This is a genomic window from Ruegeria sp. CDSC068 (genome assembly GCF_059610545.1).
The window spans coordinates 55,468-112,810 of the sequence record NZ_JBXWNV010000004.1; the positions used below are offsets into that span (position 1 = coordinate 55,468).

General features: G+C 57.4%; 55 protein-coding genes and 1 riboswitch (2 of these 56 running past the window's edge). Of the genes, 38 read left to right on the forward strand and 17 right to left on the reverse strand.

From position 1 onward, the window contains the following. On the forward strand, positions 1-471 hold the 3' portion of the coding sequence (locus tag AC2FID_RS09560) for a ribokinase (RefSeq protein WP_472722506.1). The gene continues 402 nt to the left of window position 1, outside the view; 471 of the gene's 873 nt are visible here — the last part of the coding sequence; its start codon lies off the left edge, out of view; the stop codon is at positions 469-471. On the opposite strand, the gene msrA is transcribed toward AC2FID_RS09560, so the two are convergent. The 3 genes from msrA to AC2FID_RS09575 form a co-directional block, all read right to left on the reverse strand. Then, complete coding sequence (gene msrA / locus AC2FID_RS09565; RefSeq protein WP_496726273.1) at positions 468-1,139, reverse strand: peptide-methionine (S)-S-oxide reductase MsrA; 672 nt, start codon at positions 1,137-1,139, stop codon at positions 468-470. The two genes, AC2FID_RS09560 and msrA, sit on opposite strands and share 4 nt — an antisense overlap. 98 nt (positions 1,140-1,237) lie before the next feature. Next, positions 1,238-1,519, reverse strand: coding sequence for an SCP2 sterol-binding domain-containing protein (locus AC2FID_RS09570; protein ID WP_282170595.1), 282 nt, complete (start codon positions 1,517-1,519; stop codon positions 1,238-1,240). A gap of 148 nt (positions 1,520-1,667) precedes the next feature. Continuing rightward, positions 1,668-2,894 (reverse strand): argininosuccinate synthase, encoded by a 1,227-nt coding sequence (locus AC2FID_RS09575; RefSeq protein WP_282119786.1) that lies wholly within the window; start codon positions 2,892-2,894, stop codon positions 1,668-1,670. A gap of 177 nt (positions 2,895-3,071) precedes the next feature. Between AC2FID_RS09575 and AC2FID_RS09580 the strand changes: the two genes are divergently transcribed. Together AC2FID_RS09580 and ilvA are read left to right on the forward strand one after the other, a co-directional pair. After that, on the forward strand, positions 3,072-3,776 hold the full coding sequence (locus AC2FID_RS09580; protein ID WP_282170597.1) for a hypothetical protein: 705 nt from the start codon (positions 3,072-3,074) through the stop codon (positions 3,774-3,776). A gap of 58 nt (positions 3,777-3,834) precedes the next feature. Further along, positions 3,835-5,061 (forward strand): threonine ammonia-lyase IlvA, encoded by a 1,227-nt coding sequence (gene ilvA / locus AC2FID_RS09585; protein WP_282119784.1) that lies wholly within the window; start codon positions 3,835-3,837, stop codon positions 5,059-5,061. 109 nt (positions 5,062-5,170) lie between these two features. On the opposite strand, the gene AC2FID_RS09590 is transcribed toward ilvA, so the two are convergent. Beyond that, on the reverse strand, positions 5,171-5,494 hold the full coding sequence (locus tag AC2FID_RS09590; RefSeq protein WP_496836538.1) for an Hpt domain-containing protein: 324 nt from the start codon (positions 5,492-5,494) through the stop codon (positions 5,171-5,173). Positions 5,495-5,645: 151 nt separating this feature from the next. Between AC2FID_RS09590 and AC2FID_RS09595 the strand changes: the two genes are divergently transcribed. After that, positions 5,646-6,917, forward strand: coding sequence for a PP2C family protein-serine/threonine phosphatase (locus AC2FID_RS09595; RefSeq protein ID WP_496836540.1), 1,272 nt, complete (start codon positions 5,646-5,648; stop codon positions 6,915-6,917). Here the strand turns inward: AC2FID_RS09595 and AC2FID_RS09600 are convergent. After that, a complete protein-coding gene (locus AC2FID_RS09600; protein ID WP_496836542.1) occupies positions 6,914-7,357 on the reverse strand; it encodes an NUDIX hydrolase in 444 nt (147 codons plus the stop codon). The genes AC2FID_RS09595 and AC2FID_RS09600 overlap by 4 nt on opposite strands. Before the next feature lie 76 nt (positions 7,358-7,433). Between AC2FID_RS09600 and hslO the strand changes: the two genes are divergently transcribed. The 8 genes from hslO (at position 7,434) to AC2FID_RS09640 (ending at position 16,655) form a co-directional block, all read left to right on the forward strand. Then, entirely contained in the window at positions 7,434-8,411 is a 978-nt protein-coding gene (hslO, locus tag AC2FID_RS09605) for an Hsp33 family molecular chaperone HslO (protein ID WP_496836544.1), read from the forward strand. Next, positions 8,395-9,000: a CoA pyrophosphatase gene (locus AC2FID_RS09610; protein ID WP_496836546.1), complete on the forward strand. Its 606-nt coding sequence runs from the start codon at positions 8,395-8,397 to the stop codon at positions 8,998-9,000. Before hslO ends, AC2FID_RS09610 begins: the two co-directional genes overlap by 17 nt. After that, complete coding sequence (locus tag AC2FID_RS09615; protein ID WP_496836547.1) at positions 8,997-10,151, forward strand: CCA tRNA nucleotidyltransferase; 1,155 nt, start codon at positions 8,997-8,999, stop codon at positions 10,149-10,151. Before AC2FID_RS09610 ends, AC2FID_RS09615 begins: the two co-directional genes overlap by 4 nt. Before the next feature lie 190 nt (positions 10,152-10,341). After that, positions 10,342-12,180 (forward strand): ABC transporter ATP-binding protein, encoded by a 1,839-nt coding sequence (locus AC2FID_RS09620; protein ID WP_496836549.1) that lies wholly within the window; start codon positions 10,342-10,344, stop codon positions 12,178-12,180. Then, complete coding sequence (locus AC2FID_RS09625; protein ID WP_496836551.1) at positions 12,177-14,009, forward strand: ABC transporter ATP-binding protein; 1,833 nt, start codon at positions 12,177-12,179, stop codon at positions 14,007-14,009. Before AC2FID_RS09620 ends, AC2FID_RS09625 begins: the two co-directional genes overlap by 4 nt. Before the next feature lie 39 nt (positions 14,010-14,048). Then, on the forward strand, positions 14,049-15,272 hold the full coding sequence (locus tag AC2FID_RS09630) for a class I SAM-dependent RNA methyltransferase (RefSeq protein ID WP_496721333.1): 1,224 nt from the start codon (positions 14,049-14,051) through the stop codon (positions 15,270-15,272). Between the two features lie 21 nt (positions 15,273-15,293). Next, complete coding sequence (locus AC2FID_RS09635; protein ID WP_496755493.1) at positions 15,294-16,079, forward strand: ion transporter; 786 nt, start codon at positions 15,294-15,296, stop codon at positions 16,077-16,079. Positions 16,080-16,136: 57 nt separating this feature from the next. Further along, positions 16,137-16,655: a L,D-transpeptidase family protein gene (locus AC2FID_RS09640; RefSeq protein WP_058275258.1), complete on the forward strand. Its 519-nt coding sequence runs from the start codon at positions 16,137-16,139 to the stop codon at positions 16,653-16,655. Here the strand turns inward: AC2FID_RS09640 and AC2FID_RS09645 are convergent. The 7 genes from AC2FID_RS09645 to cysQ all read right to left on the reverse strand — a co-directional run bounded on the left by AC2FID_RS09645 (position 16,639) and on the right by cysQ (position 24,637). Further along, positions 16,639-18,084 (reverse strand): nodulation protein NodH, encoded by a 1,446-nt coding sequence (locus tag AC2FID_RS09645; RefSeq protein WP_496836554.1) that lies wholly within the window; start codon positions 18,082-18,084, stop codon positions 16,639-16,641. The genes AC2FID_RS09640 and AC2FID_RS09645 overlap by 17 nt on opposite strands. Positions 18,085-18,090: 6 nt before the next feature. Then, entirely contained in the window at positions 18,091-19,791 is a 1,701-nt protein-coding gene (locus tag AC2FID_RS09650) for a DUF5927 domain-containing protein (RefSeq protein ID WP_496836555.1), read from the reverse strand. Next, on the reverse strand, positions 19,788-20,774 hold the full coding sequence (locus AC2FID_RS09655) for a glycosyltransferase family 2 protein (RefSeq protein ID WP_496836556.1): 987 nt from the start codon (positions 20,772-20,774) through the stop codon (positions 19,788-19,790). Before AC2FID_RS09655 ends, AC2FID_RS09650 begins: the two co-directional genes overlap by 4 nt. Positions 20,775-20,921: 147 nt before the next feature. Further along, entirely contained in the window at positions 20,922-21,980 is a 1,059-nt protein-coding gene (locus tag AC2FID_RS09660; RefSeq protein ID WP_496836558.1) for a glycosyltransferase family 2 protein, read from the reverse strand. Positions 21,981-21,987: 7 nt separating this feature from the next. After that, positions 21,988-22,971 (reverse strand): UDP-glucose 4-epimerase GalE, encoded by a 984-nt coding sequence (galE, locus tag AC2FID_RS09665; protein ID WP_496755489.1) that lies wholly within the window; start codon positions 22,969-22,971, stop codon positions 21,988-21,990. A 68-nt stretch (positions 22,972-23,039) separates the two neighbouring features. Beyond that, positions 23,040-23,840, reverse strand: a complete 801-nt coding sequence (locus AC2FID_RS09670) for a 3-deoxy-manno-octulosonate cytidylyltransferase family protein (RefSeq protein WP_496836559.1) — start codon at positions 23,838-23,840, stop codon at positions 23,040-23,042. Then, positions 23,840-24,637, reverse strand: coding sequence for a 3'(2'),5'-bisphosphate nucleotidase CysQ (gene cysQ / locus AC2FID_RS09675; RefSeq protein ID WP_496836561.1), 798 nt, complete (start codon positions 24,635-24,637; stop codon positions 23,840-23,842). Before cysQ ends, AC2FID_RS09670 begins: the two co-directional genes overlap by 1 nt. Before the next feature lie 123 nt (positions 24,638-24,760). On the opposite strand from cysQ, the gene AC2FID_RS09680 reads away from it, so the two are divergent. Beyond that, positions 24,761-25,582, forward strand: a complete 822-nt coding sequence (locus AC2FID_RS09680) for an ABC transporter permease (protein WP_496736646.1) — start codon at positions 24,761-24,763, stop codon at positions 25,580-25,582. Here AC2FID_RS09680 and AC2FID_RS09685 read toward each other — a convergent pair. Continuing rightward, positions 25,579-26,181, reverse strand: a complete 603-nt coding sequence (locus AC2FID_RS09685; RefSeq protein ID WP_282153610.1) for an alpha-ketoglutarate-dependent dioxygenase AlkB family protein — start codon at positions 26,179-26,181, stop codon at positions 25,579-25,581. The genes AC2FID_RS09680 and AC2FID_RS09685 overlap by 4 nt on opposite strands. A gap of 212 nt (positions 26,182-26,393) precedes the next feature. Between AC2FID_RS09685 and dnaK the strand changes: the two genes are divergently transcribed. The 13 genes from dnaK to radC all read left to right on the forward strand — a co-directional run bounded on the left by dnaK (position 26,394) and on the right by radC (position 37,963). Then, entirely contained in the window at positions 26,394-28,304 is a 1,911-nt protein-coding gene (gene dnaK / locus AC2FID_RS09690) for a molecular chaperone DnaK (protein WP_058275103.1), read from the forward strand. A 74-nt stretch (positions 28,305-28,378) separates the two neighbouring features. Further along, a complete protein-coding gene (dnaJ, locus tag AC2FID_RS09695) occupies positions 28,379-29,533 on the forward strand; it encodes a molecular chaperone DnaJ (protein WP_496836564.1) in 1,155 nt (384 codons plus the stop codon). Between the two features lie 129 nt (positions 29,534-29,662). Next, positions 29,663-29,768, forward strand: a riboswitch (TPP riboswitch). Between the two features lie 45 nt (positions 29,769-29,813). Further along, positions 29,814-30,617: a bifunctional hydroxymethylpyrimidine kinase/phosphomethylpyrimidine kinase gene (gene thiD / locus AC2FID_RS09700; protein ID WP_496836565.1), complete on the forward strand. Its 804-nt coding sequence runs from the start codon at positions 29,814-29,816 to the stop codon at positions 30,615-30,617. Beyond that, on the forward strand, positions 30,614-31,591 hold the full coding sequence (locus AC2FID_RS09705) for an FAD-dependent oxidoreductase (protein WP_496721322.1): 978 nt from the start codon (positions 30,614-30,616) through the stop codon (positions 31,589-31,591). Before thiD ends, AC2FID_RS09705 begins: the two co-directional genes overlap by 4 nt. Further along, the gene (gene thiS / locus AC2FID_RS09710) at positions 31,575-31,769 is read left to right on the forward strand and encodes a sulfur carrier protein ThiS (protein ID WP_496721321.1); all 195 of its coding nucleotides are present in this window, start codon (positions 31,575-31,577) and stop codon (positions 31,767-31,769) included. The genes AC2FID_RS09705 and thiS overlap by 17 nt, the downstream gene beginning before the upstream one ends. Positions 31,770-31,772: 3 nt before the next feature. Continuing rightward, entirely contained in the window at positions 31,773-32,537 is a 765-nt protein-coding gene (locus AC2FID_RS09715) for a thiazole synthase (RefSeq protein ID WP_496721320.1), read from the forward strand. Then, positions 32,534-33,130 (forward strand): thiamine phosphate synthase, encoded by a 597-nt coding sequence (locus tag AC2FID_RS09720; RefSeq protein WP_496760750.1) that lies wholly within the window; start codon positions 32,534-32,536, stop codon positions 33,128-33,130. Before AC2FID_RS09715 ends, AC2FID_RS09720 begins: the two co-directional genes overlap by 4 nt. After that, positions 33,127-34,089 carry a HesA/MoeB/ThiF family protein gene (locus tag AC2FID_RS09725; protein WP_496836568.1) on the forward strand — a complete coding sequence of 321 codons (963 nt, stop codon included), beginning with the start codon at positions 33,127-33,129 and terminating at the stop codon, positions 34,087-34,089. The genes AC2FID_RS09720 and AC2FID_RS09725 overlap by 4 nt, the downstream gene beginning before the upstream one ends. 20 nt (positions 34,090-34,109) lie before the next feature. After that, a complete protein-coding gene (locus tag AC2FID_RS09730; protein ID WP_108860560.1) occupies positions 34,110-35,045 on the forward strand; it encodes an ABC transporter substrate-binding protein in 936 nt (311 codons plus the stop codon). After that, on the forward strand, positions 35,042-35,716 hold the full coding sequence (gene tenA / locus AC2FID_RS09735) for a thiaminase II (RefSeq protein WP_496836570.1): 675 nt from the start codon (positions 35,042-35,044) through the stop codon (positions 35,714-35,716). Before AC2FID_RS09730 ends, tenA begins: the two co-directional genes overlap by 4 nt. Beyond that, entirely contained in the window at positions 35,713-36,441 is a 729-nt protein-coding gene (locus AC2FID_RS09740) for an ABC transporter ATP-binding protein (RefSeq protein WP_108860562.1), read from the forward strand. Before tenA ends, AC2FID_RS09740 begins: the two co-directional genes overlap by 4 nt. Next, positions 36,438-37,172, forward strand: coding sequence for an ABC transporter permease (locus tag AC2FID_RS09745; RefSeq protein ID WP_496836572.1), 735 nt, complete (start codon positions 36,438-36,440; stop codon positions 37,170-37,172). The genes AC2FID_RS09740 and AC2FID_RS09745 overlap by 4 nt, the downstream gene beginning before the upstream one ends. A gap of 35 nt (positions 37,173-37,207) precedes the next feature. Further along, a complete protein-coding gene (radC, locus tag AC2FID_RS09750; RefSeq protein ID WP_282119755.1) occupies positions 37,208-37,963 on the forward strand; it encodes a RadC family protein in 756 nt (251 codons plus the stop codon). Positions 37,964-37,966: 3 nt separating this feature from the next. On the opposite strand, the gene AC2FID_RS09755 is transcribed toward radC, so the two are convergent. The 3 genes from AC2FID_RS09755 to secA all read right to left on the reverse strand — a co-directional run bounded on the left by AC2FID_RS09755 (position 37,967) and on the right by secA (position 43,292). Beyond that, positions 37,967-39,523 carry a phosphate ABC transporter substrate-binding/OmpA family protein gene (locus AC2FID_RS09755; RefSeq protein ID WP_496836574.1) on the reverse strand — a complete coding sequence of 519 codons (1,557 nt, stop codon included), beginning with the start codon at positions 39,521-39,523 and terminating at the stop codon, positions 37,967-37,969. A 24-nt stretch (positions 39,524-39,547) separates the two neighbouring features. Continuing rightward, positions 39,548-40,474, reverse strand: a complete 927-nt coding sequence (locus AC2FID_RS09760) for a hypothetical protein (protein ID WP_496836576.1) — start codon at positions 40,472-40,474, stop codon at positions 39,548-39,550. Positions 40,475-40,574: 100 nt separating this feature from the next. Further along, the gene (gene secA, locus AC2FID_RS09765; RefSeq protein ID WP_496836578.1) at positions 40,575-43,292 is read right to left on the reverse strand and encodes a preprotein translocase subunit SecA; all 2,718 of its coding nucleotides are present in this window, start codon (positions 43,290-43,292) and stop codon (positions 40,575-40,577) included. Positions 43,293-43,468: 176 nt separating this feature from the next. On the opposite strand from secA, the gene AC2FID_RS09770 reads away from it, so the two are divergent. From AC2FID_RS09770 to mutT, 3 genes are read left to right on the forward strand one after another with little or no spacing between them, the layout of a single operon-like run. Continuing rightward, on the forward strand, positions 43,469-44,317 hold the full coding sequence (locus AC2FID_RS09770; RefSeq protein ID WP_496836579.1) for a peptidylprolyl isomerase: 849 nt from the start codon (positions 43,469-43,471) through the stop codon (positions 44,315-44,317). Positions 44,318-44,322: 5 nt separating this feature from the next. Further along, complete coding sequence (gene argJ / locus AC2FID_RS09775) at positions 44,323-45,549, forward strand: bifunctional glutamate N-acetyltransferase/amino-acid acetyltransferase ArgJ (RefSeq protein ID WP_108860568.1); 1,227 nt, start codon at positions 44,323-44,325, stop codon at positions 45,547-45,549. Further along, on the forward strand, positions 45,546-45,944 hold the full coding sequence (mutT, locus tag AC2FID_RS09780) for an 8-oxo-dGTP diphosphatase MutT (protein ID WP_058279219.1): 399 nt from the start codon (positions 45,546-45,548) through the stop codon (positions 45,942-45,944). The genes argJ and mutT overlap by 4 nt, the downstream gene beginning before the upstream one ends. 72 nt (positions 45,945-46,016) lie before the next feature. Here mutT and AC2FID_RS09785 read toward each other — a convergent pair whose 3' ends face one another. Beyond that, entirely contained in the window at positions 46,017-46,514 is a 498-nt protein-coding gene (locus AC2FID_RS09785; protein ID WP_496836580.1) for a hypothetical protein, read from the reverse strand. A 347-nt stretch (positions 46,515-46,861) separates the two neighbouring features. Between AC2FID_RS09785 and AC2FID_RS09790 the strand changes: the two genes are divergently transcribed. From AC2FID_RS09790 to AC2FID_RS09830, 9 genes are all read left to right on the forward strand, one after another. Further along, the gene (locus AC2FID_RS09790) at positions 46,862-48,805 is read left to right on the forward strand and encodes an AMP-binding protein (RefSeq protein WP_282170691.1); all 1,944 of its coding nucleotides are present in this window, start codon (positions 46,862-46,864) and stop codon (positions 48,803-48,805) included. Positions 48,806-48,883: 78 nt separating this feature from the next. After that, entirely contained in the window at positions 48,884-49,702 is an 819-nt protein-coding gene (locus tag AC2FID_RS09795; protein WP_058275088.1) for an ABC transporter ATP-binding protein, read from the forward strand. A 29-nt stretch (positions 49,703-49,731) separates the two neighbouring features. Further along, positions 49,732-50,718, forward strand: a complete 987-nt coding sequence (locus AC2FID_RS09800; protein ID WP_058279216.1) for a branched-chain amino acid ABC transporter permease — start codon at positions 49,732-49,734, stop codon at positions 50,716-50,718. 4 nt (positions 50,719-50,722) lie between these two features. Then, complete coding sequence (locus tag AC2FID_RS09805) at positions 50,723-50,980, forward strand: hypothetical protein (RefSeq protein ID WP_058279215.1); 258 nt, start codon at positions 50,723-50,725, stop codon at positions 50,978-50,980. 3 nt (positions 50,981-50,983) lie between these two features. Continuing rightward, positions 50,984-52,060, forward strand: a complete 1,077-nt coding sequence (locus tag AC2FID_RS09810) for a branched-chain amino acid ABC transporter permease (protein ID WP_170411018.1) — start codon at positions 50,984-50,986, stop codon at positions 52,058-52,060. 75 nt (positions 52,061-52,135) lie between these two features. Continuing rightward, a complete protein-coding gene (locus AC2FID_RS09815; protein ID WP_496836582.1) occupies positions 52,136-53,416 on the forward strand; it encodes an ABC transporter substrate-binding protein in 1,281 nt (426 codons plus the stop codon). Positions 53,417-53,491: 75 nt separating this feature from the next. Further along, on the forward strand, positions 53,492-54,325 hold the full coding sequence (locus AC2FID_RS09820) for an ABC transporter ATP-binding protein (protein WP_058275083.1): 834 nt from the start codon (positions 53,492-53,494) through the stop codon (positions 54,323-54,325). A gap of 19 nt (positions 54,326-54,344) precedes the next feature. Beyond that, positions 54,345-55,562, forward strand: coding sequence for a phenylacetate--CoA ligase family protein (locus AC2FID_RS09825; RefSeq protein WP_282170626.1), 1,218 nt, complete (start codon positions 54,345-54,347; stop codon positions 55,560-55,562). Positions 55,563-55,681: 119 nt separating this feature from the next. Further along, on the forward strand, positions 55,682-57,343 hold the 5' portion of the coding sequence (locus AC2FID_RS09830) for an ABC transporter permease (protein WP_282170627.1). Its footprint extends 3 nt past the window's final position; only the first 1,662 of its 1,665 coding nucleotides appear in the window; it begins with the start codon at positions 55,682-55,684; the stop codon falls past the right edge of the window.

The window sequence follows — 57,343 nt, forward strand, 5'->3', positions numbered from 1 at the left end:
AACGAGACCAACGCTCAGGTCGAGGCCGCCCGCATGGGCCGTGATCTTGGACTGACCGTCTGCTATGCCGCCGCGCCGTTTCAGGGTGATGCCGTGCAGGCGGTGCTGCCTTATCTGGACTTCCTGATCCTGAATGAAGTCGAGGCAGAACAGCTGCGCGAAAGTACGGGCCAATCCATCGCTGAATTGCCTGTTAAGCATGTACTGGTCACGTTGGGGTCTAAAGGCGCGCGCTACCTACCCAAGGATGGTGAGGCACTTGAGATTTCGGCACACAAGGTGAAAGCCGTGGACACGACCGGCGCAGGGGATACCTTTACCGGATACGTCCTGGCCGGAATGGACCGCGGGTTGCCGATGCCGCAGGCGATTGCACAAGCAAATCGTGCCGCGGCCCTGATGGTCACGCGGCACGGCACGGCGGATGTTATTCCCGACCTCAAAGAGGTGTTGGAGGCCCGGTTCGGTTAGGACCCGGCGAATGGTGCGTTGCTACCCCAGAGCTGCTTGACGCGCGCATCCCGACCGCAGGCTTTGCGGTAGGCTTTGTATGCGTTTTTCTGGCGTTTCGGACCAAAGCGGGTGAGCACCAGCTTGTCGCCCTTGTAGTAATCCTGATGGTAAGCTTCGGCCGGGTAAAAGGTGCCCGCGTTTAAGATGGGCGTAACTACGGTTTGACCCAGCGCTTGCTGCGCATTGGCTTTGGCTTTCTGCGCTAACGCCTTTTCGCCTGTGTTAGAGACAAAAACAGCAGTGCGATAGCTGTTGCCGCGATCACAGAACTGGCCGCCTGCATCGGTTGGATCAACGGAACGGAAGAACATGCTCAGCAGGGTTTCACGGGAAACCCGCGAAGAGTCGAAGGTGATCTGAACAGCCTCGTAATGTCCGGTGCCACCTTTCGTCACTTGGTCATAAGTCGGGTTGGCTGTCTTACCGCCGGTAAAACCGGATACGGCGCCAATCACGCCGGGAACAGATTCAAAATCGGATTCAACGCACCAGAAACACCCTCCGGCGACGGTCAGGGTTTCGGTGCCGGCAGCTGGTGCGGGCAGGGCGCGCAACATCGCGGCCAGTGTGATCAGGACAAACAGAAGCGACGGTTTAACGAAACAGAGGTATGCGGTCCGGGTCATGGCAGATCTCCTTCTGAGATCAGGCTGCCCCTACTTTTCTGCCGTTGCAATCCGCTGACATGGTTTGTCACGCGCTGGTGAGACGAGTTTATCGGCGCTTACCCCAGCAACTGTCCCAGTTTCATTGCCACACCCATATTGCCCGAGATCTTGAGCTTACCCAATGCCACGCCGGTCATTGGGTTCAGCTTGCCGGTCAGCAGTTTGGTCAGGTTTTCCTGTGAAATTCGTATTGTGCAGTCTGCATCCTGATCTTGCGTCGTCGCCTGATTGTCGATCAGCACGATCACCCCGTCATCACCGCAATCGAACTTGAGAGAGCCGTCAAACGTCTTGTCTTTCAGACCTTTTTGAATCCCGTCAGCGATGTCCTGAAGCATGGTCTACCCTTTCCCTGTTGACCCTTGCGTAAAGAAAAAGGGACGAAACAGGCAAGGGTGACGCTACTGGAACTGACTGGTCAGCGAAGACAAAGAAAAACCCGGCGCCCTCTTGGACACCGGGTTCGTCATCCAACAATGGCGTGACTTACTTGGACAGACGCTTTTCGCGCGCGGCCAGCAATTTCAGCCGCAGGGCGTTCAACTGGATAAATCCGGCTGCGTCTTTCTGATCATATGCCCCGGCATCGTCTTCAAAGGTCACGTGTTCCTCTGAATACAGCGAGTGATCCGACCAGCGGCCAACGGTCGATGCCAGACCTTTGTACAGTTTCACGCGGACGGTGCCGGTGACGTGTTCCTGCGACTTGTCGATCGCAGCTTGCAGCATTTCGCGTTCGGGTGAGTACCAGAAGCCGTTATAGATTGCTTCCGCATATTGCGGCATCAACTGGTCTTTCAGGTGCATCGCGCCACGGTCCATGGTGATCGACTCGATACCACGGTGCGCTTCCAGCAGGACGGTGCCGCCAGGTGTTTCATAGATGCCGCGCGATTTCATGCCAACAAAGCGACCCTCGACCAGATCCAGACGGCCAATGCCGTGTTTGCCGCCATATTCGTTCAGCTTGGTCAGAATGGTTGCGGGGCTCATCGCTTCGCCATTGATGCTGACCGCGTCGCCTTTTTCGAAACCAATCTCGATGAATTCAGGCTCGGTCGGCGCATCCTCGGGGTGAACCGTGCGCTGATAGACATAGTCGGGCGCCATATCGGCAGGGTCTTCCAGAACCTTACCCTCGGACGAGGTGTGCAGCAGGTTGGCATCAACCGAGAAGGGTGCCTCGCCGCGTTTGTCCTTGGCGATCGGGATCTGGTTCGCTTCGGCAAATTCCAACAGCTTGGTCCGGCTGGTCAGGTCCCATTCGCGCCAGGGCGCGATCACCTTGATGTCGGGGTTCAGCGCGTAAGCCGCGAGTTCGAACCGCACCTGATCATTGCCCTTGCCGGTTGCGCCGTGGGCAACCGCGTCGGCACCGGTTGCTTCGGCAATCTCAACCAGACGTTTCGAAATCAGCGGGCGCGCGATCGAGGTGCCCAGCAGATACAGGCCCTCATACTGCGCATTGGCGCGGAACATGGGGAAGACAAAATCGCGGACGAATTCCTCGCGGACATCCTCAATAAAGATATTCTCGGGCTTGATTCCCAGCATCTCGGCCTTTTGGCGCGCTGGCTCAAGTTCCTCACCCTGACCCAGATCGGCAGTGAAGGTTACGACCTCACAACCATACTCGGTCTGCAGCCATTTCAGGATGATCGAAGTATCAAGGCCACCGGAATAGGCCAGAACAACTTTCTTGGGCGCGGACATCTGACTTCCCCTTATTCATAAGACGATTGGCCCCTAACGGGTTTTGTGAGCGGGGGCAAGTTATCTGCGTTGACCCGGCGCCGGAATTGAGGTGAAACGTTCGTCTATAAAACAAGGATTGGTTGAGAGGGCAGTTTTCGGATGTTGGGTTGGAGAATTTTTAAGCACGCGCTTAACATGATTTTTAATGATTTTGGTACTGCGTTGCGAGTGTCGTCCCCGTTAATAGCGGTTTCCCTGTTCGGGGTTGTGCTTTTCATCGTAAAAGGGTCGGAATACGTCACCGGAGGACAGGGTCAGTTCGAGGGTGTCTTGCTGCTTGGGCTTCTGAGTTACATTGCCACCTTATGGGTTGCTGTTTCTTGGCATCGCTACTGTCTGCTGGAAGAGTATCCAGAAAAGACAATCCCGGATTTTAATGTTTCACGCATTTTAGGGTATTTCGGGTGGGGTCTTTTGTTAGGGTTGATCCTCTTAGGTATGGTAGCCCTATTGTTCGCCGTTGTTTACGCCGCCGGCGGTTTTATAGCAGGATCGCTGTCATTGTTTGGCGGCGTTCTATTGGGTGTCGGGCTGATTTTTACTATTTGGGTCACTCAGCGTCTGAGCCTGGTTCTTCCCGCAAGCGCTGTGGGAAAGCCGATCAGATTTGATGACTCGTGGCGTGCTACGCGGCCTATTGCGACAGCAATTCTTATCGTTTTCCCGATTTTGGGCGCGTTTGGTTTTGCTATTGGTCTTGTTGTAGGGTTCTTAGGGGTCTTCTCGGCACTATTAGGGTATGCGCTTCAGGCCATCGTAAATTGGATGATCGCAATGGTAAGCCTGAGCGTTCTGACAACCATGTACGGTCTTTGTGTCGAAAAGCGCGAACTCGCCTGACTCGCGTACACATATGTACTCCTTGCCCTTTCGGCGGTGATGCGGCACTGAAACGTTCATGACCGATTTCATGACCCGCGCCCGCGCCGCCGAACAGGTGATGCGTTCTGTTTTTCCGGCAACGCCGTTGCAACGGAATGCCCATCTGTCCGACCGCTATGGCGCCGATATCTGGCTTAAGCGTGAGGATCTCAGCCCGGTGCGGTCTTATAAGATCCGCGGCGCGTTCAATGCCATGCGCAAGCAGCAAGGGCAGGATCTGTTCGTCTGCGCCAGTGCGGGCAATCATGCGCAGGGTGTTGCCTATATGTGCAAACATCTGAACGTACGCGGTGTCATTTTCATGCCTGTGACCACGCCGCAGCAGAAAATCCAGAAGACCCGGATTTTCGGCGGCGACAACATCGAGATTCACCTGACCGGAGACTATTTCGATGACACGCTGGCCGCCGCGCAAGACTGGTGCGCCCGGCAAGGTGGGTACTTTCTGTCGCCCTTTGATGATGAGGACGTGATCGAAGGTCAGGCGTCCCTAGCGGTTGAGATTGAAGAACAGCTTGGACGGGTTCCCGATCATGTCATCTTGCCGGTGGGTGGTGGTGGCATGTCGTCTGGCGTGGCCGCATGGTTCGGGGATCGGACGCATTGTCTGTTCGTGGAGCCGGCGGGTGGCGCCTGTCTGCGCGCGGCTTTGGCGGCGGGCCATCCGGTGGCTCTGGATCACGTAGATACATTTGTCGACGGCGCGGCAGTAGGTCGGATCGGTGAAAAGCCGTTTGAGCTGTTGAAATCCCGCCATTTGTCCGACGTCTTGGTTCTGTCCGAAGATCGCATCTGTACCACCATGATCGAAATGCTGAACGTCGAGGGCATCGTTCTGGAACCAGCGGGGGCCTTGGCGGTCGAGGCTGTGGGCGACGTGCAGAGTTTTATCCGGGGAAAAACCGTGGTGTGCGTCACCTCAGGCGGCAACTTTGATTTCGAACGATTGCCTGAGGTCAAGGAACGGGCGCAGCGTTATTCCGGCGTCAAGAAATACTTCATCTTGCGCCTGCCACAACGTCCGGGTGCACTAAAAGAGTTTCTGGGCATCCTGGGCCCCGAAGACGATATTGCCCGCTTTGAATACATGAAAAAGTCGGCGCGCAATTTCGGGTCTGTGCTGATCGGTATCGAAACGCGAAAGCCTGAAAATTTTGTGCGCCTGTTTGCGCATCTTGATGATGCGGGTTTTACCTATACCGACATCACCGAAGACGAAACGCTGGCGCAGTTCGTGATTTGAAGCCACGATCAATTTGTGTGTCTCTCCGGCCTGTTCAATTCTCATTTCGATTTCTGGAATTGCCGGGAAATGTAGCGTCGCGAACAGGAAGAAGCCACGCTGACATTCGCTAAAGACTGCCGAGCCCCGCCTTAAATTCGGCGGTTGAGCGTTCAAAAATGCTGAGGATATTGGCAAAGTCGACCGCCTTGCTGTCCCCTTGTGCCGATTGTCGTTCCCCGTCCTGACACAGCTTGGCCACAGCCTCGAATCCAAGGCTCAGCGCGCTACCTTTTATGAAATGCAGGTTTTGTTCAAACTCTGTGCGGGCGGTGTCGTTCCGAAGCCGGGTAAGGGCTTCGTTCACCTCGTCAAGGAAGATCTGCATCACTTCATCAAACTCATTGGCGCCAACCTCGTCCCTTAGTTGCCGGACCCTGGACCAGTTGATCATGCCATCCTCGCTTTATCTGCCCGGGGATTTGGTATCGCGGAACCGGTAAAGAGCAGGTTAAGCGGATTGAATTTCGGCTTTCACCCATTGTTAAACTGCGGCGCGATAGGGTCTTCCCATTCCGATAAGCGCCGTTGAGTAGAGGGTTAAGGTGACGAGGGTCAGTCAGGCAGACAGTGGATCAGATCTAGATTTTGGTGTGATCCAAAAGGTGCTTGTTGTCGATGACAGCCGCCTGCAGCGCCGTATTCTGGTCGCCTCGCTCAAAAAATGGGGCTTCGACGTGCTTGAAGCCGATAGCGGCGATGTTGCGATTGAAATGTGCGCGTCGGACCCGCCGGATCTTGTCCTCAGCGATTGGGTGATGCCTGGGATGAGCGGGCTGGATTTCTGCAAGGCGTTCCGCGCCTTGGACAACAAGCAATACAGCTATTTCATCCTGCTGACCTCCAAAAGCGAAAAGCAAGAAGTGGCGCGCGGCCTGGATGCCGGTGCGGATGATTTTCTGATCAAACCGCTTGAGGCGGATGAACTGCGGGCGCGTATATCAGCCGGTGCGCGTATTCTGGATATGCAACGCGAATTGTCCAGGAAAAACCAATTGATCGAAACCGCGCTTGAAGAACTGCGCGTCGCCCATGACGCGATCGACAAGGACCTGATCCAGGCACGCAAGATACAGGAATCGCTGGTACCTGAGCTGACGCGCGATTTCGGCAAGTCCCGGGTCAGCATGTTGCTGAAACCCTGCGGTCATATCGGCGGCGATCTGGTGGGGATGTTCTCTCCGGGTGTGAACAGGCTTGGGTTCTACAGTATCGATGTGTCCGGACATGGCATCACGTCTGCGATGATGACTGCGCGCTTGGGGGGCTATCTGTCCAGCAATCATTTTGATCAGAACGTGGCGATGGCGCGGCGGTTCGACAAATTTTATGCTCTGCTACCGCCGGAAGAAGTTGCCGAAACCCTGAACTCGCGACTGATGGCGGATACGGGGATCGAAGAGTATTTCACGATGGTCTATGCCATCGTAGATCTGCGCAACGGGCATGTGAAAATGGTGCAGGCCGGGCACCCTCATCCGCTGTTGTTATGTCAGGACGGCAGAACGGAATTTCTGGGCGAGGGCGGGTTGCCTATCGGATTGCTGCCGGACGTCACGTTTCAGCGGACCGAGTTCTACATGCAACCCGGCGACAGGCTATTGCTGTATTCCGATGGGTTCACAGAATGCAGCCTCGCCGACGGTGGCCTGCTGGACGAGGATGGTTTGCGACAAATGGCGCTGGATTGCGGGCCGGATCGAAACGGAACGGAGTTCCTGGACGATATGTTCTGGCGGCTGACGCAAGCGATGGCACCTGGCCGAGGTATGGATGATGATGTTTCGGCTGTTTTCTTTGAATACAACGGACACTAAAGCCGCTGTTCATGCAGCCCGGCAAAGTGGCGATCTCCGTCATTGCCCAGCAAATGGACCGCATCGGCGGTGTCCATCCATATGGCTTCATGGAACGGCTCAGACGGTGGACCCATGCGCTGGATGGGACGCGCGCGATAGATATGGCACAGCTTTTCGGCCCACAAATCGTATTCGGGCATATAAGTGAAGCGACGAAAAGCGCCGATGCGGCGGGGCGACGCGATCAACCAGCCGGTTTCCTCGAACACTTCTCGGTGCAGGGCAGTGATGGGTGATTCGCCCGGATCAATTCCGCCGCCGGGCAATTGCAGATCGGGCCCGGGTTCTGTCTGACAGGTCAGCAAAAGGCTGCGGCCACGGGGCAACAACGCATAAACCCCCACCCGGCGTGTATATGTTCGCCCGGCCTGAGGGGTTTCACCAAACCGTCTGATCATGTATGGCCCCTTAAAACCCGAATAGTTCGACCTATATGCTGGCGGTATGCCAACCTGTGGCGTGTAAGGAAACCCCATGTCTCTTGGAACAAAAATCGCGTGGGACGACACCGTCCTGCCCTTTCAACTTGATGTATCGGATATGCGCGGCCGCGTGGCCCGTCTGGATGGTGTGCTTGATGGCATCCTGAGCCAGCATGACTATCCAGAAAAGGTCGAGGCTCTGGTGGCCGAGATGGCCCTGCTGACTGCATTGATCGGCCAGACAGTTGCGCTGCGCTGGAAGCTGTCCCTGCAGGTTCAGTCTAAAGGTCCGGTGCGCATGATTGCGACCGACTATTATGCGCCTCAGCAAGAGGGGGAGCCGGCCCGTATTCGCGCCTATGCCAGCTTTGACCGCGACCGTCTGACCGATAGTGCGCCGTTCGATCAAGTGGGTGAGGGGTATTTTGCCATCATGATCGATCAGGGTGAGGGGACCCAGCCGTATCAGGGGATCACCCCCCTGGCCGGTGGGTCGCTGAGTGCCTGTGCCGAGGCGTATTTCGCCCAGTCGGAACAGTTACCGACCCGGTTTTCGCTGAGCTTTGGAAAATCGACCGAACCCGGCGTTGGCGAACATTGGCGCGCCGGTGGTGTCATGCTGCAGCACATGCCTAAGGCTTCGCCCTTCGTGGCATCCAGTGAGGGCGACGGAAACATCCTGACGGCGGATGACCTTGTCGATGGTGAAGAAGGTGAAAACTGGGGCCGCGTCAACATCCTGCTGGATACGGTCGACGATTTGGAACTGATCGGTCCGTCGATTGCACCTACGGATCTGTTGGTCCGGCTGTTTCACGAGGAACAGCCGCGGGTATACGATGCGCAGTCAGTGCAATTTGGCTGTACCTGTTCGGAAGACCGTGTTCGACAGAGCCTGTCGATCTATTCGGCCAAGGACATCGAAAAGATGACCACGCCCGAAGGCGACGTGACGGCTGATTGTCAGTTCTGCGGTGCACATTACGTGCTGGATCCTGCTACGGTCGGATTTGATGCTGACAACGCCTGATCCAACAGATCAGCTGCGGGCGGCCTTGCGCCGCCCCGGCAACGGGTCCAGTGATTTTGACCTGAATCCCGATTTTGCCCTGCCTGAGGGTCGCAAACTGCGCCCCGCCGGTGTTTTGGTTCCGATTTCGGTAGCAGATGGCGCCCCGCGCTTGATTTTGACCAAGCGATCCTCGGCGCTTAAGCATCACCCGGGGCAGATAGCGTTTCCAGGCGGCAAGCAGGATAACGGCGATGCGGACGTAATTGCCACTGCATTGCGTGAGGCGCGCGAAGAGATCGGACTGCCGCAGGAAATGCTGGAAATTCTTGGCCACCTACCGACGCATGAAACAGTGACCTCATTCACCGTCACACCTGTGGTGGCGATCCTGCGGAAACCTTTCCAACCCGTGCCTGAGCCGGGCGAAGTGGCCGAGGTGTTTTCAGTTCCACTTGCACATGTGCTCAACCCTGCGAATTATATCGTTGAATCGCGCCGCTGGCGCGGACAAAGGCGGTATTACTTCACGGTACCATTCGGCCCTTATTACATCTGGGGCGCAACAGCCCGAATTCTGCGGGGATTGGCATCACGGATCAACGAATGACGCAAATTTCAGAAGACTGGGTGACGGAACCTGCAACGCAACGGGTTTGTGCTGCCCTGACCGATGCCGGATACCAAGCCTTGTTTGTGGGTGGATGTGTGCGCAACGCGCTGTTAGGCGCTCCGGTATCGGATATCGACATCGCCACAAATGCGCGGCCCGACACAGTGGTAGAGCTGGCGCAGAAAGCAGGGCTTAAGGCCATACCCACAGGGATTGATCACGGCACAATCACCGTGGTTAGTCAGGGTATCCCGCATGAGATCACTACCTTTCGCCGTGATGTTGAAACGGATGGCCGTCGCGCCGTCGTCGCCTTTTCGGACAAGGTCGAAGAGGATGCCGCACGTCGCGATTTCACGATGAACGCGATATATGCACGGCCCGACGGGACAATCTTGGACCCTCTGAACGGTTTGCCAGACCTGCAAGCGCGCCGCGTCCGATTTATCGGCACTGCCGCGAACCGCATTCGCGAGGATTATCTGCGTTCGCTGCGCTATTTCCGGTTTCACGCCTGGTATGGCGATGTCGAGGCAGGGTTCGATCCCGACGCTCTGGCCGCCATTGCGTCCAACCTGGACGGTCTGGCCGGCTTGTCCCGCGAACGCGTGGGTGCTGAGCTTTTGAAGCTTCTGGGCGCACCAGACCCCGCGCCGTCCGTCGCCGCAATGCGCAGCGCCGGAGTACTGGTGCAACTATTGCCGGGTGCTGATGATCGTGCATTGGCCCCGTTGATTGCATTGGAACAGCAGGCAGGCGCTGATCCGGAACCGGTGCGGCGACTGGCGGCGATTGCACCGCCGGAAGTCGCAAAAACCCTGCGCCTGAGCCGCGCACAATTGCAGCGCCTGACCCGAATGCGGGATGAGGCGTCCAGCCCGGCCAGCTTTGCCGAATTGGGATTTCGGTACGGTGAAACAGACGGGCTGCACGAAGCGCTGTTGCGATGTGCTTTTTTGGAAATGCCTTGGTTAGACTCAATAACGCACGATCTCCACGTTGGTGCGGGCGCGACCTTCCCGATTAAGGCAACCGATCTGATCCCCGAGTTCACCGGTCCTGCGCTGGGCAAGAAACTGGCCGATCTTGAGGCGAAGTGGATTGCTTCGGGGTTCACACTGGGCCGCGAAGATCTGCTTGGCGGATAAAGGAAGTCTCAAAAGGGGATGACAAGTAAAAGAGTTTATGATTATTTGCCCCTGTCACATGAATGGAGGGATGCGAATGTATTACGGGATCTGGGACAGCTAAGGCTGGAACACTTTGACCCGTAGGGGTGGTGTTCTGGCGCCATCTTTCTTCGCATGACTTACTTTTTGCTCAACCGGAGCACTCTCCATGTTTCGCTATTTCGAAAACCTCGTTGACCCTTTTGTTGCCTACAAGGAAACCGACACGCCGCCGACGCGGTTGTGGCCATTCATGCTGGACTACTCGCAACCGTTCATGCGGGTGTTCTTCTGGGCTGGTTTAATCTCTGTCGTCGTTGCCGCAGTTGAAGTTGGCCTGATTTACTACATGGGCCGAGTGGTTGACCTGCTGTCGGGCCCTCCGGCCGAGGTCTGGCAGAACCACGGCACCGAATTTATCTTGGTCGCGGCATTTGTGCTGCTGCTGCGTCCGATGCTGCATGTCGTGGACGTGCTGTTGTTAAACAACACGATCCTGCCGAATTTCGGCACCCTGATCCGCTGGCGTGCGCACAAACACGTTCTGCGCCAATCCGTTGGGTGGTTCGAAAATGACTTTGCCGGTCGGATTGCCAACCGGATCATGCAAACGCCGCCTGCTGCGGGTGAGGCCGTGTTTCAGGTATTTGACGCGATCTCATTCTCAATCGCCTATCTGATTGGCGCGGCGATCCTGTTGATGGCGGCGGATCCACGGTTGCTGTTGCCGCTGCTGATCTGGTTTGCGCTTTACGCCATTCTGGTGCGCTGGACGGTGAAAAGGGTCGGTCCGGCTTCGCAGGCTGCGTCCGATGCGCGCTCGGCTGTGACGGGTCGGGTGGTGGACAGCTATACCAACATCCATTCGGTCAAGATGTTCGCCCATAACGAACAAGAGTTGGACTATGCCCGCGAAGCCATTGAAGAAACGCGACGTACCTTTCAGGTCGAAATGCGGATTTTCACCATAATGGATGCGGTACTGGTCGCTCTGAACGGTTTGCTGATCGTCGGCGTGGTTGGTTGGGCCATTTCCCTTTGGATGCAAGGGAGCGCATCTGTGGGTGTCGTTGCGGCGGCGACTGCCTTGACCCTGCGACTGAACGCGATGACTGGATGGATCATGTGGGCGTTGACCAGCTTCTTCCGCCAGCTTGGTGTCGTGGCAGAGGGCATGCAAACAATTGCCCAGCCCGTTGACCTGCTGGATATGCCGGACGCTAAGTCCTTGCAGCTGAACAAGGGCCAGATCGAAATTCGCGATCTGTCGCACCATTACGGTCGCAAGACCGGCGGGCTGGATCACATCAATCTGACCCTCAATCCTGGCGAAAAGATCGGTCTGATCGGGCGGTCCGGTGCGGGAAAATCGACCCTAGTTAAGCTGCTTTTGCGGTTTTACGACGTTGAGCAAGGTGCGATCCTGATTGACGATCAGGACATTTCCAGGGTCACGCAGGACAGTTTGCGCAGCCATATCGGTATGGTTCAGCAGGACAGCGCCCTGTTGCATCGGTCGGTGCGTGACAACATCCTCTATGGTCGCCCCGATGCCACCGAAGAACAGATGATCGCCGCCGCCAAACAGGCTGAGGCGCATGAGTTCATCCTTGATTTGCAAGACCCAGAAGGGCGCACGGGGTATGATGCGCATGTGGGCGAGCGGGGTGTGAAGCTGTCCGGCGGTCAGCGGCAGCGCGTGACGCTGGCGCGGGTGATCCTGAAGGACGCACCCATTTTGCTGTTGGACGAGGCGACATCCGCTCTAGATTCCGAGGTCGAAGCGTCAATTCAGGAAACTCTCTACGGTATGATGCAAGGAAAAACCGTGATCGCCATCGCCCACCGGCTGAGCACCATCGCGCAGATGGACCGTATTCTGGTCATGGATGGTGGTCGGATCGTTGAACAGGGCGGGCATTCAGAACTGCTGGCGCAAGGTGGGCTTTACGCCCAGTTCTGGGCACGGCAATCTGGGGGCTTCCTGAACCCGGAGGCCGCTGAATGAGGATTGCCGACCTCATAAATCCGTTCAAGAACATCGAAACGCCCCCGCCGCAAACGCTGGGGGCGTTCATTCGCTGGTGTCTGTCTGGCGCATGGCCAATGATCTTCGTCGCAGCGTTTTTCTCGGCTACTGCGGGTGCGATGGAGGCGGGCACTGCGTGGATGCTGGGCCTGGTCATTGATGCAGCAACCACAAGCGGACCCGAGAACTTTCTGACCGCCAACAACGTCTGGATGATCCTTGGGGTCGTTGCGTTTTTCATGCTACTGCGGCCAGCCCTGTTCGGGCTTTCGTCGTTGACCAACAACTATATCGTCATGCCCAATATTACGCCGTTGGTTCTGGCCAAGCTGAACCGGTGGACGTTGGGCCAGTCGGTCACATATTTCGACGACGATTTTGCCGGGCGGATCGCGCAGAAGCAGATGCAAACATCCAACGCGATGGCGTCGGTGGTATCCGAGACGATCAGTGCGATCGTGTTTGCCTTGGCCTCGCTGGGGGGCTCATTACTTTTGTTAGGGTCTATTCATCCGCTGGTTATGCTGCCATTTGCGGCTTGGCTGGTCGTGTATTTCTTGCTTGTCCGTTGGTATCTGCCGCGCATCCGTAAACGCTCAGCGGCGCGGGCAGGCGCTCGCGCGATGGTGTCCGGGCAAGTTGTCGACACGATCACCAATATCAAAACCGTTAAACTGTTCGCCCATTCGGAATTCGAAGATCACGCCGCGCGAAATTCCATGGTTGATCTGCGTGAAAAGATGTTGGCGTTCGGAAGCCTGTCGGCCAGTTTCCGCTTTATCTTGATGTTGTTGGCCGGGGTTCTGCCGGTTTTGCTGATAGGTGCAACGCTGTGGCTGTGGCAAGCGGGGTCTGCGACAGCCGGTGACATTGTGGCCGCGGGTGCCATTTCGATCCGCATTGCCCAGATGACTGGCTGGGTCAGTTTCACCCTCATGGGTCTTTACGCCAATGTGGGTGAGATCGAGAACGGCATGAATACGCTGGCCAAGCGCGAACGGGTCGAGGATCAAACGGGCGCGGCGGAGTTGTCCGTGCCCGAAGGCCAGATCACCTTTGACCATGTCAGCTTTGCCTACGGTCGGGATGTTGGCGGTGTATCAGGCCTGAACATGACCGTGCACCCGGGTGAGAAACTGGGCATTGTCGGCGCTTCGGGGGCAGGGAAATCAACCTTGGTTTCGCTGCTGTTGCGCCTGTACGATGGTGAAAAGGGCACGATCTTGATAGATGGTCAGGACGTATCCGGAGTAACGCAGGACAGCTTGCGCCGTCAGATCGGCATGGTCACGCAGGAAACCGCAATGTTCAATCGGTCGGCGCGGGAGAATATTCTTTACGGCCGCCCTGACGCCTCGGAAGAGGAAATGATCGAGGCGGCCAAAAAGGCCGAGGCGCATGAATTCATCCTCAGCCTTCAGGATGCCCACGGACGCACCGGTTATGAAGCACATCTGGGCGAGCGCGGAGTGAAGCTTAGCGGTGGCCAGCGACAGCGGATTGCGCTGGCGCGCGCCATTTTGAAGGATGCGCCAATATTGGTGCTGGATGAGGCAACCTCGGCGCTGGATTCCGAGGTTGAGGCCTCGATCCAGACGGCGTTGCATCGGGTGATGCAAGGCAAGACGGTTCTGGCTATCGCGCATCGGTTGTCCACACTCAGCGAGATGGACCGGATTATTGTCCTGGACCAAGGGCGTATCGTGGAAACCGGCACACATGACGCGTTGTTGGACCAGGGTGGGCTGTATGCCCGGTTCTGGCATCGTCAGTCAGGCGGGTTCATTCAGGCTGAAGCTGCGGAATAAGGGTTTTGTTGCCGGCCAAGCCCCGGTATCAGGCACCCCATGACGCAAACCTACACTATTACCCGCCTTGGTCATCAGGGCGACGGCATCGCTGATGGCCCCGTTTACGCTCCGCGCACCTTGCCGGGTGAGGTCGTCAGCGGCACGCTGCTGGATCAATTCCTGACGGATATCCGTGTCGAGACGCCCTCGGACCAGCGGGTCAAGGCACCGTGTCGTCACTACAAGTCCTGTGGTGGATGCCAGTTGCAGCACGCCGCAGATGGATTCGTTGCGGATTGGAAGGTCGAGGTGGTGCGCACCGCGCTGGCGGCGCAGGGGTTGGAGGCGTTGATGCGCCCGATCCAGACGTCACCAGAACGGTCCAGGCGTCGCGCGACGATTGCGGTTCGACGGACCAAAAAGGGTACTCTGGCCGGGTTCCATGGCCGTGCGTCAGACACGATCACCGAGATCCCGGATTGCCATTTGCTCGACCCGGCCCTGATCGCGGCCATTCCGGTGGCCGAAGCACTGGCGGTTCTGGGTGGCAGCCGTAAAGGCGTGTTGGCGGTGACGCTAACCTTGTCCGAGGCCGGGCTTGATGTGGCGGTCAAAGGCGGCAAAGCGCTGGACGGCCCGCTTGAGTCGGCTTTGGCACAAGCGACCGAGAAACACGGTCTTGCCCGGCTTAGCTGGGACGGTGAAGTGATTGCCATGCGCCAGCCACCCGTTCAGCGTTTTGGTCAGGCAAGTGTTGTTCCGCCGCCCGGCGCGTTTCTACAGGCGACAAAAGACGGAGAACAGGCTCTATTAAAGGCGGTTTCTGAAGCTGTGGGTGGTTCCAAACGCATTGTGGATCTGTTTGCCGGCAGCGGCACATTCTCTTTGCCCCTGGCAGAGGAGGCCGAGGTTCACGCCGTCGAGGGCGAAGCAGCGATGACGCAAGCGCTGGATCAAGGATGGCGTAGGGCGCAGGGCCTCAAACGGATAACGACCGAAGCACGAGACCTGTTTCGGCGACCGCTGATGCCGGATGAGCTAAAGTCTTTTGATGCTGTGGTGATCGACCCGCCACGCGCCGGGGCCGAGGCGCAAGTGACCGAACTGGCGCAGGCACTGCGCCCGGTGATTGCTTATGTGTCCTGCAACCCGGTGACCTTCGCCCGCGATGCGAAAATTCTTGTTAATGCGGGCTACACCCTTGAATGGGTACAGGTTGTTGACCAATTTCGATGGTCGTCACACACCGAACTTGCGGCACGGTTCACCCTGAACCCTTAAGACTTACAGGAGACTACCCGAATGGGGATCACCCAACGCCTGCTGACCCTTATCGAAGCACCAGCTTTCGGGAAGTTCATTACCGGTGTCATCATCTTCAACGCCGTGCTGCTAGGGATGGAGACATCGCCCACCCTTATGGAAGCTGCAGGTCCATTGATCGTAACACTGGACAGCCTTTGCCTGACCATTTTCGTTGTTGAAATTGCGATTAAACTGCTGGCCACGGGGCGCAGGTTTTTCACCAACGGCTGGAATGTCTTTGATTTTGTGATTGTCGGCATCGCTCTTGTACCGGGTGGGTCCGGCCTTTCGGTGCTGCGGGCATTGCGGATTTTGCGGGTGCTGCGCGTTATCTCGGTCGCGCCACGCCTGCGCCGCGTGGTTGAGGGTTTTATTTCGGCCTTGCCCGGCATGGCCAGCGTGTTCCTTCTTATGGCGATCCTGTTTTACATCGGTGCGGTGATTTCAACCAAACTGTTCTCGCAGACTTTCCCGGACTGGTTCGGCGATCTGGGCCTTTCAGCCTATACGCTGTTCCAGATCATGACGCTGGAAAGCTGGTCCATGGGGATCGTGCGCCCGGTAATGGAGATCTATCCTTACGCCTGGCTGTTCTTTGTGCCGTTCATCATGGTGACCACTTTTGCGGTGGTAAACCTGCTGGTCGGTTTGATCGTAAATTCGATGCAGGATGCGCATCATGCCGAGGACGAAGTCAAAACCGATGCCTATCGTGACGAAGTGCTGGAGCGGCTTGAAAGCATCGAACGTCGCCTGACAGAGCAGCAAAACATCAAAAAGTGATTTCAGTTTTCACATTTTCTGGCATAATACAGAAAAAAAGAGCAGCAGGCAGTGAACATGGATCGTCGAGCATTTGGATTGGGTGCAATGGCAACGCTGAGCCTCTCAGCTTGTGCCTCGGCCAACCCCAGAATTCTAACTTACAACGGACCCGAAGTGACCTCTCTGGTCATCAACAAGGGCTCGCGGAAACTATATCTTCTGCACAATGATAAGATCCTGAAAGAATACAGGGTTGATCTTGGATTTGCGCCCAACGGCACCAAAGCAAAGCGCGGTGACGGGCGTACACCGGAAGGCAGCTACCTGATTGATCGGCACAATCCCAACAGCCGCTATCATCTGTCGCTGGGGATCTCGTACCCGAATTCTGAAGATGTTGCGAAAGCGAAGGCTATGGGTGTCGATCCGGGCGGCGATATCTTTATCCACGGACAACCGAACCGTCGCAAAGAGCGTAAGCGCGCCAAAAAGACGTCGGATTGGACTGCGGGTTGCATCGCTGTCAAGAATGACGAGATCGAAGAGATCTATTCAATGGTAAACCGGGGAACGCTGATTACTCTGCGTCCCTAATCGGTTTCCAGGGCTCAAATCCGAACTGCATATAGTCACGCTGGTACGCCTGGGCGGCCAGCGTTTCCAGTTTGTCGTCATAAATCTCAGCCAGAGTGAACGGGGTATCCGGTTCACTGAGTTCGGGTAGGGGCGGTGTGCTATGCCCCATCCTGCGCGCCAGATCGGGCAGGGCTGTCGTGACTTCATCCTCCCTCAGGATCAGGTCGGGCAATGCGAAGGACGCCATCCCCTCAAGGGCCTGTGACTGACTGCACCATGCCGCATCCACGCGTATGGCGGTCTGTTGGGCAAGGTTCTGACGCAGGAATGTCAGGAAAGCGGAAAACGCCTCGTAATGCTGCTCAACCGGGTAATTGCCGTCGCGCAATTGCCCGGGGATCGGAATCTTTAACCGGTTGCGCAGGACGTGTCGGATTTTCGGATACGCGTCGGAACCCGTGTTGAGGATATGTCTGCAAAAAGCGCGATGCGCGCGCGCCAATGGGTGTTGCAGCACGGCAAACTTTCGATGCCCGGGATTGGAAAGAAACCACTGACGCGTCTGCTTTCTGTTCTGATTGGTCAGCAATTGTTCAACATCAACATGGTCCAGCGCGGCCATCCACCTTGCTACCGGGCTTTCCATTCCCCCGCGGATGGGCATGTACATCAGTGGCGTCTTTGGTGCGGCAACGTAGTTCGCCACCAATGGACGTCGGCGTGGTTCGAAATTCGGAGTGCTGTGCAGGTTAAAGCTGTCGATTTGTGACAACGCCTGCTCCATCTCATCGGGGTTCGTCACTTTCGCCAGCGCCGGCTCGGGGTTTTGCGGTTTGAGTGTTTCGTCGATCGCCGACAGCCTGCCGGACACACCCAGCCAGGCGGCAAGACCATTCAACAAGTGCACCTGGTTCAGGTCTTCATAAGCAATGTAAAATGGGGTCTGGCCGCTTTGCTGCAAACGCTGCGACAGCATCAGGTGATACTCATGCTGCCGGTTCAGGTATTTCATGAACGCTTCGGCATCGAACTCAACCTGTGCTTCACGGCGACGCTTGATGTTTTTCAGCTGCCACTGCTTGGTTTCGCGCGCAATCTTCAATGAGATGAAGCTGTCCAGAGGGTTTCGGGTCAGAATGATCTTGGCGCAGCGCGGATCGCCCAAAGCTGGCTCTAACACACGTGGATCATGTCCCTGAAAAAGGCGAAACCCGTTCAGTTCCCCTGGTCCCTGCCGGATTGCCTCAAGCAATGTGGAAGGGTCACGATCCCTCTCTTCCACCGAGATGCCCAGCAGAGTGTCGGATTTCAGACGCCCGATGAAATGGGGATTGAACGCCTCGCCATGGCTGGTGACTCCTTCGATGGCGTTCAGGTTCGCCTCAAGCAAGTTGGAACCGGTCCGCATGGCTGCAAGAATGATAAAATAGTCAAATTGGGGCGTCATTTATCTTTACTGCACCAGATAGGGTTTTCGATATGGCCGGACCCGGTCCGTAAAGCTGTCGTCCGGTGGGAAATCGCCCATCAGATAAGGGTGCATGCCCTGGTTCTTCAGGTTTTGCAGGAACTGGCCAAACCCGGACAGATCCACCATTTTTGGCGCTTCGGTCAGGTGGCTGGTTTGGGTGGTTCCGGTATCCTCGACCGCGGTCTGCAAAGGCTCGACCGGAGATTCAACGAATTCTGCCAGCGTCCACCTGCGAACCCGCGCCTTGGTCCAGACAGAAGAAAGGATTTCCAGTTGTTTGGTTTCGATCTGCTGCAGCCGGGCGGCCTCGGCGCGGATATCGGCAAAGTTCAGGTTTGACCTAAACAGCGGGATTGCCCAGGCCCCGGTTATGACGGAAATCAGCGCATTCTTGTCCCGAGCCAAGAGCCAGTTGATCTCTTGCGTGTCAGCGGGGCCGAACTGAAAACACTGTTTTTCGCCACGCGTGTTCCATATCAGGTTCGAAAGGAAAGCTGTTGGGTTGTAATCCCGCAGCTTTGCGCAATCGCTGAGGCCGCCGTTGACGATGGTTTCTCCGCCGGCGAATTCAGCGCGCTTCGGGTCAAACAGATGCCCGTGGACACGCGCGCCAGTGATGTTGCTCAACCAGGGTTCAAAATCTTCGAACACTTCGGAAAAGCCCTGAAAAACCGAATACGGAGAGGACGTCAGCCCGTTTTCGTTGCCGTGCCGTGGAAACCGGCTTTGCATGTACAACCCGTCACGCCCACGTGTGCGCCGTTCGACCGCTTTGGAAAACACCCGGTCAATTTTGCTTGGGTTGGGCTCTGTGGGTTTCATGGCGCCTGCCTGATCGGTCAGAAAAGCCTGATACAGTCGATCCGCGTTGGGCCAGGCTTTGCGGGCAACAAAACAATCGGACCTGCGCAGTAGCTGCAGGTGATCGTCATAGAAAATATGCGGACGACCCTGATAGTCGAACTTGGACAGTGTCAGAGACCGGCTTTCGATATGGGTGGAATACAGGCGCGCCAGCGTCTGGAAGTAACTTTCGTCAGGTATCCAGACGCGCCGAAAATACCGATCATAGGTCTCGCGCTTTGGATCCTGCAATATAGCCGACAGGGTTTGGCGGGTCAGACACCACCACTGGCTACCCATATGCGGTACAAGCCCTTCGGGTATGTGGCGTCGAATGCGCAACGCGCGTTGCAGTTTCACATAGGCGTCAAACAGTTTGCGGTTCTTTCGCCACGAGAACGGAAATCTCAGGGTAAAGCGTTCCTGATCCAAGCCTCCGATGGTCCAGCTTACATCAGAGGTAGTGGCGCTTTCGATGAAATCCACGCGCGGCCTGTCCGAGAGGTAATTGACCAGTTCATCCACTGGCCGCAAAGGAAGACAGGATCCTGAAGTCAGGAAAACATGGCGGACATCGGGAAATGTTTCAAGCATCAGTGCGGCGGCAGACTGCGAGGCGGCAACGATGCCCCACCCCCCCCAGTTGCAGACATGACGGTCAGAAAACCGGATCAGCGGGTCATTCGCACAAGCGGCAACGAATTCCGCATAGACATTGTTTGGCACTTTGCGGTCCACATGGATCACCACCGGGCACCCCGAAGACGTCCAGTGGCGGGCCACTTGCCCGGCACGGTTCAGCGCGGTGTGAACCAGCATAATGATGCCCAGATTGCTCATGCCCAGTTTCCTTTTGACATGAGGCCTAAAATCTCAAGTTGTCGCCAATTGATATAAGCTTCGGACTTGTCGCACCAGAACTCGGGCATGTCCGCCAAATGTTCGGCATAGGCGCGATATTCCCCAGAGCTGCGGTAATGCTGGCCGCGCTCCATCTCTTCTTGGGCCTTCTCGCCCAATGTGCTGATGAGTTTGGCGTGCAACAACGCACCGCTTGTTTTTTCGCCACCCCATTCATCAAACACCTGGTTCAATCCGCGTGGCAGCAGCGCATGGGTCGAGCTGACATAGACATAGCGCTTGTCCCATTTCACCAACGGAATCTTGTTCAGCGCAGGCGCTTTTTTCGGCGTGTCCTTAAAGAACACACGCGCGCGGGGTCCGCCTTGAATCCAGAGATTTCCGTAGGTCGGGTTCTTTGTGATCGTATAATTTCCTGCATCAAACCATTTGGCGATTTCGAACGGGTTTTGCCCCTCGGAATAGATGGCGTCTTCGACCGGCCCTTCGGGATACATGTCGATCAGCATTGCGCTGAAGCTGCGCACAGAGCAGCCGTCCAGCCAGTCGGTAAGGGCACGGATAGGCCGTGTGTCGCAGAACGGGTAGATAAAGAACTCGTCCGGGTCGACTGTTAGAACCCAGTGTCGGTGCGCATATTTGCGCAATAGATAGTTTGTCCAGTCCACCCCAAACGACGCACGCCTATAGCTTGCATCAGCGCGCCAGACCGACACATCGGGTTGACCCGCCAGATATTCCAGTGATCCGTCATTGCTGGCGTTATCAACGAACAGAAAATGGTTGATGCCCAGCTGCCGGTAGTAGGTCAGAAAATACGGCAGGCGAATTTTCTCATTCCGTATGACGCTGACTAGCAGGACGTCTTTCCGTGTTATCGAATTTGTATTTACGGAAACGGGAACAAGGTCGCGCCGCTTTCGAAGGCAACGCAATATACGGCGCTTGCGCCGCAATCTCATTCGGTATGAATCCAATAGGCCCACGCGACTGCCCAACCTTTGTTATTTACGCGAGCGTGCCCGGAGGCTGTACAAGCCAGAGTGGTACCGGACAATTGCCGTTTTATGCCATTTTTCCATCTTTCGAAGCAACGACTTTAAAAACCGTTAGTTTGAGTTGTGGCTTTCCCAATCAATTGTTCCCATCAGACCCAGTTGCTGCAATGAGTTCCAACCGGTGTATCGCTTGGACTCTGGCGCCCACATGACCGGGCGATTCGTGATGCCGTCATAGTAGTCTGCAAACTGTTCGGGATCGTGAAAGTGTTGCCGGCGCTCTTTCTCGATCTTTGATTTTTCCACAACTTCGGGCAGGAATTTGGTGTGTAACAAGACACCAGATGGTGCTGTGCCGCCGGGCCCTCCGTAACTGGCGTTCAGATGTCGTGGCAATGCGGAATGGCACGAATTCACATAGGCGTAGCGCCGCGACCACCGGACCAACGGGATTTTGTTAAGCGTCGGGGATCGGCGTGGGGCGTCGGCAAAGAACATACGCTCGCGCGCGCCGCCCTGCACCCAAAGGTTGCCGAGCGGGCTTTGCCGTTGTGTCCGGTAGGGCGCGGCATCAAACCAACTCACCACCTCGGTCGGGTCGGTTTCAGGATCGTAGCCTTGTTCCCCCAACGGGCCTTTGGGATAAAGATCCAGCATCAGCGCGCCAAACGCTACACGTCCCTGATCATCTAACCATTTCGTCAGGTCCGGTAGGGGCCGGGTGTCATGATCGGGGTAAATCAACAACTCATCCGCATCGACCATCAGAGTCCAGTGGTGGTGCCCATAGCGCATTTGCAACCAAGTCAGCCAATCCAACCCATAGCGCGACGTGCGATAGCTGTCCCGGGTCTGCCACAGTGACACGTCCGGCTGTTCCTTGAGAAAGGGCGCCGAGCCATCGTCGCTGTCGTTGTCGACGATCAGAAAGTGATCAACCCCCAATGCGCGATAATGGCGCAGGAACCAGGGCAGGCGGGTGATTTCATTGCGCAGCGTGGTGAAGGCCAGGATACCACCGGGTTTAATGTTCGCCGTGCGGTCGCTCAGACTGGACAATAGATGGCGGCTGCGAAAGGACCGCCACAACAACCGCTGTCGTTTTAGCCGCAACTTGTACATTTGCACCCATGAGATGGGCGGAAGCGTATCTTCCCCTGTACCAGTCACAATAAGCTCATTTTTCGTAGTGACCGTTCTGATGCCAGCGCCACGCATCGGCAATCATCGTCTCTAATGTGGACCTTTTGGGCGACCATCCAAGTTCCTCGCCAGCGCGCACAGAACCAGAGACCAACTTTGTGCAGTCCCCAGCCCGGCGCGGTCCGATTGCATAAGGCACGTCGCGGTTGGTGACGGCGTTGGAGTGGCTGATCACCTCCATCACCGAAAACCCCGATCCGGTGCCCAGGTTGAAGACGCGGCTGTCTTTGCCTTGTTCCAACCAGTTCAATCCCAAAACGTGGGCATCGACCAGATCGCAAACATGCACATAATCGCGGATGCAGGTGCCGTCTGGTGTTTCGTAGTCCGTCCCAAAAACGGTCAGCCCGTCGCGCTTGCCGTCGATGGCGTCCAGCATCAGCGGCACAAGGTGGGTTTCCGGGCGGTGGAACTCGCCCACCTCGCCATCGGGATCGGCACCGGCCACGTTGAAATACCGGAAGATCACGTGGTTCAGCCCGTGCGCGGCCTCGAAATCGCGCAGGATATCTTCGATGGCACGTTTTGAGGCGCCGTATGCGTTCAGCGGCAGTTGCGGCGTGTCTTCGTCCAGCACCACATTGTCATGCTCGCCATAGGTGGCGCAGGTGGACGAGAATACAAAGTTCTCACATCCGGCGGCCACCGTGGCTTCGATCAAATTCAGCGAACCGGTCACGTTGTTGGACCAGTATTTGCCGGGCTCGGACATGGCCTCACCCACTTGGCTGAGGGCAGCAAAGTGCATTACGGCCACGGGTTCGTATTTTGCGAACACCTCATCCAGTCGAGCACGATCCAGCAGATCGCCCTGTTCGAACGGACCAAACTTCACCGCGTCCTGCCAGCCGGTAACGAGATTGTCGAAGGTCACAGGCGTGTAACCGGCTTGAGAAAGCGCCTTACAGGCATGAGATCCAATGTACCCGGCACCGCCAGTGACAAGAATATTTTTCATGATCGTTCCAAATTGCGGTGCCACGCCCGGTTAGACGCCGTCTTGCAAGGGGTTAAGGTGAAAATGGGTCAATCTAACCCCATAGCGGCCATCATCTCTTCGAGTTTCGGCACATCTTGTGGGTTGTTCAATTCCCAGAATTGGCGGCCCTTCGCCTCCACCTCAACGCACAGAACCTTGCGACCATTTTCCATGAAGCGCAGCTGTTCCAGCCCTTCCAATTGCTCCAAAGGTCCCACTGGCCAGGTTGGATAGGCTGACAGCGCATCGGGGCGATAGGCGTAGACGCCGACATGGTGAAACACCGGTGTCGGTTCGGGGCCAGCAAAAGTTTCGGCAGTAAAAGGCACGACTTCTTTCGAGAAATACATTGCGCTGTGATCGGTGGCAAATACGGCTGTTGTGCCGCCGACCCGTCCGTTTTTACGATCATTCAGCAGGCTGTTCAAAGCATCTCCGTCACAACGCAGAACTGGCGTTGCGACCCCGGCATCGGGCGCGGCGCGCAGACCGGCGATCAGGTCTTCGACAAACCAATGTGGTGTCAGTGGTGCATCCCCTTGCAGGTTCACCACGATCTCGTAGCCCGCACCCAGCGCAGTATGGGCCTCGGCGCAGCGCTCGGTGCCGTTACCGCAGGTCTCGGATGTCATTACCACCTCGGCCCCGAACCGCTCGGCCACGTCGCGGATTCGGTCGTCATCGGTGGCGACAACCACCTTGTCCACACCTGACACAGAATAGGCGGCGCGCCACGATCGTTCGATCAGGGTCATCGCGTTGCCGCTTGCCCCGGTCAGCGGAACCAGCGGCTTGCCAGGGTAGCGGGTCGAGGCATAGCGGGCGGGGATGGCAATCAATACGGACATCAGGCCTCCATCAGGTCAACGCCCGGAGCGTAGGCGATAAAGAACGGGTTTGCATAGCCGTCCTTGCCGTAGGTCAATGTCGAGTGGTCATCGAAACGAACAACCTTACCGCCCGCACCCGCCAAAACGGCGTGACCGGCGGCTGTGTCCCACTCCATCGTGCGCCCGACGCGGGGATAGAGGTCCGCTTCCCCTGTTGCGACCAGACAGAATTTCAGGGACGAGCCCGCGCTTTTGCTGTCCTTGACCTGATATTTATTGATGTAATCTTCGGTCGCCTGATCGCGGTGTGATTTTGACGCGACGATCAAAAGTGCCGAATTGTTTGGTTCAGACACCGAAATCGGGGTTACGTCACCGGCCTGTGCCTTGTTAAGCGCGCCGGTTTCTTCAACCGATTGACCGTCTGCTTGCGTGTAGAACATGCGCCCCTTGGCCGGTGCATACACAACGCCCCGAGTTGGCACTCCGTTTTCGACCAATGCGATGTTCACCGTGAAATCACCGCGCCGGTTGATGAATTCCTTGGTGCCGTCCAGCGGATCGACGATCAGGAATGTGTCGCCTTTTTCGGAATGTGATGCGGCCTGTTCTTCGGTCACCAGCAGAATATCCGGGAACGCGGCGCGCAAGCCTGCCGATATCAGGGCATCGGCTGCCTCGTCCGCTTCGGTCACGGGGCTGGCGTCGGATTTGACTTTGACGTCGAAATCATCCGACTCGTAGATCTGCATGATCGTGTCCCCGGCTTCCAGCGCCAGACGTCTGATTACGGGAATAAGGGCGTCGTAGGTCACAAAAATGCTCCGTTGCTGTAGTTTGTTGATCGAAATCCTTGTGGGCCTTATGATGCGGCGGTTACGGAACGGCAAGAATTTCGTGGCAGTTTGCAGGCAGTTCAGCGGGAAAGAGTGTACTGAGTGTTTTATTTTAAGCGAAAACAGACGCTTTTGGGCAGCGCTTTCACGACCGCTGAGCTTATCTATCATGCGGTTGTGCACGGGATACGATCAAAACACGCGAATGCCGTGATCGCGATCATCATCAATATCGTGCAAATTCTCGCACTTGTGACCGTTTTTTATCTGATCTTGTCGATGTTGGGCACACGAGTGGCCAAGATCCGGGGTAACTTTATCCTGTTTCTCTTATCAGGTGTCTTTCTGTTCCTGACTCACATCAAAGCCGTCTCGACCGTCGCTGGCGTGGCTACAGGAAACAACCCGATGATGCTGCACTCTCCGATGAATATGATGGTCGCATTGTTGGCGACTGCCTTCGGATCGCTTTATACGCAATTGGTTTCGATCCTTGTGATCCTCTTCGCCTACAGCGTCATAATTGAGCCGCTGGAGATCCAAGAGCCCGGCGGCGCGTTCTATATGCTGATCCTGGCCTGGTTTACGGGATGTGCGGTGGGTGTTGTTTTCATGGCGCTCAAACCGTGGTTCCCCGGGACTTCTGATATTCTCAGAAACTTGTACCGACGCATGAACATGATTTTTTCGGGCAAAATGGTTGTAGGGAATGCGCTGGGTGGCTTCTTGCTGAGTTTCTTTGCCTGGAACCCGTTGTTTCACATAATTGACCAATGCCGTGGCTTTGTCTTTCGTAACTACTATCCACGTAACTCCAGTTGGGAATACGCGCTTTGGGTTGGGTTGGCCTTGCTGACAATTGGATTGCTGGGGATTTTTTACACCCGCCAGCATGTGTCGGCTAGTTGGGGGGCGCGCCGCTAACTCGCCACCCGTAGGGTCAGGTTGATCCGCCCGCCTTTGGGCAACAGCTTGGATGAACCGAAGCGGATGCGGTCTACCCCGTGATAGGTCAGGCGGGCGGGGCCGCCCATGACTACGACGTCGCCGGAGTTCAGCCAGATCGACTCGGTCTTGCCGCCCCGGGTTTCGTTTCCGATGCGGAAAAGGGCATCGTCGCCCAGGGATATCGACAGGACAGGCCAGGAAAAATCGGCCTCGTCCTTGTCTTGATGCAGCCCCATGCGCGCACCTTCGCCGTAATAGTTGATCAGACAGCAATCCGGATCGCGTTGGGTGCTGGCAAGCTTGCGCCAGATGCCCAGTATCGTATCAGGAATGTCCGGCCACACCGTTCCTTTAGGGTGCTGCGCCTGATATCGGTAGCCCCCTTTGTCAGTGACCCAACCAAACGCTCCGGCTGAGGTCATGCGCACCGACATTTCCTTGCCCGAGGGCGTAACCGGCCGGAACAGCGGCGCAGATTTCAGAATCGGCCGCAACGCCTCAATCAGTTGCGTTTGTGCCGCAACGTCCAGATAGGCTTTTCTGATGTCAAATCCGCGCAAGAGCAGCCGCGCCATTGAAGATTCCCCAATCCTTGCCAAAACCTTGTCAAAAAGGCCGCAGATTCCCGAAAACCTGCCTTTTACACCGCTTGCAGGCCTCTGATCTCGCCCTTATATACGCCGGGACGCGCGATGGTGTAGTGCTGTTGCGCAAACCAGATCGGGACCGGACGCCATAACGGGTCCGGACCTCGAGACATCGCCTTGAAGAGAAAGGGATTGAACATATGGGAAAAGTAATCGGTATTGACCTCGGCACCACCAACTCGTGTGTGGCCATCATGGACGGCTCTCAGCCAAAGGTCATTGAAAACGCAGAAGGGGCGCGGACCACGCCCTCGATCGTCGCCTTCACCGAAGATGAGCGTCTGGTCGGTCAGCCTGCAAAACGTCAGGCGGTCACCAACCCCGACAACACGATCTTTGGCGTCAAGCGTCTGATCGGTCGTCGTGTGGATGATGCAGAAGTCCAGAAGGACAAGAAAATGGTGCCGTACGCCATCGTGGATGGCGGCAATGGCGACGCGTGGGTGGAAGCCCGCGGTGAAAAATACTCCCCAAGCCAGATTTCGGCCTTCACTCTGGGCAAGATGAAGGAAACCGCAGAAAGCTATCTGGGTGAAGAAGTTACGCAGGCGGTTATCACCGTTCCCGCGTATTTCAATGACGCCCAGCGTCAGGCCACCAAAGACGCAGGTAAAATCGCCGGTCTGGAAGTGCTGCGGATCATCAACGAACCGACAGCGGCTGCGCTGGCCTATGGCCTGGACAAAGAAGAAACCCAAACCATCGCGGTTTATGACCTTGGTGGTGGCACGTTCGACGTGACCATTCTGGAAATCGACGACGGGCTGTTCGAAGTCAAATCGACCAATGGCGACACCTTTCTGGGTGGTGAAGACTTTGACATGCGCATCGTCAACTACCTGGCGGATGAGTTCAAAAAGGAACACGGTGTCGATCTGTCCAGCGACAAGATGGCCCTGCAGCGTCTGAAGGAAGCCGCGGAAAAAGCCAAGATCGAACTGTCCTCGACCTCGCAGACTGAGATCAACCAGCCGTTCATCTCGATGGGCGCCAACGGTCAGCCGCTGCACATGGTCATGAAACTGACCCGTGCCAAGCTGGAATCGTTGGTCGGCGATCTGATCAAGAAGTCGATGAAACCCTGTCAGGCCGCATTGAAAGACGCCGGTCTGTCGGCGGGCGACATTGATGAGGTTGTTCTGGTCGGCGGTATGACCCGCATGCCCAAGGTGATCGAAGAGGTCACCAAATTCTTCGGTAAAGAACCGCACAAGGGTGTGAACCCGGACGAAGTTGTTGCCATGGGCGCCGCCATTCAGGCCGGTGTTCTGCAGGGTGACGTCAAAGACGTGGTTCTGCTGGACGTAACCCCGCTTTCGCTGGGTATCGAGACGCTTGGTGGCGTGTTCACTCGCCTTATCGACCGTAACACCACGATCCCGACGAAAAAGTCTCAGGTTTTCTCGACCGCCGAGGACAACCAGAACGCTGTGACCATCCGCTGTTTCCAGGGTGAGCGCGAAATGGCTGCGGATAACAAGATCCTGGGTCAGTTCAACCTTGAAGATATCCCGCCCGCACCGCGCGGCATGCCTCAGATCGAGGTGACTTTTGACATCGACGCCAACGGCATTGTCTCGGTTTCGGCCAAGGACAAAGGCACCGGTAAAGAGCAGAAGATCACCATCCAGGCATCGGGTGGTCTGTCGGACGAAGATATCGACAAGATGGTTAAGGACGCCGAAGAGAACGCCGAGGCGGACAAGGAACGCCGCGAGCTGATCGAGGCAAAGAACCAGGCGGAAAGCCTCATCCACTCGACCGAGAAGTCGATGGAAGAGCATGCCGACAAGGTCGACCCGACCACCATCGAAGCCATCGAGCTGGCGATTGTCGCGCTGAAGGACGAGCTGGAAACCGAGAATGCCGACAAGATCAAGTCAGGCATTCAGAACGTGACCGAAGCCGCCATGAAGCTGGGCGAAGCCATCTACAAGGCGCAGTCTGAAGAGACCGAGGATGAGCCTGCGGCGGCGGATGCTGCTCCGGCTGGTGAAGACGATATCGTCGATGCCGAATTCGAAGATCTTGACGACGAAAAGCGTAAGTAACGGGAAACCGGGCCAATTCGGGCCGGTCCGGTCACCGGGCCGGCCCGATTACGTTGCGGCAGAAGGAAATACTGATGTCAAAACGCGACTACTATGATGTGCTCGGCGTGTCCAAGGGCGCATCAGCGGACGAGATCAAGAAGGGCTTTCGCACGAAAGCCAAGGAATTGCATCCCGACCGTAACAAGGACAACCCGGATTCCGAGGCTCAGTTCAAAGAAGCGAACGAAGCTTACGACGTCTTGCGCGATGCCGAAAAAAAGGCCGCGTATGACCGTTTTGGTCATGCCGCGTTTGAAAACGGTATGGGCGGCGGTGGTCGTCCCGGCGGCGGATTTGGCGGGCAGGGCGACTTCTCCAGTGCCTTCTCGGACGTGTTCGATGACCTGTTCGGCGATTTTATGGGTGGTCAGCGCGGTGCTACCGGGGGTGGTCGACGGGCCGCGCGCGGGTCAGACCTGCGTTACAACCTGCGTGTAAGCCTGGAAGAAGCATTCTCTGGCCTGCAAAAGACGATCAACGTGCCTGCTGCCGTGGCCTGCTCGGCCTGTGGCGGCTCGGGTGCGGAAGGCGGGGTTGAGCCCACAACCTGCCCGACCTGTTCGGGCATGGGGAAAGTGCGGGCGCAACAGGGCTTTTTCACAGTTGAACGGTCGTGTCCGACTTGTTCGGGTCTGGGTCAAATTATCAAGAACCCCTGTAAATCATGCGGCGGCGCCGGGCGCGTCGAAAAAGAACGCGCGCTGTCCGTCAACATTCCGGCTGGTGTCGAAACCGGCACACGCATCCGTCTTGCGGGCGAAGGTGAGGCCGGGATGCGCGGTGGTCCTCCGGGCGACCTGTATATTTTTGTCGAAGTTTCGGACCACAAGCTGTTCGAGCGCGACAGCGTAAACCTGTATTGCCGCGTTCCGGTCAGCATGGCCAAGGCAGCGCTGGGCGGTTCGATCGAAGTGCCCACCATCGACGGTGGCCGTGGTCGCGTGCAAATTCCAGCTGGCAGCCAGTCAGGACGTCAGATGCGCTTGCGCAGCAAAGGCATGCCCGCCCTTCGCGGCGGTGGCGTTGGCGATATGTTCATCGAACTGGCCGTTGAAACTCCGGTCAATCTGACCAGCCGTCAAAAAGAGCTTCTGCGTGAGTTCGACGATCTGGGCGAAGACAACCACCCGGAATCAAAAAGCTTTTTCTCGTCCGTCAAGTCATTTTGGGACGGTATGAAGGGCTGAACCTGCACACATGAACATCAAACAGAAGCCGGTCCGTTGAGGCCGGCTTTTGCATTTCATAAGTCCAGTTTGACCGTAATCTGCACCAAAATTGGCCCTTGATTCCCCCACCATCCCCTGAGAGTGTCGCCCCAACCGTTGGGGTGCCCTGTTTGGGGGCTGAGAGGCGTGAATGCGCTAACCCATCGAACCTGATCCGGGCAATACCGGCGTAGGGAACGGTCTTATAGTGCTTAGACGTTTTCCATGCCCGTTGCCCATTTTGAACCGGAGCAACGACATGGCACCCATTGCCTTAACAATCGCAGGATCTGACAGCGGCGGAGGGGCCGGAATTCAGGCAGACCTCAAGGCCATGTCGGCGCTTGGCGTCTACGGTGCCAGTGTGATTACCGCAGTGACGGCGCAGAATACTCGCGCAGTTACGGCGGTGCATAGCATCCCTGTGGACGTCATTGCAGCCCAGATCGAGGCTGTTCTGACCGACCTGGATGTTGGCGCGATCAAGATAGGAATGCTGGCGACCCCTCAGATCATCCAATGTGTCGCAGACAGTATCGCCGAATTTGATGGGCCGGTAGTTTTGGATCCGGTCATGATTGCGAAATCCGGCGATGCGTTGTTGGCAGAAGAGGCGGTGCAAACCCTGCGCGACGTATTGTTGCCGCGCGCGACCGTGTTAACGCCAAACCTGCCCGAAGCAGCCTGCCTGCTGGGCTCTGAGTCTGCGGACAGCCTCGAACAGATGATCGCACAAGGGCAAGATCTGTGTGCACTTGGCGCTGGTGCGGTTCTGATGAAGGGCGGTCACGGCAAGGGTGACATCTGCCATGACATATTGATCTCACATTCGGGCGTGATTGCTCAGTTTCAAGCGCCGCGCCGACAGACCCGCAACACCCACGGAACCGGATGCACCCTGTCCTCATCCATAGCGGCCGGGTTGGCTAAGGGCCTTTCGCTAACCCAAGCCGTGGCGCAAGCACATGACTATCTGCAGGGCGCCATCGCTCAGGCCGATGCTTTAAACATCGGGCAAGGTCACGGACCTGTTCATCACTTCCATCAGGTTTGGCCCGCGTGACCGTCTGGTCGATCATAGGGGCAGGTGTGGCCGGGTTGGCCGTCGCGTCCGAACTTGTCGCGCGCGGGGCCAAGGTTCAGGTGTTTGATCCCGGCGGTGGACCAGGGCCGCATGGCTGCTCCTGGTGGGCGGGCGGAATGTTGGCACCGTGGTGCGAGTATGAAAACGCGGAGGAACCTGTCCTGCGTCTGGGGCAATTGGCAATCGACTGGTGGGCCAAGCGAACTCAGGTCCACAGGCGCGGCACACTGGTTGTTGCTAACCCACGGGACCTGCCGGATCTGCGTCGTTTCGCCCGCAGAACTGAGGGGTTTTCCGAAGTTGATACCGGCGAAATCGCCGAATTAGAGCCTTATCTTCACGGTTTCGGAAAGGGTCTCTACTTTGATGCCGAGGCCTATTTGAACCCGCGTCAAGCCTTGTTGGATCTGTCACACCAGCTTCAGGATCACGGTGTTGAATTCCATCATGCGCGCGCTCCGACGGGATTGGACAACGCCATTGATTGCCGAGGTCTGCACGCGCGCGAATATCTGCAGGACTTGCGCGGCGTGAAGGGTGAGATGCTGGTGATACGGTGCCCAGACGTGACACTGACCCGGCCTATACGCCTGCTTCATCCACGCGTGCCGCTGTATATCGTTCCACGCGGCGACGGCGTCTACATGCTGGGCGCGACAATGATCGAATCCGAGGATAGCAGCCGAATTACCGCACGCTCGATGCTTGAGTTGCTGAGCGCAGCCTACGCCCTGAACCCCGCCTTTGGCGAGGCTGAAGTGTTGGAAATCGGCGTCGATCTGCGTCCCGCTTTCCCCGACAACCTGCCGCGTATTCGGCGACTGGGACCGACAATCTACGCCAACGGCCTCTACCGCCACGGCTACTTGCTGGCCCCTGCACTGGCCAAGGGCGTGGCTGACCTAGCGTTGGACAACAAACATTCGGAGATGGTCGATGAAGATCGTACTTAACGGCGAGATGCGCGACGTGCAGGCCGAAACTCTTTCCGGCCTTTTGCAGGAATGCGGGTTTTCGGGCCGGGTGGCGACGGCTGTGAACGAGGGTTTTGTGCCTTCGAGCCTGCGCAAGGCCCGTAAAATCAAGGATGGCGATCGGATCGAAGTCGTCGCCCCGATGCAGGGGGGGTGAGCGATGAAGACCGTCTACGGCACATCACTGCCGAACCCGCTGATGCTGGGCACCGCGCAATATCCAAGCCCTGCAATCTTGGAACAGGCATTTCGGGACAGCGGGGCCGGGGTGGCCACCGTATCTTTGCGACGCGAAGCAGGCGCAGGACAAACCTTTTGGCAGATGATCCGCGATCTGAGCGTTCTTATCCTGCCCAACACAGCAGGTTGCCATACGGTGAAAGAGGCTGTGACCACCGCCCATATGGCACGTGAGGTGTTTGACACCAAATGGATCAAGCTGGAACTGATCGGGCATACCGACAGCCTGCAGCCCGACGTGTTCCAATTGGTCGAGGCCGCGCGCATTCTGAGCGAAGACGGGTTCGAGGTGTTTCCGTACACCACGGACGACCTGATCGTGGGTGAGCGCCTTTTGGCGGCAGGGTGTGAAGTTCTGATGCCTTGGGGGGCCCCGATTGGTTCGGGCCGCGGTCTGAACAACGAATACGCCCTGCGCGCAATGCGCGCTGAGTTTCCCGAAATACCACTGGTGATTGACGCTGGTATCGGCCTGCCCAGCCACGCCGCACATGCGATGGAGCTTGGGTATGATGCCGTTCTGCTGAACACCGCGGTGGCACGGGCCGGCGATCCCGCCGCAATGGCCAAGGCGATGAAGCTGGCCATCGAGGCCGGGCGATTGGCCTATCAGGCCGACCCGATCGAAGCGCGCGATATGGCCGAACCCTCGACCCCTGTTATTGGAAAGGCGTTTTTGTCATGAACCTCGACCGGTTTTATCCAATCTTCGACCATTCCGACTGGCTGCGCCGGATGCTGCCCTTGGGCGTGAAACTGGTGCAGTTGCGGATCAAGGATCAACCGGACACGGTGGTACGCGAACAGATCGCGGTTTCGCGGGATCTGTGCCGTGCGCATGGGGCTGTTCTGGTGGTGAATGACCATTGGCAGGTTGCCATTGAGGCGGGCTGCGACTGGATTCATTTGGGACAAGAGGATCTGGATGACGCAGATCTAAAGGCAATCCGACGCGCAGGGCTGAAACTGGGTGTCTCGACCCATGACGATGACGAGCTTGAGCGTGTTTTGGCCATGAACCCCGACTATGTCGCGCTTGGTCCCGTCTACCCGACGATCCTGAAAAAGATGAAATGGGAACAACAGGGCCTGCCGCGTGTCACTGAATGGAAAGCGCGCGTGGGGGAAGTCCCTTTGGTCGGTATTGGCGGGATGAGTGTCGAGCGCGTGCCGGGTGTGTTGCAGGCCGGGGCGGACATTGTCTCAGTCGTGACAGACATCACCTTGAATGCAGACCCAGAAGCCCGCGTACGTGCGTGGATCGAGGTCACCACATGAGCCGCTACGCCCGTCAGATGATCCTGCCGGAGGTCGGCGCGCGTGGACAGGCCCGCCTGTCCGGCGCGCGGGTTCTTGTGGTGGGGGCCGGGGGGCTGGCAGCACCGGTTTTGCCTCTGCTGGCTGGTGCAGGGGTCGGACATTTGACCATCATGGATTCCGATGAAGTGGCCCTGTCGAACCTCCATCGCCAGACCTTGTTTGCTGAAGGGGACTGTGGCCGCCCCAAAGCCGAAGTCGCGGCTGAGCGGTGTCAGGACATAAACTCTGAAATTACGATCTCTACGAATAATCAAGCTCTAACTAATTCAAATTCGCAACGTTTTGTCTCACAAGCCGACGTCATTCTCGATTGCGCGGACAGTTATGCCGCAAGCTATACGCTGTCGGATACGTGTCACGCGCTGGGCAAACCGTTGATAAGTGCCTCGGTCCTGGGGTTGTCTGGTTATGTCGGCGGTTTTTGCGGCGGTGCCCCAACTTTGCGGGCGGTTTTTCCCGACGCGCCGGGCAGCGGTGAAAGCTGTGCCACTGCTGGTGTGTTGGGTCCGGTCGTCGGAATGATTGGCGCAATGCAGGCGCAAATGGCGCTGAGCGCTATTCTTGGGCTGGACCCTTCGCCATTGGGGCAGATGGTTCAGTTCGATGCTCGCACGATGCGAAACAGCACGTTCCGCTTTGACGACGCGCCCGAGCCCAACCATCACTTCCCGTTTGTGTCGGTCTGCCAATTGACCACCGATGATCTGATCATCGAGTTGCGCAGCCCGGATGAGGCCCCTGAACCCATTCATCCCAAAGCGCTCCGCGGGTCTTCTGAATTGGTAAAACCAGAGCCTAACAAAAACAAAAGGCTGGCACTGTGCTGCGCCACTGGTCTGCGTGCGTGGCGTACTGCCGAAAAATTGCAACCGGATTGGCCGGGCGAGATCGTTCTCGTCGCGGCCTCAACCTCGTGAACGAAAAGGATACGCGAGATATGAAAAAGCTGATGACAGCAATTGCCCTGCTGGCCGCCGCGCCGGCCTGGGCCGAAGACAAGATGACCGTTCTTCTGGACTGGTTCGTTAACCCCGACCACGGGCCCATCATCGTGGCGCAAGAGAACGGATACTTTGCCGACGAGGGGCTGGAAATTGAGATTGTGCCACCCGCGGATCCATCGGCCCCTCCGCGTCTGGTTGCCGCCGGGCAAGCTGATCTGGCGGTGTCCTACCAGCCGCAACTTCACCTGCAAATCCATGAGGGCCTGCCGCTGAAGCGCGTCGGCACCTTGGTCGCGACGCCGTTGAACTGCCTGCTGGTGCTACAGGACGGTCCGATCAAAACGCTCGCCGACCTCAAGGGCAAAAAAATCGGCTTCTCGGTCGCGGGCGTTGAAGAGGCCGTTCTGGGCGCCATGCTGAACGCCCATGATGTCGCGCTGGATGATATTGAGATGGTCAACGTCAATTTCTCGCTGTCGCCCTCGCTGATGACGGGACAGGTGGATGCGGTGATCGGTGCCTTCCGGAACTTTGAGCTGAACCAGATGGACATCGAAGGCGTCGCGGGCCGTTGTTTCTACATCGAGGAAGAAGGGGTACCGTCTTATGATGAGCTGATCTATGTCGCCAATCCCGACACGATGGATGCCGACAAGGTCGCCCGTTTCCTGGCTGCGACCGAAAAGGCGACCCAGTTCATCGTTAACAACCCGGAAAAAAGCTGGGATATCTTTGCCGCCACCTCACCCGAACTGCAGGATGAACTGAACGCGCGCGCTTGGGTGGATACACTGCCCCGCTTCGCGCTGCGCCCGGCGGGCTTTGATGCAGGTCGCTATGCCCGTTTCGAGGCGTTCCTGAAAGACAGCGGCATGATCGACAGCATCAATCCGGTCAGCGACATCTCAGTAGATGTGACCGTGCAATGAGCGACTATGGCAAAGCATTTGCGCTTATGCGCGATGCCGCGCAGGGGCCATGGCGGGATTACACCCGTCATGCCTTTGTCGAAGGGATGAAGGACGGAACTCTGCCGCGTGCGGCGTTTCTGCATTACTTGCGGCAAGATTATGTGTTCCTGATTCATTTCTCGCGCGCCTGGGCGCTGGCAGTCGTGAAATCGGAAACACATGCGGAAATGTTGGCAGCCTCGCGCACCGTGAATGGGCTGATCAGCGAAGAGATGAAGCTGCATATCGGGATCTGCGAGGCTGAAGGCATCCCGCAGGACCAGCTGTTTGCCACGCCGGAACGTGCCGAGAACCTCGCCTATACGCGGTTCGTGCTTGAGGCCGGTTTCAGCGGCGATTTGCTGGACCTGCTGGCGGCGCTTGCGCCTTGTGTGATGGGCTATGGTGAGATTGGCACAAGACTGGCGACCGAGGCGACGTCTGACACCTATCGCGATTGGATCGCCACCTATGCCAGCGATGACTACCAAGATGCCTGCGTGGCGGTTGGAGAATTGTTGGATATGGCTCTAACGAGGCGTATTGGCGAGAATTTCGAAGCATCCCCGCGTTGGACTCGTCTGTGCCACACCTTCCGTACCGCGACCGAGTTAGAGGTCAATTTTTGGCAAATGGGCCTGACCCCATGACCCCAGCCCCCGATCTGACCGTCCGTGGTTCGGCTGCGATTGGCGACGCGTTATTGTTCGCGCGATTGACCCTGACGCTTGCAGCAGGGCGGTGGACGTGTCTGCTGGGTGGATCGGGGGTCGGCAAAACCACCATTCTGCGCCTGATTGCTGGCTTGGACACTGGCGCAGAGTTCACCGGTCAGATTACCGCCAGTGACGGGCAATCTGTGCGGGAGCGGGTAGCCTACATGGCGCAAGACGATCTGTTGCTGCCTTGGGCGACTGTGGCGCGGAACGTCTTGTTGGGTGCGCGGTTGCGCGGAGAAAAGCCAGATTTGCGCCGCTGTGATCAGCTGATCGAACGGATGCGCCTGCAGGATCATATGACGAAGAAGCCCGGCGAACTCTCTGGTGGGCAACGTCAACGCGTGGCTCTGGCCCGCACGTTGATGGAGGATCGGCCCATCGTTCTGCTGGACGAGCCGTTCTCGGCCCTGGACGCCCGCACCCGCGCGGATATGCAGGACCTTGCGGCCGAAGCGTTACAGGGCCGAACTGTTCTGCTGGTCACCCATGATCCGGGCGAGGCTGCGCGGTTGGGTCAATCCATCGTGGTCATGACGCAGAACGGCATAACGCCCTGCCAGCCCCCACACGCACCGGCCCCGCGCAAGGTGGACGATCTGGAAACGCTGGAAACGCAAGGCGCGCTACTGCGGCTGTTGCGGGAGGAGGCGGCATGAAACTGCTGTCGGGCCTTGCCGCCACTCTGTTCGCGTTGGCAATCTGGCAGGCAATCGTCTCGGCAACCGGCCTTCCGAAATTCATCCTTCCGGGCCCCGCTTTGGTGGCTGAGACCTGGTGGCAAAACCGCTGGATCATTGCTGAGCACACATGGGTCACGGCCGTTGAGGTCATAATCGGCCTGGCCTGCGGGACGGTATTGGGGGTCGTTACCGCGCTCCAACTGGCGAATTCCCGCGCCGCGCGGGTGCTGGTGCAGCCGATGCTGGTGTTCACGCAGGCGTTGCCGGTCTTCGCGCTGGCGCCGTTGCTGACGCTTTGGCTGGGCTATGGTCTGTGGTCCAAGGTCGCGATGGCAGTGCTGATCATCTATTTCCCGATCACCTCTTCCTTTTTTGACGGGTTGATGCGCACGCCGCCCGGATTTCTTGATCTGGCGCGGACCATGCAGGCCAGCCGGCGCGCCTTGTTGTGGCACATTCGTATCCCCGCAGCTTTGCCCTCATTGGCTTCGGGCATGCGGCTGGCGGCCGTCTATGCCCCGATCGGAGCGGTGATCGGCGAATGGGTCGGGTCGTCGCAAGGATTGGGGTACCTAATGCTGCTAGCCAATGGGCGGGCCAAAACCGATTTGATGTTTGCGGCGATGCTGACGTTGGGGGTGTTTTCGATCCTGTTGCACATGGTTGTCCGACGGGCAACTGCAGGCATTGCGGGTGAGACGCGTTAACCATTCAGAAACCGATTCTGCGGCACGGTGGTCCAATGACTCAGGACGCCTTTGCCGAAGCCCCGATGCTGTTTGAAACCGACGAAGCCCCGGTGCAACCGCTGCCGTCTGGTCGCTTGCCGTCGTATATCAAAGATCACCGCAAACGATTGCGCGAACGGTTCATGTCTGGTGGGTCGGCGGCAATGCCGGATTACGAATTGTTGGAACTTGCCCTGTTCCGCTCAATCCCCCGGCAGGATGTCAAACCCCTGGCCCGTGCGCTGATGGATACGTTTGGCGACTTTAACCGCGTGCTGACCGCACCCGAAGAACGGCTGCGGCAAATCAAAGGCGTAGGCGATACGGTGATCACCGACCTGAAAATCCTTGAAGCGTGTGCCCATCGGATGACCCGCGCGCGGGTCATGCAACGGCACGTCGTATCAGGCTGGGACGCGCTGCTGGATTATTGCCATACGACGATGGCGCATCGCGAGACTGAGCAGTTTCGCGTGTTCTACCTTGACCGCAAGAACGTACTTATCGCGGATGAAGAACAGGCCAAAGGCACTGTCGACCACGTTCCCGTCTATCCGCGTGAGGTAGCCAAACGCGCGCTGGAGCTGAATGCCTCGGCGCTAATCTTGGTACACAATCACCCATCGGGCGATCCGACACCTTCGCAATCGGATATCGATATGACCAACCGAATTCAGGATGCCTGCGTCGCGCTGGGCCTGACGCTGCATGACCATCTGATTATTGGCAAATCGAATGAGTTGAGCTTTCGGTCCGAGGGCTATTTGTAAGGGTTACTGAACCCAGACCTCGACCCTACGATTGACTTTGCGACCCCAGTCCGTGTCATCACAGGCCATAGGCATCGCCTCGCCAAATGCGTCCACGGCTATCTCGACGCTATCCGGAATGGCTGTTTCTACCGCCGATAGCACCGCGTTGCGCACGGTTTTTGCCCGCAGCAATGCGATTCTGGCATTGGATGAGGCCGCGCCGTCACCATCACTGAAACCGACAAAGGTCAGTTTGCGCGCGTCGATGGCTCCGGTTTCAAGGGCATGGGCCAATTGCCGGATGTTTGAGCGTGACTGCGCATCGGGTCTTGAGGAACCTGCCTCGAACCGGAACGACAGCGACAGGCGCGATTGCGGGCGCAGCGTGTCGATCATGCGCTGCAACTCTTCCAACCCGACCTCGGCACCACCTGAAACCACTGCGTTGGCCAGACGATCCCCTTGCAACCCCATCCGCATGGTTTCGGGTTCTTGATCCACAAATCCGGCATCGCGGATCGCCATCTGTGCCTCGGCGCTTTGCGAATAGGCCAGGAATTGCCGTGCGATGCGGGGCAGGCGGATTTCCGGCAGATACAGGAACATCGGCGATGTCAGCGGATAGTCTTCGGTCTTGATGGATTGCCGCGTGGCGGTCAGCGCGTGACCGCAACCGCCGGTCAAAGGCAGGCCCCGGGCAGGCCCGACCTCGGCATGGCTGGCGATACCGATGGCAAAAGGGTCATCAGCAACAGCGCGAACCAGATCGCTGCTACGGGTGTGACGGACGATTCCCTCGGCCAGCGTGGATTGAGCGGGGGCCAGCAACCGATCCTCAACCCCTTGCGCCAAACCTGAACCGGCGTCTGGTAAGTGCAGGGAAACGGGCGCATCGGGTCCTCCTAATTCAGACCAGTTTTGGATCTCGCCGGAAAACACGCTCATCAGTTCTGCGGGCGAAATTTGCCGCGCCGGGTTTTCCCGGGCCACAATTGGGACCAGCGCGTCCAGCGCGATGACCCGGGAACGCCTTGCATCTGCCAGATCACCCAGACCAGCGGTCTGCGCAGCCTCCTGTTCCGATGGGCGAATTTCACGCAGTGCCATGACGATATCGGTCTCATCGGCGATCAGATCCGCAAAGCCGCTACCTGTGTTGTTGGGGGCGAAATAGAACCGTCCCAAAGGAGCATCGCGCCCGGTCTGGTGAAGCTCATAGGTGAATGCGCCCGAATCCAAACGCTGCGGCGTCGCCGACATCCCCTCTTGCTGGGCGAAACCAACGATCAGGGCCGGCAGTACCTTTTCCGCCATGACGGAGGAACCAGAGAACCGAACCTCGGCCACGAAATCCGTAAGGTTGGGGCAGGCGGGTCCTTCGCAGGTAACACCCGACCCATCCACTGTCAGCTCACCGAACTGCGTATCCACGCGATAGAACTCGCCATCAAAGCTCAGCAAGTTGCCTGTGACCTCGACCTTGCCGTCTTGCGAGGTCAGCGTGATATCCTGTGCGTGCACATATGACGCCAGAGTCACCGAAATCAGTGTGGCCACTGCCACACGAAAAAATGTCATAAGAAAGTCGAGCCTGCCTGCGGTTTAATTTGCCGCGATTGTCAGGTCTTGGAGCAGATTATTCAACACCAGAAAATCACCGGCCTGCGTGCAATCCGGCATGGGCAGCGTCAAATCGCGCGACCGCAGGCGGCGATCGCCACGCAGCTCGAGTGATTGAACGGCCAAATCCCGGCCGCAATTTGCCTCGGTCACTTCGGCCTCCACCGTCAGTTCGATCGAACCGGTCTGGCTGGTTTCGCCTGCAGGGAAGGAATAAATTTCGATATTCTGCGCGTCGCCGAACGCCTGTTGGCCCAGATGCACGACCTTACCCGCACCTTTCGCGTCAGGGTTCGACGATACATGTCCGGCGGTTCCATAGCTGGCCCCAAATTCCAGCGCATGGATCTGCAGGTCTGTCTCACCCTGCCATTGCAGTGCGATGCGGTTGTAGTTGGCCAGGTCGGGGATGTGAGTGGTGGCTACGGTCCCGGTCTGATCATCTACCGAGATCAGAAAGATCGCATATTCCGACAGGGCCGGGATCGTCAGATCCAAAGCGCCGTTTTTGTCCGTTCGTTGGGTAACTGTTAGTCCGCTGTGATGGATTTCGATCCGTTCATTGCCGTGGCAGGGGGCTTTGACGGTCAGGCGCGCCGCAGCGCCGGGGACGGATTTTGCGCGGGCACTGAGAGTGCAGCTTTTCTGATCAGAGAGGGTCGATCGGGCGGGTTGCAGGGCTCGCCGCGATGCCTTGATGTCGGTGGTTGCATCAGCGGCCGGAAGCGAGGAGGTCAGAACAATTCCTTCCAGCCCGGCAATCACCGAGGACTGATTGGCGGCAGCCACAGTTACAGGAGCCTGCGCGCCATCCGATTGCGCTGGCGATCCATTTTGCATCAGGTAACCAATGGCTAAGGCACAAGCGACGGTGCCGCCAGTGGTCACGTAATTCTTTATTACAAACAAAACACCCTCCCCAGTTGAAGGAGCGAGTCGCATCCTGAAGTTGAATCACGGCCAATATGTGGCCGTGAAACGGACTCAATGTGTTTTGATCAAGGTGACGTCAGGTCAGTCGGCCGTGGCAATGTTTGAATTTCTTGCCCGATCCACACGGGCAGAGATCGTTGCGCGACGGGTTCCCCCAAGTCGAGGAATCGTCTTCGACAAAGCCGGGGCGTGCATCGCCTGAAGCCTGAGCTTCGGCCAGTGCTTCGGCCTTATCGGTAGCTTGATCCACCGCCCGTTGTGCCTGTGCTTGCTGCGCCTGCATCTGTGCCAGCATCTCGCGCTGTTCCTCTTCGGTCAGCGGACGGACGCGCGACAATTGCTGAGTCACGGTTTCGCGCAGACTGTCGAGCATGGACTCAAACAACTGGAAGCTCTCGTTCTTGTATTCATTCAGCGGGTCGCGCTGGGCGTAACCGCGGAATCCAACGACCGAGCGCAAATGTTCCAGCGTCAGCAAGTGCTCGCGCCATTTACTGTCGATCGTCTGCAGCAGAACCTGCTTTTCGATGTTGCGCATATTTTCGGGACCAAAGGCCGCCGCCTTTTGCGCCATCATCTCATCGGCAGCATTGACCAGACGCTCGCGCACCTGTTCATCATCGACGCCTTCCTCGGCGGCCCAGTCCTGTACGGGCGCATCGATGGTCAGCTTTTCCTTGATCGCCTCGTGCAGACCGTCGGTGTCCCACTGATCGGCATAGGTTTTTGGCGGCATGTGTTCGTCGATCAGATCGTCGATCACCTGTTCGCGCATGTCCGAGACGATCTCGGACAAGTCATCGGTCGACATGATCTCGCGCCGCTGGCTGAACACCACTTTACGCTGGTCGTTCATCACGTCGTCGAATTTCAGAACGTTTTTGCGCATGTCAAAGTTGCGACCTTCGACCTTGGACTGTGCGCGTTCCAGCGACTTGTTCACCCAAGGATGAACAATTGCCTCGCCTTCTTTCATGCCCAGCGTGGTCAGAACCTTGTCCAGCCGCTCTGATCCGAAGATGCGCATCAGGTCGTCTTCGAGACTCAGGTAGAACACGGTACGGCCCGGGTCACCCTGACGGCCCGAACGACCGCGCAGCTGATTGTCGATCCGACGGCTTTCGTGACGTTCGGATGCCATGACGTAAAGACCACCGGCCGCCAGAACCTTTTCCTTTTCCTCGGCGTGGCGGGCCTCTTCCTTGGCTCGTAGCTCGGCAGGATCGGCCTCGGGGTTTTCGGCCAGCGCCTGCAGCACATTCATCTCGACATTGCCGCCCAGCTGAATGTCGGTGCCGCGGCCAGCCATGTTGGTGGCAATGGTCACCGCACCATACCGGCCGGCATCGGCCACGATCTGTGCCTCTTGCTCGTGTTGGCGGGCGTTCAGAACGTTATGTTCGATGCCTTCCTTTTGCAGCAGCTGGCTTAGCAGTTCGGATTTCTCGATCGAGGTTGTGCCCAAAAGAACCGGCTGGCCCTTTTCCTGCGCTTCTTTGGTCTCATTGATCATCGCGCCGTATTTCTCATCGGCAGTGCGATAAACCTGATCGTCTTCGTCAAGACGGGCAATCGGCCTGTTGGTCGGAACCTCGACCACGCCCAGACCGTAGATTTCGGCGAATTCTTCGGCCTCGGTCAGCGCGGTGCCGGTCATGCCGCCCAGCTTGTCATACAGGCGGAAGTAGTTCTGGAAGGTCACACTGGCCAGTGTCACGTTTTCAGGCTGAATCTGCACGCCTTCCTTGGCTTCGATGGCTTGATGCAGGCCTTCGGACAGGCGGCGACCTGGCATCATCCGGCCAGTGAATTCGTCGATCAGAATGACGTTGCCGTCACGGACGATATAGTCTTTGTCACGTGTAAACAGCTTGTGTGCGCGCAGACCCTGGTTGACGTGGTGAACGACTGTGGTGCTTTCCGGATCATACAAAGTATGGCCTTCCGGGATCAGACCGTTGGCGTTCAGCTGTTGTTCCAGGAATTCGTTTCCCTCATCCGTAAAGGTCACGTTCCGGGACTTTTCGTCCAACGAGAAATGGTCATCCTGCAGCGACGGGATCAGGGCGTCGATGGCGGTATACAGGTCCGAGCGGTCCTCGGACGGGCCCGAGATGATCAGCGGCGTCCGCGCCTCGTCGATCAGGATCGAGTCGACCTCGTCCACAATCGCGAAATTGTGGTACTTTTGGTAAATCTGATCCAGTTCCGCTTTCATATTATCGCGCAGATAATCAAAGCCCAACTCGTTGTTGGTGGCATAGGTGACGTCACAGGCGTAGGCGGCTTTTTTCTCGGCGTCCGGCTGACCAGACCAAATCACACCGGTGGTCATGCCAAGGGCACCAAACACCTTGCCCATCCATTCGGCGTCACGCTTGGCCAGGTACTCGTTTACCGTGACCACGTGCACGCCCTTGCCGGTCAGTGCGTTCAGATAGGCGGGGAAAGTGGCAACCAACGTCTTGCCCTCACCCGTTTTCATCTCCGAGATATTGCCCTGATGCAGGAACGCGCCGCCCATCAGCTGTACGTCAAAGGCGCGCAGACCCAGCGCGCGTCTGGCACCTTCGCGAACGTTGGCAAAGGCTTCGGGCAGCAGGTCGTCCAGCGCCTCACCATCAAGTGCGCGTTTACGCAGTTCGGCGGTCTTTTCGATCAGGCCCTCATCGGACAGTTTTTCGAACTCAGGTTCCAGCGCATTGATCTTTTCGACCAGCGGGCGGGTCGCCTTGATCTTGCGGTCGTTCGGTGTTCCGAACACCTTTTTGGCGAGCGTTCCGAGTCCCAGCATGTTCACTCCAGCGGATCTGTTCTTGTCTTGGTTGCGACAGGCTTGCCCACCTTGCTTGCAACCCATAGATACGGGGGATGAAAGGCGGCCCTGTCCAAGGCTTCAAAGCGATGTAAGCGGCAGGTCCCAGAGTGTCAACGCCACGCCCCGTCGCGGCAAAGAAATAGGATGATTCCATGCCCAAAGGCCTCACTTTTCTGCCATCGCTGGCTCTGGCTGCCGTGATGGCGATGCCGGTTGCTGCCGAAACCAAGCCGGACGCGGATACGGTTGTCGCCAATGTGAACGGGGATGAAATCACACTGGGTCACGTTATCGCATCTGTCGCGGCGCTGCCGCCGAATTACTCCGAGGTCGAAGATGATGTTCTGTACGAATTCGTCATCGAGCAATTGATCCAGCAGCAATTGCTGGCGCAGCAGCAGGACGATCTGAACCGGCTGAACCAGTTGGGACTGGAAAACGAAGGCCGGTCCATGCGGGCGGTGCAGACAGTAAATGCGTTGCTGGGCGATGTCGTGACCGAAGAGTCAATTCAGGCAGCCTATGATGCGGAATTTGGCAACTTCGAAGGCGAAGACGAGTTCGACGCCAGCCATATTCTTGTAGCGACCGAAGAAGAAGCCAAGGAAATCAAAGCCCTGCTGGATGACGGCGGCGATTTTGCCGAGACGGCCAAGGAAAAGTCGACCGGCCCATCGGGTCCGAATGGCGGGTCATTGGGATGGTTTGGCAAGGGCCAGATGGTTCCGGAATTCGAAAACGCCGTTGTTGCGCTGGAAAAGGGCCAGATCTCGGATCCGGTGCAAACACAGTTCGGCTGGCACCTGATCATTCTCAACGACACACGCAAATCCGAAGCGCCGGGGCTTGATGCCGTACGTGAACAGCTGGCCCAGTCCCTTCAGCAGGACGCGATTCAAGCCAAGATCGACGAGTTGACGCAGCAGTCGCAGATCGAACGCCCTGCTTTGGACGGTGTTGGCCCCGAAGTCATCCGTCAGATCGACCTGATTCAGGAGTAACCCCAGTGGCCGCGATCACCAAGGTTTCGCCGCTCGCGCCAGCGGGTTTCCCCGATCTGCCTGCCATTGACGGTGTGCGTTTTGCCACCGTCGAGGCTGGCGTGCGTTATCAGGGCCGTACCGACGTGATGTTGGCGGTTCTGGATCCAGGCACATCTGTGGCCGGGGTGTTCACTCGATCGGCCACCCGCGCTGCCCCCGTGCTGGACTGTCAGGACAAGATCGGCGGGTCCAGCGATGGGCCAGCGGCGATTTTGGTGAATTCGGGCAATGCCAATGCCTTTACCGGTCATTATGGTCAAACCTCGGTGGCTGAGGTCACGCAAGCAGTGTCCAAAGCGACCGGCGTTGCAGTCGAACGCGTCTTCACCTCTTCCACCGGCGTGATTGGTGAGCCGCTGCCCCACGACCGCATCGTGGCACAGCTTGAGGCGTTGAAGGCGGGCCTCAGCCGACACGCGATCGAGGACGCAGCGCGGGCGATCATGACCACGGATACCTTTCCAAAAGGGTCGAGCGTAAAGGTCGAGATTGACGGAAGAACAGTCTCTATCGCAGGGATTGCCAAGGGGTCAGGCATGATCGCGCCGGATATGGCGACGATGCTTGTCTACATCTTTACCGATGCACAGGTCGAACAGTCCGCCCTGCAGGCGATGCTGAGCGCCCAAACCGACCGGACATTCAACTGTATTACCGTGGACAGCGACACCTCGACCTCGGACAGCCTGTTGCTCTGTGCAACTGGAGCTTCGGGCGTAGATGCCACCGGCAACCCGGCGTTTGTCGAGGCGCTGGAAAGCGTGATGCTGGATCTGGCGCAACAGGTGGTGCGCGACGGTGAAGGTGCTACGAAATTTGTGGAAATTCGTGTAACCGGTGCCGCGTCGGATACGGACGCCAAGGTGCATGGGCTGGCGATTGCCAACTCACCGCTGGTTAAAACGGCTATTGCTGGTGAAGACCCGAACTGGGGCAGGATCGTTATGGCCATCGGCAAATCCGGTGCCGCCGCTGACCGCGACCTGCTGAGTATTTCCTTCGGGGATATTCTGGTTGCCGAAAAGGGCTGGGTCAGCCCGGATTACCGTGAGGATGACGCCGCCGCCTATATGAAAGGTCAAGACCTTGTGATTGCGGTCGATCTTGGGTTGGGCGAAGGCAAATCCACCGTTTGGACCTGCGATCTGACCCACGGCTATATCGAGATCAACGCGGATTATCGCTCGTGAAGACCTTACTGGTGTCCGCTGTCGCCCTGATCGACATTGAGGGCCGGGTGCTTCTGGCCCAACGACCCGAGGGCAAATCTATGGCCGGTCTCTGGGAATTCCCCGGTGGCAAGATCGAACCCGGCGAAACCCCCGAGGCCGCCCTGATCCGCGAATTGCATGAGGAACTGGGTATAGACACCTGGGCCTCATGCCTCGCCCCGCTGACCTTTGCCAGCCACAGCTATGACGATTTCCATCTGTTGATGCCGCTGTTTGCCTGCCGCAAGTGGGAGGGTATCCCGCAGTCTAAGGAAGGGCAGGCGCTTAAATGGGCGCGCGCGAATGAGTTGCGGAACTATCCGATGCCTGCGGCGGATGTGCCACTGATCCCGATTTTGCGGGATTGGTTATAGCAGAAAACGACAAATGCATTCGAGTTGATAAGTCCGGATATAGTGTACTCAGACAAAGCAGATGCCTCAGATTTAGTCGAAATTGCAATTTCCTTGGAACACTAAGATTGTCGGGACAATGTCGTAATCAGCTTGTTGCACAGTCAGCGTGGCCGGGGGATTGTTCGGGTCAAATCCGAGAGGAAAAGGCCGAAAAAAGGCTCTATGGATCGCCAGGGTATACACACCTCTATCGTCCATGTTGCTGGCAACAGCAATGGTCGGTGAATGACTGTTGCCTCGAAGTGGAACTACGCCGATTAAATCCAAGTCATTAACGTTTAAATTTAGTTCTCCTTCTTTTTCTGTGAGAATGACCTCTACTTTTTCTCCTTCTGTACTCTTGAGAGTGCAGCTTATTACGATTTCGGATTGATTGCTTTGCTCCCCAATTGCCGGAGAACAAGCAAGTCCTGCCAAAAAAAGCATAAATATAACTGACACAGTTTGAAAAAGTCGAACTGGCATTTGTCCACGCATTGCAACACAGCTTACTAGATCAACGTATGTGTTTGTTTTGAAACTGTCCATTTGGGCTTGAAGATGCCCTTCATGCACGCCGCATACCCATGGCCATATTCTCAAACTCAGCAGCCTTTTGGCGAAAAAGTGGAGCGCAGACTCAAGCTAGCTTTTTGAAGCACCTAACTTTGCAGTTTGTGCAACTTGTACAAACCGGAAGATTACGTCTCTACCCCTGTTACAATTCGTAAGAATTGAGAAAACATCAGGAAAAAGTTGACGCTGATCTTTCCTGCGTCCCTTATCGGGGCGTTGGCGTCCGGGGTTGATCCTCGGGTTTGCCATTTCCGGCTCGGAGGAGGGGTCGGATGGGGAGGAGAAAGAGATTGGCTCAGACGCAGTCGGGCGCTGAAGGGATGCACTCTCTTCCGGCGCTGCTACACCGCAATGCGACCCAGTTCGGGGACGCCCCGGCCTACCGGGAAAAGGAATTCGGAATCTGGCAATGCTGGACCTGGGCCGAAACGGCCAGGGAAATCCGTTCGATTGCCCTGGGCTTTCTGGAACTTGGCGTCGCGAAAGGCGACCACATCGCAGTGATCGGGCGCAATCGTCCGGCGCATTACTGGTCGATGGTTGCGGCTCAGATGGTGGGTGCCGTGCCGGTGCCGCTTTATCAGGACGCAGTCGCCGAAGAGATGGCCTATGTGCTGGATCATTGCGGCGCAAAATACGTCGTTTGTGGTGATCAGGAGCAGGTCGACAAGGTCATCGAGATTCAAGAGAACCTGCATCAGGTCAAACACATCCTCTACACCGACAAGCGGGGGATGCGGAAATACGATCACAGCCAGATGAACGCATTGGACGATCTGATGGCCGAAGGCAGCGCCGGTCACGCGCGTTTTGATGCGGAACTGGATCGTCGGATTGCCGAGATCGAATACGACGGCACCTGCGTCATGCTGTATACGTCGGGCACCACGGGTAAACCCAAGGGAGTGGTGTTGTCGAACCGCAACGTGATCGAAAGCGCCAAGAACTCGGCCGAATTCGATCATTTGAACCGGAACGAAGACATCCTGTCTTACCTGCCGATGGCCTGGGTTGGCGATTTCATCTTTTCCATCGGTCAGGCGTATTGGTGCGGCTTTTGCGTGAACTGCCCCGAAAGCGCCGATACGATGATGACGGACCTGCGTGAGATCGGGCCGACTTATTTCTTCGCTCCGCCGCGGGTTTTTGAGACTCAGCTGACCAACGTGATGATCCGGATGGAGGACGCAGGTAAACTGAAGCAACGGATGTTCCACCACTTCATGGCGCATGCCAAGAAAGTGGGTGGCCTGTTGCTGGACGGGAAGCCGGTGAGTTTTGGCGACCGCGTGAAATACGCGCTGGGCAACCTACTGGTCTATGGCCCGCTCAAGGATACGCTGGGTTATGGCCGCTTTCGCGTTGGCTATACGGCGGGTGAGGCGATCGGGCCGGAGATTTTTGATTTCTACCGCTCGCTCGGCATCAACCTGAAACAGCTTTACGGTCAGACCGAAGCGACAGTTTTCATCACGGTTCAGCCGGATGGTGAGGTGCGCGCCGACACCGTTGGTGTGCCTGCCCCGGATGTCGAACTGAAGATCGACGAAAAGGGTGAGATCCACTATCGCTCACCCGGTGTGTTCGTCGAGTATTACAACAATCCGGATTCAACGGCCTCGACCAAGGATGCCGAGGGTTGGGTCGCTACAGGCGACGCCGGATTCATCGAGGAAAGCTCGGGCCATCTGCGGATAATCGACCGCGCCAAGGACGTCGGCAAAATGGCCGATGGTTCGATGTTTGCTCCGAAATATGTCGAGAACAAGCTGAAATTCTATCCCGATATCCTCGAGGTTGTCTTGTTCGGAAACGGCAAGGACCGCTGCGTGGCGTTTATCAATATCGACCTGACGGCTGTTGGGAACTGGGCAGAACGCAACAACGTGGCCTATGCGTCCTATCAGGAACTGACAGCGAATCCTCGTGTGTTAGAGACGATTCGTAGCCATGTTGAAGAGGTGAACAAGTCTGTGGCCGCTGATGAGATGTTGTCGGGCTGTCAGGTGCATCGCTTTGTGGTTCTGCACAAAGAACTGGATGCGGATGACGGTGAGATGACCCGTACGCGGAAGGTGCGCCGTGGGTTTGTTGAGGACAAGTTCAGTGACATCATCGATGCGCTTTATGACGGGTCCAAGCAGGTCTCGACCACGACCGAAGTGACGTATGAGGACGGCCGAAAAGGTTCGATCAGCGCAACGCTTGAGATTATCGATGCACCGGTCGTGCCGGTTGCTCAGCACAAGGTGGCGGCGGAATGAGGGCCGGTCACGCGCCGCTCGACCTGCGGTCATCGCCCCGCCCACCGTCCCGTTTTTCCGCAAGTCAGGGAGTGACTGATGCTGGATAACTCCGAAGGATATGTCACCGAAGACGGCCGCAAAATCGGCGGCGTGGTGATGGAGATGAAGAACATCACCCTGCGCTTTGGCGGCGTGGTGGCGATCAAGGATATCTCGTTCGATATCCGTGAGGGCGAGATCCGCGCGATCATCGGTCCGAACGGCGCCGGTAAATCCTCGATGCTGAACGTGATATCCGGGTTCTATATCCCGCAGGAGGGCGAGGTCTGGTTCCATGGGGCCAAGCGTCCGCAGATGCGCCCTTATGAAGTTGCGCGGCAAGGTATTGCTAGGACGTTCCAGAACATTGCCCTTTTCGAAGGCATGAGCGTGCTGGACAACGTCATGACCGGACGGCTGAACTATATGAAAACCAACCTCTTTCAGCAGGCCATGTGGAAGGGCAAGGCTGAGGCGGAAGAGGTTGAAAACCGCGAAGCGGTCGAGAAAATCATCGACTTTCTCGAAATTCAGCACATCCGCAAGACGCCGGTTTCCCGCCTGCCGTACGGGTTGAAAAAGCGGGTCGAGTTAGCCCGCGCTTTGGCGGCCGAGCCTAAGTTGTTGCTGCTGGACGAACCAATGGCCGGCATGAACGTTGAAGAGAAAGAGGACATGAGCCGCTTTATCCTCGACGTGAATGACGAGTTTGGCACCACCATCGCGCTGATCGAGCATGACATGGGCGTGGTGATGGACCTGAGCGACCGTGTGGTCGTGATGGATTATGGCAAAAAGATCGGCGACGGTACCCCGGACGAGGTGCGCAGTAATCAGGAAGTCATCGACGCCTATCTGGGGGTGAGCCATGACTGAGCAACTGACAGACATGAGAGGGGGCGCACATGCCTGATCAGCTGATTTTCGCGATGGAGGTTTTCCTCAACGGTCTTATGGCCGGTGTGCTGTACGCTCTGGTCGCGCTGGGCTTTGTGTTGATCTACAAGGCGTCCGGAATTTTCAATTATGCTCAAGGGGTTATGGCCCTGTTTGCCGCCATGACGCTGGTCGGGATCATGAACGGGCAGGTCCCGTTTGCCCATCTCATCAACGCGACTTTCGGGACGCATATCCACAAGTTCGGATGGAATGTACCTGCGTTTGTGGCGATTATCCTGACGATGGGTGTCATGGTTCTGCTGGCCTGGGCGGTGCAGCGCTTTGTGATGCGGCATCTAGTCGGGCAAGAGCCAATCATCCTGTTCATGGCGACCATCGGCCTGGCCTATTTCCTTGAGGGCGTGGCTGACCTGATGTGGGGATCCGAGATCAAGACATTGGATGTCGGCCTGCCGCAGGGTATCAACTTGTGGATCGATGAGACCACGTTCAACATTTTTGGCTACGGCTTCTTTATCGACAATCTGGACCTTGTGGCGACGGTGATAGCCGCGCTGCTGGTGACCGCACTGGTCGCGTTCAGCCAATACACCAAGCAGGGCCGGGCGATGCGCGCCGTGGCGGATGACCACCAGGCGGCTCTGTCGGTTGGCATCTCGCTGAACTTCATCTGGATCATGGTGTGGTCGGTTGCGGGTTTTGTCGCGCTTGTTGCGGGCATCATGTGGGGTACCAAGTCGGGCGTACAGTTCTCGCTGTCGCTGATCGCGCTCAAGGCGCTGCCGGTGCTGATGTTGGGCGGGTTTACCTCAATCCCCGGTGCCATCGTCGGCGGACTGATCATCGGTGTCGGTGAGAAACTGTTCGAGTTTGCCATCGGCCCACTGGTCGGCGGTGCGACCGAGAACTGGTTCGCCTATGTTCTGGCGCTGATCTTCCTCGTGTTCAGGCCGCAGGGCCTGTTCGGTGAAAAGATCATTGAGAGGGTCTAGCGACATGACCAAGCTGATCGCCATCATCAACGTGATCGCATGGGCCGGGTTCTGGGCTTTTGGCTACATCGCGCTCACTTCGGACGATTTGACCGAAGGCCAGTTGGTGATTGCAGCAATTCTGGCTTTTGCCGGACTCGCCATGGGCATCCTGGCTTACATGAAACTTGTGCGCGCCTCAGAGGCGAGCGGATATGCAAAAGGCTCCAAGCAGCTGAACGCCGAGGCCCGCAACCGGGCGCAGGAAGAATGGGGAAAGTAAGACATGTTTTATCGTGAGGCCGGGGATTTCAAAACCTCCTACACAGATGACAGCCAAACCTTTCCGATTAAGTTCGACCGGTATCGGTATTATGTGGTTCTGGCGGTGGCTTTCGGGATAATTCCCTTCGTCATCAATGACTACTGGGCCAATGCGCTGTTACTGCCCTTTTTGATTTATGCCATTGCGGCAATCGGGTTGAACATCCTTGTGGGCTATTGCGGGCAGGTATCCTTGGGTACCGGTGGTTTCATGGCTGTGGGCGCCTATGCCTGCTACAAGCTGATGACCTCGTTCCCTGATGTCAGCATGTTCATTCATGTCATTCTTGCTGGCGGCATAACGGCCATTGTCGGGGTGCTGTTTGGCCTGCCCAGCCTTCGGATCAAGGGATTCTATCTCGCGGTGGCCACACTGGCCGCGCAGTTCTTCCTTGTGTGGCTGTTTAACCGGGTGCCGTGGTTCTACAACTATTCGGCTTCGGGTCAGATCAATGCGCCGGAACGGGATGTGTTTGGCATCATCATCACCGGTCCGAATGCACCGGCATGGGCCACCTATATGTTCTGCCTGATTTTCTTGGCCGTCAGCGCCCTTATCGCGCGCAACCTGACGCGCGGCACGACTGGCCGGACATGGATGGCAATCCGAGACATGGATATCGCGGCCGAGATCATCGGGGTGAACCCGCTAAAGGCCAAGATGAGCGCCTTTGCCGTCAGCTCGTTCTTCATCGGCATCGCGGGCGCGCTGTTCTTTGCAGTCTATCTTGGCGCGGTCGAGGTTGGCGAAGTCTTTGGCATCCAGAAATCGTTCCTGGTCCTGTTCATGATCATTATCGGCGGGTTAGGGTCTATTTTCGGATCGTTCGCCGGTGCCGCTTTCCTTGTTCTGCTGCCGGTGGTCCTGAAAGTGGTGGGCGTCGACGTTCTGGGCTGGCCCACGGATATCGTGGCACACTTGCAGCTGGTGATCGTCGGCGCGCTGATCATCATGTTCCTGATCTTGGAACCGCACGGGCTGGCACAACTGTGGCGCGTGGCGAAAGAGAAACTCAGACTATGGCCGTTCCCGCACTAAGGGGTCGGCCCAATGAAAAAACGGGCGGCACAAGCCCGAACGCAACATCGGACTAACCAAGGGAGGAGACACCCGATGAAATTGAAACTGGCAACCGCGGCGCTAAGCGCCCTGATGGCTGCAGGACCCGCTCTGGCGGATCTTGTGATCCCCGATCTGAGCTATCGTACCGGGCCTTACGCCGCTGGCGGCATTCCGTTCTCGGATGGCTATAACGACTATTTCACCCTGCTGAACGAGCGCGATGGCGGCATCGGCGGTGTTCCGATCCGGATGGTCGAATGCGAAACCGGCTACAACACAGAAAAAGGTGTGGAATGCTATGAAGCCACCAAGGGCGAAGGCGCTTTGGTGTATCAACCGCTGTCGACTGGCATCACCTATCAGCTGATCCCAAAGGTCACCGCAGACGACATTCCGCTGCACACGATGGGTTATGGCCGGACCTCGGCCAAGAACGGCGACGTGTTCAGCCATACCTTCAACTATCCAGCCAACTACTGGGACGGGGCCTCGGGCGCGGTCAATTACCTGCTTGAGGAAAACGGTGGTGACCTGAGCGGCAAGAAAATCGCGCTGGTCTACCACAACTCTGCCTATGGTAAGGAACCGATCCGTACGCTGGAAGAGCTGTCAAAAAAGCACGGCTTTGAACTGGTCGCCCTGCCGGTCGATCACCCGGGTCAGGAACAGAAGTCGCAGTGGCTGCAAATCCGCCGTGATCGTCCCGACTATGTCCTGATGTGGGGCTGGGGGGTTATGAACCAGGTTGCCGTGCAAGAGGCCGCCAACATCCGGTTCCCGATGGAAAACTTCATCGGCATCTGGTGGTCCGGTTCTGAAAACGACGTGCTGCCAGCGGGCGAAGCTGCCAATGGGTACAAAGCATTGACTTTCCACAACGTTGGCACGGACTTCCCGGTCTTTGACGATCTGCAGAAACACGTTGTCGATGCAGGTAAGGCTGCAGGCGCGGGTGATCAGGTTGGCACGGTTCTGTATAACCGTGGTCTCTATGCGGCTGTTCTGGCTGCCGAAGCCATCAAGAAAGCCCAGGAAATCTCGGGCAATGCGGACATTACCCCGTCTGAGATGCGTGCCGGTATGGAAGCACTGGAGATGACAGAAGAGAAGATGGCCGAACTGGGCCTGGCGAACTTTGGTCCGACCTTCTCGGTCTCATGCGAAAACCATGGCGGTGACGCCCTTGTGGGTGTGACGCAGTGGGATGCAGCAAACAAGACCTGGACGCTGATCTCGGACTTCAAGCAGACCGATGGTGAAGTGATCGGCGCGCTGATCGATGAAGATTCTGCGGCCTATGCAGCAGAAAACAACATTGAAGGGCGTTGCTGATACAGCGCTTTGAACAAACCGGGGCGGCGGCAGACCGCCGTCCCGAACCCCACACTCGCTTAAGGACACGCGCAGATGCTGGATGCGGCACAAACCACTGACACCAAGTCGGAAACCCTGCTTGAGGTCAACAATATCGAGGTGATCTACAATCACGTGATCCTCGTTCTGAAAGGCGTCAGCCTGACTGTGCCCAAGGGCGGTATCACGGCCCTGCTGGGCGGCAACGGCGCAGGAAAAACGACGACGCTCAAGGCTGTTTCGAACCTGCTGCATTCCGAGCGCGGTGAAGTCACCAAGGGAACGATCGAATATCGCGGCACCAGCGTGCATGAAAGCGATCCCGCCGATCTGGTGGAAAAAGGCGTCATCCAGGTGATGGAAGGCCGCCATTGTTTCGAACACCTGACGGTCGAGGAAAACTTGCTGACGGGCGCCTATACCCGCAAGGATGGCAAGGCCGCCATCCAGCAGGACCTTGAACTGGTCTACACATATTTTCCCCGTCTGAAAGAACGCCGCCGGTCGCAGGCAGGCTACACTTCGGGTGGTGAGCAACAAATGGTTGCAATGGGTCGGGCTTTGATGTCCCGGCCCGAGACGATCCTGCTGGACGAACCCTCAATGGGTCTGGCGCCGCAGCTGGTTGAAGAGATTTTCGGCATTGTTAAGGATCTAAACGAAAAAGAAGGCGTGTCATTCTTGCTGGCCGAACAGAACACCAATGTGGCTCTAAGGTTTGCGCATTACGGCTATATTCTGGAATCCGGGCGCGTCGTGATGGACGGTCCGGCAGCAGATTTGCGCGAAAACCCGGACGTGAAAGAGTTCTATCTGGGCATGTCCGACGAAGGCCGCAAAAGCTTCCGTGACGTGCGATCTTACCGCCGCCGCAAGAGGTGGTTGTAAGCGAATGGAGGATCTGGCGATGACCTACTACGACGCTCTCGAAACCCGATCAGCCGATGAACGCTCCGCCGATCAGGCACAGGCGCTGCGTACTCAGATTGACCGCGCCCTGTCCGCTCCGGGATTTGCCGCGCATCTGGCCGATGCAGATACTAACTCGGTGACCTCGGTCGACGATCTGGTCAAGTTGCCTGTATTGCGGAAATCGGACTTGGCGGCGGCGCAGGCGTCCCGCCCGCCATTTGGCGGATTCACGGTCAAGCCAGCGCGGCACTTCCATCATGTGTTTCAGTCGCCCGGTCCGATTTATGAGCCCGGCAGCACGGATCATGATTGGTGGCGCATGGGGCGTTTCCTGAACGCCGCCGGCGTCGGACCCGGAGATATCGTGCAAAACTGTTTCGGCTATCACCTCACGCCAGCTGGTATGATTTTTGAAAGCGGCGCGCGCGCGGTAGGTGCCGCTGTGCTGCCAGCGGGTACCGGCCAGACCGAATTGCAGGTGACCGCGGCGCGTGATGTGGGCTGCACGTCTTATGCGGGCACGCCGGATTATCTGAAGGTCATTCTGGACAAGGCAGATGAGATGGGCGTGGCCCTGAACTTCTCGAAGGCTGTTGTGGGCGGCGGCGCGCTGTTCCCATCTTTGCGTCAGGACTATGCTGATCGGGGTATTTCCTGCCTGCAATGCTATGCCACGGCTGATCTGGGCAACATCGCCTATGAAAGTGCCGCGATGGAAGGGATGATCCTCGACGAACATGTCATTGTCGAGATTGTCACGCCTGGCACCGGAACACCGGTAGAGCCGGGTGAGGTCGGTGAGGTTGTGGTAACCTCTCTGAACCCTGATTACCCGCTGATCCGCTTTGCCACTGGTGATCTGTCCGCGATCATGCCGGGCGTGTCGCCTTGTGGGCGGACCAATCTGCGGATCAAGGGATGGATGGGTCGTGCGGACCAGACCACCAAGATCAAGGGCATGTTTGTGCGTCCTGAACAGGTGGCAGCATTGGTCGACAAACACGAGGAAATCGTCAAAGCACGGGTCATCGCCGCCCGTCAGGGTGAGATGGACACGATGACCGTCCAGATCGAAAGCGCGGGAGGCGACGACATGGCCTATGCCAAATCCGTAGTCGAGGTGCTGAAACTGAAAGGCGCAATCGAGGTCGTAACCCCCGGATCACTGCCGAAGGACGGGTTGGTGATCGAGGATCAGCGCGTTTACGAATAACCCCGAGCCATGTCTGCGGCAGTATGTGCCGCAGATTTGTTTTTCCTGCACTGGTGTTTCTTAGCATTTTGGTCGATTAAAGGCTGATCAATAGCCAACGCCAGTTACAATCCAGGTCCATGGCCGAAATCGACTATTCAGAACACGGGAAACGCAATCGCGGCGCGCTGGGCACCCGGTTGGTGGCCACTGTGGCCTATATGGTGGCAGCGGCTTGTCTTCTGCCGATGGTTGCGGTTGTTCTGGCGGCGGTGACGGGGGGTACGGAAACGGTCTCGCATCTGTTTGAGACGGTTTTACCCGGGTATGCACTGACAACCGTGATCCTTGTCGTTCTGGTGGCTATCGGCACGTTCTCTATCGGGGTTGGCGCGGCGTGGCTGGTGACGATGACACGCTTTCCCGGTGTGCGCTTTCTGGAGATTGCTCTGGTCCTGCCGCTGGCTTTTCCGGCCTATGTTCTGGCTTATGCCTATACGTTCATTCTGGATCATCCCGGTATCGTGCAGACCACGCTGCGCGACGTGACGGGTTGGGGGCCGCGCGATTATTGGTTCCCGGAAATCCGCTCGACCGAGGGCGCGGCGGTGATGCTGATCCTAGTGCTCTACCCTTATGTCTATTTGCTGGCGCGGGCCGCGTTTCTGCAGCAAAGTGCCACCGCTTTTCTGGCCGCTCGTGCGCTGGGCAAAAGCCCGTGGTTGGCGTTCTGGCACGTGTCTTTGCCGATGGCCCGCCCGGCCATTGCCGGTGGTGTCCTGCTGGCCATCATGGAAACCATCGCCGATTTTGGAACCGTCGCCTATTTTGGCGTTCAGACCTTTGCCACGGGCATCTACACAAGCTGGTTCTCGATCGGCGACCGGGCGGGTGCGGCGCAGTTGGCCTTGTGCCTGCTGGGCTTTGCGCTGGTCATGGCCGTAGCCGAGCGTACGCAGCGCGGCAAGGCAAAGTACTATCAGGCAGGCAAAAGCCATGCCTCGCTGCCTTCGGCGCAACTTAAGGGCTGGCAATCCGCAGCTGCCATAACCTTGTGCGCTATTCCAGTGGTGCTGGGGTTCTTGCTGCCGGTATTTATCTTGATCCAGATGGGCCTGACCTCGGAACAAAACCTGCTGTCGCGGCGTTACATTGGGTTCATTCAAAACTCGCTGACACTTGCAGGAGTGGCCGCCGTGGTCACGGTTTGCGCCGCGATCTGCGTTGGGTTCTTTCAGCGCCTTCGCCCGGGTCGGGGATCATCGACCACAGGCTATCTGGCGCGGTTGGGCTATGCGGTGCCTGGCGGCGTAATCGCCGTTGGCCTGATGGTACCCTTCGCCAGATTCGACAACGCGCTGGATTCGTGGATGCGCCAGACGTTCGACGTCTCGACAGGTCTGCTGGTGACGGGGTCAATCTGGTTGCTGGTGGCGGCTTACATGGTGCGCTTTCTTGCGGCAGCGCTCAGCGCGTATGAAGGCGGGCAGAGTACTGTACACGCCAATATGGATGCTGCGTCCCGGTCTTTGGGCCAATCGCCGCTGGGTACCTTGCGACGAGTGCATCTACCAATACTGACACCCTCGCTGCTGACAGCCTTGCTGATTGTATTTGTGGATGTGATGAAAGAGCTGCCCGCGACCTTGATCATGCGCCCATTCAACTTTGATACGCTTGCGGTCCAGGCCTATCGTCTGGCCTCAGACGAGCGGTTGGAGGGGGCAGCGGTTCCCTCGCTTGTGATCCTGGCAGTTGGGCTTTTGCCGGTGATTCTGATCTGTCGGCAAGTTGGGCGGCGG

Coding starts and splice junctions, on each gene's coding strand:
- msrA (WP_496726273.1), bottom strand. CDS start 1,139: ATGACCCGGACCGCATACCTCTGTTTCGTTAAACCGTCGCTTCTGTTT.
- AC2FID_RS09570 (WP_282170595.1), bottom strand. CDS start 1,519: ATGCTTCAGGACATCGCTGACGGGATTCAAAAAGGTCTGAAAGACAAG.
- AC2FID_RS09575 (WP_282119786.1), bottom strand. CDS start 2,894: ATGTCCGCGCCCAAGAAAGTTGTTCTGGCCTATTCCGGTGGCCTTGAT.
- AC2FID_RS09580 (WP_282170597.1), top strand. CDS start 3,072: ATGATTTTTAATGATTTTGGTACTGCGTTGCGAGTGTCGTCCCCGTTA.
- ilvA (WP_282119784.1), top strand. CDS start 3,835: ATGACCGATTTCATGACCCGCGCCCGCGCCGCCGAACAGGTGATGCGT.
- AC2FID_RS09590 (WP_496836538.1), bottom strand. CDS start 5,494: ATGATCAACTGGTCCAGGGTCCGGCAACTAAGGGACGAGGTTGGCGCC.
- AC2FID_RS09600 (WP_496836542.1), bottom strand. CDS start 7,357: ATGATCAGACGGTTTGGTGAAACCCCTCAGGCCGGGCGAACATATACA.
- hslO (WP_496836544.1), top strand. CDS start 7,434: ATGTCTCTTGGAACAAAAATCGCGTGGGACGACACCGTCCTGCCCTTT.
- AC2FID_RS09610 (WP_496836546.1), top strand. CDS start 8,395: ATGCTGACAACGCCTGATCCAACAGATCAGCTGCGGGCGGCCTTGCGC.
- AC2FID_RS09615 (WP_496836547.1), top strand. CDS start 8,997: ATGACGCAAATTTCAGAAGACTGGGTGACGGAACCTGCAACGCAACGG.
- AC2FID_RS09620 (WP_496836549.1), top strand. CDS start 10,342: ATGTTTCGCTATTTCGAAAACCTCGTTGACCCTTTTGTTGCCTACAAG.
- AC2FID_RS09625 (WP_496836551.1), top strand. CDS start 12,177: ATGAGGATTGCCGACCTCATAAATCCGTTCAAGAACATCGAAACGCCC.
- AC2FID_RS09630 (WP_496721333.1), top strand. CDS start 14,049: ATGACGCAAACCTACACTATTACCCGCCTTGGTCATCAGGGCGACGGC.
- AC2FID_RS09635 (WP_496755493.1), top strand. CDS start 15,294: ATGGGGATCACCCAACGCCTGCTGACCCTTATCGAAGCACCAGCTTTC.
- AC2FID_RS09640 (WP_058275258.1), top strand. CDS start 16,137: ATGGATCGTCGAGCATTTGGATTGGGTGCAATGGCAACGCTGAGCCTC.
- AC2FID_RS09645 (WP_496836554.1), bottom strand. CDS start 18,084: ATGACGCCCCAATTTGACTATTTTATCATTCTTGCAGCCATGCGGACC.
- AC2FID_RS09650 (WP_496836555.1), bottom strand. CDS start 19,791: ATGAGCAATCTGGGCATCATTATGCTGGTTCACACCGCGCTGAACCGT.
- AC2FID_RS09655 (WP_496836556.1), bottom strand. CDS start 20,774: ATGAGATTGCGGCGCAAGCGCCGTATATTGCGTTGCCTTCGAAAGCGG.
- galE (WP_496755489.1), bottom strand. CDS start 22,971: ATGAAAAATATTCTTGTCACTGGCGGTGCCGGGTACATTGGATCTCAT.
- AC2FID_RS09670 (WP_496836559.1), bottom strand. CDS start 23,840: ATGTCCGTATTGATTGCCATCCCCGCCCGCTATGCCTCGACCCGCTAC.
- AC2FID_RS09685 (WP_282153610.1), bottom strand. CDS start 26,181: ATGGCGCGGCTGCTCTTGCGCGGATTTGACATCAGAAAAGCCTATCTG.
- dnaK (WP_058275103.1), top strand. CDS start 26,394: ATGGGAAAAGTAATCGGTATTGACCTCGGCACCACCAACTCGTGTGTG.
- dnaJ (WP_496836564.1), top strand. CDS start 28,379: ATGTCAAAACGCGACTACTATGATGTGCTCGGCGTGTCCAAGGGCGCA.
- thiD (WP_496836565.1), top strand. CDS start 29,814: ATGGCACCCATTGCCTTAACAATCGCAGGATCTGACAGCGGCGGAGGG.
- thiS (WP_496721321.1), top strand. CDS start 31,575: ATGAAGATCGTACTTAACGGCGAGATGCGCGACGTGCAGGCCGAAACT.
- AC2FID_RS09715 (WP_496721320.1), top strand. CDS start 31,773: ATGAAGACCGTCTACGGCACATCACTGCCGAACCCGCTGATGCTGGGC.
- AC2FID_RS09720 (WP_496760750.1), top strand. CDS start 32,534: ATGAACCTCGACCGGTTTTATCCAATCTTCGACCATTCCGACTGGCTG.
- AC2FID_RS09725 (WP_496836568.1), top strand. CDS start 33,127: ATGAGCCGCTACGCCCGTCAGATGATCCTGCCGGAGGTCGGCGCGCGT.
- AC2FID_RS09730 (WP_108860560.1), top strand. CDS start 34,110: ATGAAAAAGCTGATGACAGCAATTGCCCTGCTGGCCGCCGCGCCGGCC.
- tenA (WP_496836570.1), top strand. CDS start 35,042: ATGAGCGACTATGGCAAAGCATTTGCGCTTATGCGCGATGCCGCGCAG.
- AC2FID_RS09740 (WP_108860562.1), top strand. CDS start 35,713: ATGACCCCAGCCCCCGATCTGACCGTCCGTGGTTCGGCTGCGATTGGC.
- AC2FID_RS09745 (WP_496836572.1), top strand. CDS start 36,438: ATGAAACTGCTGTCGGGCCTTGCCGCCACTCTGTTCGCGTTGGCAATC.
- radC (WP_282119755.1), top strand. CDS start 37,208: ATGACTCAGGACGCCTTTGCCGAAGCCCCGATGCTGTTTGAAACCGAC.
- AC2FID_RS09755 (WP_496836574.1), bottom strand. CDS start 39,523: ATGACATTTTTTCGTGTGGCAGTGGCCACACTGATTTCGGTGACTCTG.
- secA (WP_496836578.1), bottom strand. CDS start 43,292: ATGCTGGGACTCGGAACGCTCGCCAAAAAGGTGTTCGGAACACCGAAC.
- AC2FID_RS09770 (WP_496836579.1), top strand. CDS start 43,469: ATGCCCAAAGGCCTCACTTTTCTGCCATCGCTGGCTCTGGCTGCCGTG.
- AC2FID_RS09785 (WP_496836580.1), bottom strand. CDS start 46,514: ATGGACAGTTTCAAAACAAACACATACGTTGATCTAGTAAGCTGTGTT.
- AC2FID_RS09790 (WP_282170691.1), top strand. CDS start 46,862: ATGCACTCTCTTCCGGCGCTGCTACACCGCAATGCGACCCAGTTCGGG.
- AC2FID_RS09795 (WP_058275088.1), top strand. CDS start 48,884: ATGCTGGATAACTCCGAAGGATATGTCACCGAAGACGGCCGCAAAATC.
- AC2FID_RS09800 (WP_058279216.1), top strand. CDS start 49,732: ATGCCTGATCAGCTGATTTTCGCGATGGAGGTTTTCCTCAACGGTCTT.
- AC2FID_RS09805 (WP_058279215.1), top strand. CDS start 50,723: ATGACCAAGCTGATCGCCATCATCAACGTGATCGCATGGGCCGGGTTC.
- AC2FID_RS09810 (WP_170411018.1), top strand. CDS start 50,984: ATGTTTTATCGTGAGGCCGGGGATTTCAAAACCTCCTACACAGATGAC.
- AC2FID_RS09815 (WP_496836582.1), top strand. CDS start 52,136: ATGAAATTGAAACTGGCAACCGCGGCGCTAAGCGCCCTGATGGCTGCA.
- AC2FID_RS09820 (WP_058275083.1), top strand. CDS start 53,492: ATGCTGGATGCGGCACAAACCACTGACACCAAGTCGGAAACCCTGCTT.
- AC2FID_RS09825 (WP_282170626.1), top strand. CDS start 54,345: ATGACCTACTACGACGCTCTCGAAACCCGATCAGCCGATGAACGCTCC.